General features: G+C 68.0%; 53 protein-coding genes (1 of these 53 cut by a window edge). 22 read left to right on the forward strand and 31 right to left on the reverse strand.

Annotated elements, in window-relative coordinates; genetic code table 11:
- The first annotated feature begins 231 nt into the window (after positions 1-231).
- The 3 genes from DWF00_RS20240 to DWF00_RS20250 all read left to right on the forward strand — a co-directional run bounded on the left by DWF00_RS20240 (position 232) and on the right by DWF00_RS20250 (position 3,701).
- Positions 232-1,272, forward strand: coding sequence for a DmpA family aminopeptidase (locus tag DWF00_RS20240; protein ID WP_114832376.1), 1,041 nt, complete (start codon positions 232-234; stop codon positions 1,270-1,272).
- A 78-nt stretch (positions 1,273-1,350) separates the two neighbouring features.
- Positions 1,351-1,560, forward strand: coding sequence for a hypothetical protein (locus DWF00_RS20245; RefSeq protein ID WP_114832377.1), 210 nt, complete (start codon positions 1,351-1,353; stop codon positions 1,558-1,560).
- 200 nt (positions 1,561-1,760) lie between these two features.
- On the forward strand, positions 1,761-3,701 hold the full coding sequence (locus DWF00_RS20250; protein ID WP_114832378.1) for a hybrid sensor histidine kinase/response regulator: 1,941 nt from the start codon (positions 1,761-1,763) through the stop codon (positions 3,699-3,701).
- A gap of 18 nt (positions 3,702-3,719) precedes the next feature.
- On the opposite strand, the gene DWF00_RS20255 is transcribed toward DWF00_RS20250, so the two are convergent.
- The gene (locus tag DWF00_RS20255) at positions 3,720-3,965 is read right to left on the reverse strand and encodes a hypothetical protein (RefSeq protein WP_114832379.1); all 246 of its coding nucleotides are present in this window, start codon (positions 3,963-3,965) and stop codon (positions 3,720-3,722) included.
- 336 nt (positions 3,966-4,301) lie between these two features.
- Between DWF00_RS20255 and DWF00_RS20260 the strand changes: the two genes are divergently transcribed.
- A complete protein-coding gene (locus tag DWF00_RS20260; protein ID WP_147283834.1) occupies positions 4,302-4,601 on the forward strand; it encodes a hypothetical protein in 300 nt (99 codons plus the stop codon).
- A gap of 15 nt (positions 4,602-4,616) precedes the next feature.
- Here DWF00_RS20260 and DWF00_RS20265 read toward each other — a convergent pair whose 3' ends face one another.
- From DWF00_RS20265 to DWF00_RS29150, 7 genes are all read right to left on the reverse strand, one after another.
- On the reverse strand, positions 4,617-5,912 hold the full coding sequence (locus tag DWF00_RS20265) for a four-carbon acid sugar kinase family protein (protein ID WP_114832381.1): 1,296 nt from the start codon (positions 5,910-5,912) through the stop codon (positions 4,617-4,619).
- Positions 5,913-5,917: 5 nt separating this feature from the next.
- Positions 5,918-7,192 (reverse strand): ribulose-bisphosphate carboxylase large subunit family protein, encoded by a 1,275-nt coding sequence (locus tag DWF00_RS20270; protein WP_181832887.1) that lies wholly within the window; start codon positions 7,190-7,192, stop codon positions 5,918-5,920.
- Positions 7,193-7,199: 7 nt separating this feature from the next.
- Complete coding sequence (locus tag DWF00_RS20275) at positions 7,200-7,739, reverse strand: VOC family protein (protein WP_114832383.1); 540 nt, start codon at positions 7,737-7,739, stop codon at positions 7,200-7,202.
- A gap of 132 nt (positions 7,740-7,871) precedes the next feature.
- Positions 7,872-9,752, reverse strand: coding sequence for a TRAP transporter large permease (locus DWF00_RS20280; protein WP_114832384.1), 1,881 nt, complete (start codon positions 9,750-9,752; stop codon positions 7,872-7,874).
- On the reverse strand, positions 9,752-10,774 hold the full coding sequence (locus DWF00_RS20285; protein ID WP_114832385.1) for a TRAP transporter substrate-binding protein: 1,023 nt from the start codon (positions 10,772-10,774) through the stop codon (positions 9,752-9,754). The genes DWF00_RS20280 and DWF00_RS20285 overlap by 1 nt, the downstream gene beginning before the upstream one ends.
- 94 nt (positions 10,775-10,868) lie before the next feature.
- Positions 10,869-11,675 carry an SDR family NAD(P)-dependent oxidoreductase gene (locus DWF00_RS20290; protein ID WP_114832386.1) on the reverse strand — a complete coding sequence of 269 codons (807 nt, stop codon included), beginning with the start codon at positions 11,673-11,675 and terminating at the stop codon, positions 10,869-10,871.
- Between the two features lie 79 nt (positions 11,676-11,754).
- On the reverse strand, positions 11,755-11,991 hold the full coding sequence (locus tag DWF00_RS29150; RefSeq protein ID WP_147283835.1) for a hypothetical protein: 237 nt from the start codon (positions 11,989-11,991) through the stop codon (positions 11,755-11,757).
- On the opposite strand from DWF00_RS29150, the gene DWF00_RS20295 reads away from it, so the two are divergent.
- Positions 11,963-13,018: a LacI family DNA-binding transcriptional regulator gene (locus DWF00_RS20295; protein WP_114832387.1), complete on the forward strand. Its 1,056-nt coding sequence runs from the start codon at positions 11,963-11,965 to the stop codon at positions 13,016-13,018. The genes DWF00_RS29150 and DWF00_RS20295 overlap by 29 nt on opposite strands.
- A gap of 199 nt (positions 13,019-13,217) precedes the next feature.
- On the opposite strand, the gene DWF00_RS20300 is transcribed toward DWF00_RS20295, so the two are convergent.
- The 16 genes from DWF00_RS20300 to leuC form a co-directional block, all read right to left on the reverse strand.
- On the reverse strand, positions 13,218-14,936 hold the full coding sequence (locus tag DWF00_RS20300) for a hypothetical protein (RefSeq protein ID WP_114832388.1): 1,719 nt from the start codon (positions 14,934-14,936) through the stop codon (positions 13,218-13,220).
- 11 nt (positions 14,937-14,947) lie between these two features.
- Positions 14,948-16,057: a protein-glutamate methylesterase/protein-glutamine glutaminase gene (locus DWF00_RS20305; protein WP_114832389.1), complete on the reverse strand. Its 1,110-nt coding sequence runs from the start codon at positions 16,055-16,057 to the stop codon at positions 14,948-14,950.
- Positions 16,054-16,926: a CheR family methyltransferase gene (locus DWF00_RS20310; protein WP_114832390.1), complete on the reverse strand. Its 873-nt coding sequence runs from the start codon at positions 16,924-16,926 to the stop codon at positions 16,054-16,056. Before DWF00_RS20310 ends, DWF00_RS20305 begins: the two co-directional genes overlap by 4 nt.
- Before the next feature lie 17 nt (positions 16,927-16,943).
- Positions 16,944-17,414 carry a chemotaxis protein CheW gene (locus DWF00_RS20315; RefSeq protein WP_114832391.1) on the reverse strand — a complete coding sequence of 157 codons (471 nt, stop codon included), beginning with the start codon at positions 17,412-17,414 and terminating at the stop codon, positions 16,944-16,946.
- A gap of 84 nt (positions 17,415-17,498) precedes the next feature.
- Positions 17,499-19,655, reverse strand: a complete 2,157-nt coding sequence (locus DWF00_RS20320) for a HAMP domain-containing methyl-accepting chemotaxis protein (RefSeq protein ID WP_114832392.1) — start codon at positions 19,653-19,655, stop codon at positions 17,499-17,501.
- Positions 19,656-19,711: 56 nt separating this feature from the next.
- Positions 19,712-20,179: a chemotaxis protein CheW gene (locus tag DWF00_RS20325; RefSeq protein ID WP_114832393.1), complete on the reverse strand. Its 468-nt coding sequence runs from the start codon at positions 20,177-20,179 to the stop codon at positions 19,712-19,714.
- Positions 20,179-22,203 carry a chemotaxis protein CheA gene (locus DWF00_RS20330; protein WP_114832394.1) on the reverse strand — a complete coding sequence of 675 codons (2,025 nt, stop codon included), beginning with the start codon at positions 22,201-22,203 and terminating at the stop codon, positions 20,179-20,181. Before DWF00_RS20330 ends, DWF00_RS20325 begins: the two co-directional genes overlap by 1 nt.
- Positions 22,200-22,565, reverse strand: a complete 366-nt coding sequence (locus tag DWF00_RS20335; protein WP_114832395.1) for a response regulator — start codon at positions 22,563-22,565, stop codon at positions 22,200-22,202. Before DWF00_RS20335 ends, DWF00_RS20330 begins: the two co-directional genes overlap by 4 nt.
- Positions 22,566-22,590: 25 nt before the next feature.
- The gene (locus DWF00_RS20340) at positions 22,591-22,869 is read right to left on the reverse strand and encodes an STAS domain-containing protein (protein WP_114832396.1); all 279 of its coding nucleotides are present in this window, start codon (positions 22,867-22,869) and stop codon (positions 22,591-22,593) included.
- A 320-nt stretch (positions 22,870-23,189) separates the two neighbouring features.
- Complete coding sequence (locus DWF00_RS20345) at positions 23,190-23,939, reverse strand: ABC transporter permease (protein ID WP_114832397.1); 750 nt, start codon at positions 23,937-23,939, stop codon at positions 23,190-23,192.
- Positions 23,936-24,688, reverse strand: coding sequence for an ABC transporter permease (locus tag DWF00_RS20350; RefSeq protein WP_210207951.1), 753 nt, complete (start codon positions 24,686-24,688; stop codon positions 23,936-23,938). Before DWF00_RS20350 ends, DWF00_RS20345 begins: the two co-directional genes overlap by 4 nt.
- Positions 24,685-25,515 (reverse strand): ABC transporter ATP-binding protein, encoded by an 831-nt coding sequence (locus DWF00_RS20355; protein WP_114832435.1) that lies wholly within the window; start codon positions 25,513-25,515, stop codon positions 24,685-24,687. Before DWF00_RS20355 ends, DWF00_RS20350 begins: the two co-directional genes overlap by 4 nt.
- Positions 25,516-25,517: 2 nt before the next feature.
- A complete protein-coding gene (locus DWF00_RS20360) occupies positions 25,518-26,513 on the reverse strand; it encodes an ABC transporter substrate-binding protein (RefSeq protein WP_181832888.1) in 996 nt (331 codons plus the stop codon).
- Between the two features lie 80 nt (positions 26,514-26,593).
- A complete protein-coding gene (locus DWF00_RS29550) occupies positions 26,594-26,737 on the reverse strand; it encodes a hypothetical protein (protein WP_181832889.1) in 144 nt (47 codons plus the stop codon).
- Complete coding sequence (gene leuD / locus DWF00_RS20365) at positions 26,734-27,375, reverse strand: 3-isopropylmalate dehydratase small subunit (RefSeq protein ID WP_114832399.1); 642 nt, start codon at positions 27,373-27,375, stop codon at positions 26,734-26,736. The genes DWF00_RS29550 and leuD overlap by 4 nt, the downstream gene beginning before the upstream one ends.
- Positions 27,372-28,787, reverse strand: coding sequence for a 3-isopropylmalate dehydratase large subunit (gene leuC / locus DWF00_RS20370; RefSeq protein WP_114832400.1), 1,416 nt, complete (start codon positions 28,785-28,787; stop codon positions 27,372-27,374). The genes leuD and leuC overlap by 4 nt, the downstream gene beginning before the upstream one ends.
- 246 nt (positions 28,788-29,033) lie before the next feature.
- Here leuC and gcvA point away from each other — a divergent pair, with 246 nt between their 5' ends.
- Complete coding sequence (gcvA, locus tag DWF00_RS20375) at positions 29,034-29,957, forward strand: transcriptional regulator GcvA (RefSeq protein ID WP_114832401.1); 924 nt, start codon at positions 29,034-29,036, stop codon at positions 29,955-29,957.
- A 3-nt stretch (positions 29,958-29,960) separates the two neighbouring features.
- Here gcvA and DWF00_RS20380 read toward each other — a convergent pair whose 3' ends face one another.
- Positions 29,961-31,172: an ROK family transcriptional regulator gene (locus DWF00_RS20380; protein ID WP_114832402.1), complete on the reverse strand. Its 1,212-nt coding sequence runs from the start codon at positions 31,170-31,172 to the stop codon at positions 29,961-29,963.
- A 227-nt stretch (positions 31,173-31,399) separates the two neighbouring features.
- Here DWF00_RS20380 and DWF00_RS20385 point away from each other — a divergent pair, with 227 nt between their 5' ends.
- The 5 genes from DWF00_RS20385 (at position 31,400) to DWF00_RS20405 (ending at position 36,467) form a co-directional block, all read left to right on the forward strand.
- A complete protein-coding gene (locus DWF00_RS20385; RefSeq protein ID WP_114832403.1) occupies positions 31,400-32,662 on the forward strand; it encodes an extracellular solute-binding protein in 1,263 nt (420 codons plus the stop codon).
- A gap of 75 nt (positions 32,663-32,737) precedes the next feature.
- Positions 32,738-33,637, forward strand: coding sequence for a carbohydrate ABC transporter permease (locus DWF00_RS20390; RefSeq protein ID WP_114832404.1), 900 nt, complete (start codon positions 32,738-32,740; stop codon positions 33,635-33,637).
- Entirely contained in the window at positions 33,637-34,455 is an 819-nt protein-coding gene (locus tag DWF00_RS20395; RefSeq protein WP_114832405.1) for a carbohydrate ABC transporter permease, read from the forward strand. Before DWF00_RS20390 ends, DWF00_RS20395 begins: the two co-directional genes overlap by 1 nt.
- Positions 34,456-34,458: 3 nt before the next feature.
- The gene (locus DWF00_RS20400; RefSeq protein WP_114832406.1) at positions 34,459-35,529 is read left to right on the forward strand and encodes an SIS domain-containing protein; all 1,071 of its coding nucleotides are present in this window, start codon (positions 34,459-34,461) and stop codon (positions 35,527-35,529) included.
- A complete protein-coding gene (locus DWF00_RS20405) occupies positions 35,526-36,467 on the forward strand; it encodes an ROK family protein (RefSeq protein ID WP_114832407.1) in 942 nt (313 codons plus the stop codon). Before DWF00_RS20400 ends, DWF00_RS20405 begins: the two co-directional genes overlap by 4 nt.
- Before the next feature lie 116 nt (positions 36,468-36,583).
- Here the strand turns inward: DWF00_RS20405 and DWF00_RS20410 are convergent, their stop codons facing one another.
- The 3 genes from DWF00_RS20410 to DWF00_RS20420 are packed head-to-tail and all read right to left on the reverse strand — an operon-like array spanning position 36,584 to position 39,651.
- Positions 36,584-37,318: an RraA family protein gene (locus DWF00_RS20410; RefSeq protein WP_245974144.1), complete on the reverse strand. Its 735-nt coding sequence runs from the start codon at positions 37,316-37,318 to the stop codon at positions 36,584-36,586.
- Positions 37,315-38,466, reverse strand: a complete 1,152-nt coding sequence (locus tag DWF00_RS20415) for an acyl-CoA dehydrogenase family protein (RefSeq protein WP_114832408.1) — start codon at positions 38,464-38,466, stop codon at positions 37,315-37,317. Before DWF00_RS20415 ends, DWF00_RS20410 begins: the two co-directional genes overlap by 4 nt.
- Before the next feature lie 21 nt (positions 38,467-38,487).
- Positions 38,488-39,651: a dihydrodipicolinate synthase family protein gene (locus DWF00_RS20420; RefSeq protein WP_114832409.1), complete on the reverse strand. Its 1,164-nt coding sequence runs from the start codon at positions 39,649-39,651 to the stop codon at positions 38,488-38,490.
- Positions 39,652-39,814: 163 nt separating this feature from the next.
- Between DWF00_RS20420 and DWF00_RS20425 the strand changes: the two genes are divergently transcribed.
- From DWF00_RS20425 to DWF00_RS20475, 11 genes are all read left to right on the forward strand, one after another.
- On the forward strand, positions 39,815-40,867 hold the full coding sequence (locus DWF00_RS20425; protein WP_114832410.1) for a LacI family DNA-binding transcriptional regulator: 1,053 nt from the start codon (positions 39,815-39,817) through the stop codon (positions 40,865-40,867).
- 28 nt (positions 40,868-40,895) lie between these two features.
- Positions 40,896-42,488, forward strand: coding sequence for an acyl CoA:acetate/3-ketoacid CoA transferase (locus tag DWF00_RS20430; protein ID WP_114832411.1), 1,593 nt, complete (start codon positions 40,896-40,898; stop codon positions 42,486-42,488).
- Positions 42,485-43,258 (forward strand): enoyl-CoA hydratase/isomerase family protein, encoded by a 774-nt coding sequence (locus tag DWF00_RS20435; RefSeq protein WP_114832412.1) that lies wholly within the window; start codon positions 42,485-42,487, stop codon positions 43,256-43,258. Before DWF00_RS20430 ends, DWF00_RS20435 begins: the two co-directional genes overlap by 4 nt.
- Positions 43,251-44,024, forward strand: a complete 774-nt coding sequence (locus DWF00_RS20440; protein ID WP_181832890.1) for a 3-ketoacyl-ACP reductase — start codon at positions 43,251-43,253, stop codon at positions 44,022-44,024. Before DWF00_RS20435 ends, DWF00_RS20440 begins: the two co-directional genes overlap by 8 nt.
- A 110-nt stretch (positions 44,025-44,134) precedes the next feature.
- Positions 44,135-44,803 (forward strand): amino acid ABC transporter permease, encoded by a 669-nt coding sequence (locus DWF00_RS20445; RefSeq protein WP_114832414.1) that lies wholly within the window; start codon positions 44,135-44,137, stop codon positions 44,801-44,803.
- Positions 44,804-44,812: 9 nt separating this feature from the next.
- Positions 44,813-45,463: an amino acid ABC transporter permease gene (locus DWF00_RS20450; protein WP_114832415.1), complete on the forward strand. Its 651-nt coding sequence runs from the start codon at positions 44,813-44,815 to the stop codon at positions 45,461-45,463.
- A 104-nt stretch (positions 45,464-45,567) separates the two neighbouring features.
- Positions 45,568-46,389, forward strand: a complete 822-nt coding sequence (locus DWF00_RS20455; RefSeq protein ID WP_114832416.1) for a transporter substrate-binding domain-containing protein — start codon at positions 45,568-45,570, stop codon at positions 46,387-46,389.
- An 80-nt stretch (positions 46,390-46,469) separates the two neighbouring features.
- A complete protein-coding gene (locus DWF00_RS20460; protein WP_281270175.1) occupies positions 46,470-47,243 on the forward strand; it encodes an amino acid ABC transporter ATP-binding protein in 774 nt (257 codons plus the stop codon).
- A 259-nt stretch (positions 47,244-47,502) separates the two neighbouring features.
- Complete coding sequence (locus DWF00_RS20465) at positions 47,503-49,002, forward strand: efflux transporter outer membrane subunit (RefSeq protein ID WP_114832417.1); 1,500 nt, start codon at positions 47,503-47,505, stop codon at positions 49,000-49,002.
- On the forward strand, positions 48,999-50,207 hold the full coding sequence (locus tag DWF00_RS20470; RefSeq protein WP_114832418.1) for an efflux RND transporter periplasmic adaptor subunit: 1,209 nt from the start codon (positions 48,999-49,001) through the stop codon (positions 50,205-50,207). Before DWF00_RS20465 ends, DWF00_RS20470 begins: the two co-directional genes overlap by 4 nt.
- A gap of 1 nt (position 50,208) precedes the next feature.
- Entirely contained in the window at positions 50,209-52,164 is a 1,956-nt protein-coding gene (locus DWF00_RS20475) for a MacB family efflux pump subunit (RefSeq protein ID WP_114832419.1), read from the forward strand.
- A 24-nt stretch (positions 52,165-52,188) separates the two neighbouring features.
- On the opposite strand, the gene DWF00_RS30010 is transcribed toward DWF00_RS20475, so the two are convergent.
- The 3 genes from DWF00_RS30010 to DWF00_RS20490 form a co-directional block, all read right to left on the reverse strand.
- Positions 52,189-53,919: an ABC transporter ATP-binding protein/permease gene (locus DWF00_RS30010; protein WP_114832420.1), complete on the reverse strand. Its 1,731-nt coding sequence runs from the start codon at positions 53,917-53,919 to the stop codon at positions 52,189-52,191.
- A gap of 27 nt (positions 53,920-53,946) precedes the next feature.
- Positions 53,947-54,693 (reverse strand): ChuX/HutX family heme-like substrate-binding protein, encoded by a 747-nt coding sequence (locus DWF00_RS20485; RefSeq protein ID WP_114832421.1) that lies wholly within the window; start codon positions 54,691-54,693, stop codon positions 53,947-53,949.
- 112 nt (positions 54,694-54,805) lie between these two features.
- A protein-coding gene (locus DWF00_RS20490) for a TonB-dependent hemoglobin/transferrin/lactoferrin family receptor (protein WP_181832891.1) crosses the window boundary here: on the reverse strand, positions 54,806-56,080 show its 3' portion. The gene runs 927 nt beyond the window's last position; 1,275 of the gene's 2,202 nt are visible here — the last part of the coding sequence; its start codon lies off the right edge, out of view — the gene reads right to left on this strand; its stop codon occupies positions 54,806-54,808.

The raw sequence follows: 56,080 nt of genomic DNA on the forward strand, positions 1-56,080 counted from the left end.
ACGCTCGACGACCACAACGCCCTCACCCTCAGCAACACCGCGCTCGCATCCCTCACGGCAGACGACTTCCGCTTCGCCGCTTGAGGCGAGACGGACACATACCCAACGACAAAGGAAGGGCGCCCAAGGGGCGCCCTTCTGCATTAACGGGAACGCGCCGCTTTGGCGTTTCGGCGGCGGGGCGATACAGAGCGGCGGAGCCGTTGCCCGCCAGCCACCGAGACCACAGCCATGCCCGCCCGCGCCCGCGATTTCGGCCTCGTCTGCGGCACGCTGCCGCCGGGGCCGCTCAATGCGATCACCGATGTCGCCGGCGTTCGCGTCGGGCACTGGACGCTCCGTGAGGGCGATCTCATGACCGGCTTCACCGCGATCCTGCCGCATGGCGACGACCTGTTCCGCTGGAAGTTGCGCGGCGGCGTCGAGGTGGTCAACGGCTTCGGCAAAAGCGCCGGGCTGATGCAGCTCGCCGAACTCGGCCAGATCGAGACGCCGATCCTGCTCGGCAACACGCTCTCGGTCGGCACCGGCTTCAACGCGCTGGTGACGCGGGCGCTCCAGGCCAATCCGGATATCGGCCGCGAGACCGGGACGGTCAACCCGCTCGTGCTCGAATGCAACGATGGCTTCCTCTCCGATATCCGCGCCCGCGCCCTGACGGAGGCCGACGCCTTCGCGGCGCTCGATGTGGCCGCGGCGGGGCCGGTGGCGGAGGGCGCGGTCGGCGCCGGCGCGGGCATGAGCGCCTTCGGCTTCAAGGGCGGGATCGGCAGCGCCTCGCGCCTGATCGTGCTCGATGGCAAGACCTATGCGCTGGGCGTGCTGGTGCTCGCAAATTTCGGCCGTGCCGGGGATCTCGTGCTGCCGGATGGCCGGCGGACTGTTCCGCCCGAGGCGCCCGCGGCGGGCCAGCCGGAGCGCGGCTCGGTGATCATCGTGCTGGCGACCGATATCCCGATGGAGACGCGGCAGTTGACGCGGGTGGCGCGGCGCTGCGGCGCGGGCCTCGCACGGCTCGGCGCGTTCTGGGGCAATGGCAGCGGCGATATCGCGCTCGCCTTCAGCACGGCTGGGCGCATCGCCCATCACGAGCCGGCCGATTTCGTCGCCATGCAGGCATTGAACGAGAACAGCATCGACGGGCCGTTCAGGGCGGCGGCCGAAGCAACCCAGGAGGCCGTGCTCAACGCCATGCTCGCCGCCCCGGCGACGAGCGGCCGGGACGGGCATTGGCGGCCGTCTCTCGCCGATGCGCTCTCCCGCGCCGATTGAGCGTGCCGGCGCCGGGAACAGAGGCGGCCGTCGCGCATTCCCTCAACTCCAGGGCTGGGGCGAAGGGGGCGCGGAGCCATGAAGACCAGGATCGAGCAGAAGACGGGGGAGACGGAGTCCGGCACGCCGCACTTCACCATCGAGACGGTCGAGGATTATGAGCTGGCGAAGCGCCGCATCGCGGCCCTCGACGACGCCACGCGTGGCGAGGACGAAGAGCAGGAGCACGCCGCGCTGGTGAAGGCGGTGCGGAGCTGGGATGAGAAGCACGACCGCCGGCCGCTGTGACCGGCGCGGGGACGGGAACGAATGTCGCGGTCGGCCGTTGACGTTCAGCCGGCATCGGGCTGGGCGTGGGGGACGAAATGCGCGAAGACGAGGCGGGGAGCGCCTGGCGTTTCGGCAACGCGCTCGCCTGGGCCGGAGGTTTCGGCAGCAGGGCGAGTGACGGGGGTGGCGGCGCCGGTCTTGAGTTGGAAGCGGACAACATGAACAAGGCAGGCCCCGGCATCGCATTCGGAGACGACCGCTACCGCCTTCTCGTCGAGGCGGTGACCGACTACGCCATCTACATGCTCGATGCCGATGGAGCCGTGTCGAGCTGGAACAACGGCGCGCGCCGGTTCAAAGGCTATGAGGCTCACGAGATACTCGGCCAGCACTTCTCCCGCTTCTACACCGAGGAGGACCGCCGCAACGGCCTGCCGGCACGCGCGCTCGCCACGGCGGCGCGCGAGGGCCGGTTCGAGAGCGAGGGCTGGCGCGTCCGCAAGGACGGCACCACCTTTTGGGCCCATGTGGTGATCGACCCGATCTACGGCCCGGGCGAGGAGATCATCGGCTACGCCAAGATCACCCGCGACATGAGCGAGCGCCGGGCGGCCGAGCAGGCCCTGCGCCGCAGCGAAGAGCTGTTCAAGCTGCTGGTCCAGGGCGTCGCCGACTACGCGATCTACATGCTCGACCCGGACGGCACCGTGGCGAGCTGGAACCTCGGGGCGCAGCGCATCAAGGGCTATCGCCCCGACGAGATCATCGGCTGTCATTTCTCCGCCTTCTACAGCGAGGAGGACCGCGCCAAAGGCGAGCCGCAACGCGCGCTCGAAACCGCGCGGCGCGAGGGCAAGTTCGAGAAGGAGGGCTGGCGCATCCGCAAGGATGGCAGCCGCTTCTGGGCGAATATCGTCCTGGACGTGATCCCCGACGATGCCGGCCAGATCATCGGCTTCGCCAAGATCACCCGCGACATGAGCGAGCGCAGGGAGGCCGAGCGCGCCCTGGAAGCCGCGCGCGAGGCGCTGTTCCAGACGCAGAAGATCGAATCGATCGGCCAGCTCACCGGCGGCGTCGCGCATGACTTCAACAACCTGCTGACCGCTGTGCTCGGCAGCCTGGAATTGCTGCGCAAGCATGTCTCCGACGAGCCGAAGCTGACGGGGCTCGTCGATAACGCCGTCAAGGGGGCCGAGCGCGGCATCTCGCTGACGCAGCGCATGCTCGCCTTCGCGCGCCGGCAGGAGCTGGTGCCGAAGCCGGTCGACGTCCCCGTCCTGGTCAAGGGCATGGCCGATTTGCTGCAGCGCTCGCTCGGGCCGCTGGTTGCGATCGAGACGCAGTTCCCGCTGGCGCTCGCCGCCGTTCAGGCCGACCCCAACCAGCTCGAACTGGCGTTGCTCAACCTCGCCACCAATGCCCGCGACGCGATGCCGGGCGGCGGCACGATCACCATTGCGGCCAGGGAGCAGCCCGCCATCGCCGTGGGCTCGCCCGGCCTGCCGCCGGGCCGCTATCTCTGCCTGTCGGTGACCGATGCCGGCGAGGGCATGGACGAGGACACGCTGACGCGGGCGCGCGAGCCGTTCTTCACCACCAAGGGCGTCGGCAAGGGCACCGGGCTCGGCCTGTCGATGGTCCACGGCATGGCCGAGCAACTGGGCGGCCGGCTCGTGCTGAGGAGCGAGAAGGGGCGCGGCACGACCGCCGCGATCTGGCTGCCGGTGGCCGAGCCCGTCGCCGAAGCCTTGCCCGAACGCGTTCCCGCGATGGAGCAGGCCGAGGGCCAGGCGTCATGCCTGCGCGTGCTCGCCGTCGACGACGATGCGCTCGTGCTGATGAACACCGCGGCATTGCTGGAGGATCTCGGCCACGAGGTGGTCGAGGCCGCCTCCGGCAAGCAGGCGCTGGAAGCCCTGCGGCAGGGCAGGCCCTTCGACCTCGTCATCACCGACCATGCGATGCCGCAGATGACGGGCGCGCAGCTCTTCGAGGTCATCAAGCAGGAATGGCCGAGCCTGCCGGTCGTGCTGGCGACCGGCTATGCCGAGCTGCCCGGAGGTGCCGATCCGGGGATGCTGCGCCTGCCGAAGCCGTTCTGGCAAAGCGACCTGTCGCGGATCATCGCGGAGGCGACCAAGCGCGCCCGGCCCTGAGGCCGCCCGCGGCATGCGTCATTCGTCCAGCTGGGCGCCATCCTTGCCGATCACGCCATAATCGCCGGATCTGGCGCCGGGCGTAATCGCGTAGCCTTCCGCGACCAGGCCGCGCCGCAGCAACTCCCGCACGGAGGCGGCGCGGCTCGGCATCCGGTTCGAGAACCGGAAATCGTCGAGCGCCAGGAGTTCGTTCTCGCTGAGCATGATCTGGAGGCGCTCACCGCGTGCGAGGTCGCGGCCTTTCGACGTCTGCTCCGTCATCCCTTCACCCTTGCTTTGCCGAAGTTAACTTACTCATTCAGCGTATATAGCTCATTGCGCCACAATGTAGCAATCACTCATTTGTTCCTTTTGCTCATTTTGCTCCATGGGCGGCGCCAGCGTCAATTGCGTCATGGGGGCTGGCGATGCCGCTGACCCACTCCGATAAGCCTCGTTAAGCGCCGTGGAGTGGGCTAACCTGCAGGCATGAAGTGATGCGTTGCCTGCGACAGGCGCGCAGTTTGGATCGGCCGCCGGGGCCTGGGCGAGAATTCCGAACGACAAGAATCAGCCTCGCTAGGCTGCCGGTTCCGATCAGCCAGAAGGATCGAGACGATGACCCATCATGGGACAATCGTGCTGCGCAGTGGGACGCATATTCCGTTGACCTATGAGCTCACGCCGCCTGCCGCGGACGGGCTCTGCCACGGCAAGCTCCTGGGCGAGCTCGAGCAGATCGACCCCGCCTTTTCGCCCGACCGGCTCAAGCTGGTCTGCGCCGACGGGCTGACGGTCGACCTCTTGATCACGCATTACACGACGCGCGGCGCGACCTTCGTCGGCACGATCGTCCAAAACGGGGCGCATGCCGAGTTGCTCATCGGGGGCGGCAGCAGCGCGGAGTGCACGGCCTGACGGGGTCGCTTCGGCTCAGTCGCGCGCTTCGGCCCGCGCAAAGAAATCGGGCGGGCCCATCTGGCCGCCCTTGAGCACGATGTCGATGCCGTCGAGTCTGATATCGTCGCTATGGGCGCGGCAGAGCGGGGCGCCCGGAACCATCGGCGCACGATAGGACAGGCCCCAGAGGTCGAGCGCCTTGATCGCGAGGCTCGAGGTGTCGCCGCCGCAAACGATTAGCCGCGAGAGCCGCACCCCGGTGACGATCGCGCGCAGCAGCGCGCCCGTCCCGGCCGCGACGCTCTCGGTCGCGCCTGCCGACTGGGCGGGACGCTCGGTCACCAGCATGACGTGGCGCTCCTTGAGGTGCTGCTGCGTCTCCCGCTTCAGCGCTTCGGCATAGGCGGGCTCGCCGCGCAATCTCCCGACATCGATATCGATGCGCAGGAAGCCGCTGGCGGCTTCGACCTGCGCGCGCGTCACCGGAGAGAGGCTGCCAACGAGGGCGAGGATCGGGCCGTCGGGCCGAGGCGCCTGTCCAGCGGAAGCGCCGATATCCGCATCGGCGTTGCGCGGCCAGGAGGTCGCGAGGGCCTGGGCGACGCTGCTCGGGCCGATGGCCAGCATCGGGCCTCCCGCTGCGTGTTGCCAGAGCAGCCTGCCGATCACTGGGAGATCGGCGCAGCGGGAGACGTCCATCAGCACGGCGTCGGGCCGAGCGGCGAGGCTCTCCGCCAGAGTGGCGGCGACATCGCCCTCCTCATAGGCGCGGTAGTCGATGAGCGCGACGCGCTCCAGCCCCTGCGCCTTGAGATGCAGGCGCAGATCCGCCTCGGCCATCGGCGTGACCGGATGGAGGCTCATCGTCGGGTGGCGGTCGATGCGGTGGACCTCGCCGCCGGCTCCCGCCGAGGCGAAGAGGTTGCCGAACAGGCAGTAGCGGCCGAGATTGGGCTGGCCGCCGACGATCGGCAGCAGCGGGTTCGGGAAATGCGGACGCAGCGCCCTTGCCGCGGCGCCGAGGCTGCCGACATGCGGCGCGCTGTCGAAGGTCGAGCAGCATTTGTAGTGCAGGATGTCGAGGCCGAGCCCGGCGAAGAAGCGTCCGGCCTCCCTGAGCTCCATGGCCATGGCGCCGGGCGCCATGGCGCGGGTCGCGCCGGCAATGCCGATGGCGTCGAGTGGCCCGGCGGCGGCAAGCTGCGCCTGCGTCGGGATGCGGAGGAAGAGCAGGGCGCGGAAATCGCGCTCGGCGAGCGTCGCCAGCGTGTCGGTGGCGCCGGTGAAGTCGTCGCCATACCAGCCATAGCGCGGCGAGGTGCGTTCCATCGCGGTCAGCCCGCCACCTTGCCGAAGAAGTCGAGCGCCTGGCGCAGCTCGGGATGGGCCGTTGCGGCCTGCTCCAGCTTGGTGCCCGAGGCGACCGCCGCCCAGGCCTGGCGGATGCTGGCGACGCCGGCTGCCGGCCCGCCGGGATGAGCCAGGATGCCGCCGCCAGCCATGAAGAGCAGGTCGGCATGGCCGATCGCGTCCCAGGTGGCTTGAGCCGTTCCCGCCCATTGGCCGGAGGAGAAGGCAGGCAGGACGCGGTCATCGGCCCCGTCGGTCAGCGGCGTCACGCAATCCTGGGCGGAGGACACGACCTCCTCGTCCTCCTGCGCGAATTTCCCCTGCAGGCCATGGACATGCATGTGGTCGACGCCGGCAAGGCGCCAGAGCACCTGATAGGCGGGGAATGAGATGCCGAGCATCGGGTGGCGCGAGAACGCGCCAAAGCCGTTGCGGTGGCCGTGCAGGGCGAGGTCGGTCGAGCGGCGCAGGGTCTCGACGGCCGAGAAGCCGCACCAGTTCAGGCTCGCCATCACGCAGGTCCCGCCCTCGCGTGCGACGAGGTCGGCATGGCGGCGCATCGCGTCGGTCTCGTCGGTGATGTTGAAGGCGATCATCACCGCCTTGCCGGTCTTGTCCTGATGGCGGCGCACCACGTTCATCACGGCCGGAATACGCTGGGCCAGCGGGGCATGGACCGGATCGGCCGAGATCTCGTCATCCTTGATGAAGTCGAGCCCGGCTTCGCAGAGGCGCGCGACGAGCGCGGCGGTCTCCTCGCTGCTCAGGCCGACATTCGGCTTGATGATCGAGCCGACCATCGGCCCGTTAGTAACGCCGGTCAGCCTGCGCGTGCCGGCAATGCCCTGGCTCGGCATGGCGAAGCGTCGGCGGAAGGACCAGGGCAGGCTGATCGTGTCGAGCCTGAGACCCGTGACCTCGCCGAGATCGTAGAGGTTGCCGGCGACGATCGAGGCCAGCGTCGCGAGGTTGGCGCCGACATTGTCGACCGGGAAGGAGATCGCCACGCGCGCCCGGCGCCATGGCCCGGCGACACCCTTGCGGGCGAGCCAGGCGTTGGGGAGGCTTGGCTGGTCGACGGTCTCCAGCATGGCGACGCTGGTGACGGTGGCCCTCGTGCGCTGGCGCAGCTCGTCGGTCTCGCCGGCGACGCGGGTGAAGGTGCCGCTGGACTGCTCGCCCGCCATCACCTCGGCGACCTTCGCCGGGTCGAGCGGGGTCTCGATCAGGTAGGTGGCTTCGAAACGCTCGCCGGCCATGATCGCCTCAGAGCTTGCTGAGGTCGGGGAAGGGGCGAACCGGGTCCTTGCCGTCCCAGGTCTCGGACGCCTCGCGGATCAGGCGGAACATCTCGCCCTTGGGGCCGGTGACCTCGGAGAGCTCGATCACGGTGCCCGGGTGATAGTAGGTATCGAAATAGACGAAGCGGCCGCGCTCGCCGACCTCGCCGCTCATCACCGACTTGAAGCCCTGCCTGGTCAGGCGTTCGAGATCGGCGTCGTAATCATCGGTCCAGTAGGCGACGTGCTGGAGGCCGCTATGGCCGGCATCGGTGAAGTCCTTGTACATGGACGGCACGGCATTGCGGCACTGGATCAGCTCGACCTGGAGCGGGCCGGAATTGGCCAGCGCCACCGAGTTATGCGGCTCGTAGGCCTCGCCCTTGTAGCGGTAGTTCCTGATCGGGACCTTCGGATTGTAGAAGAACGGCCCGACGCCGAGCACGCGGCTCCAGTAGTCCATCGCCGCCTCGATATCGGGGACGACATAGCCGGCCTGACGGATCTGGCCAAAGAATCGGCTCATGGCGAATGCCTCGCGCTTGAAGGGGGCAGAACTAGATCGACGTGCGTCCTATCGGACGCAAAGTGGCGATCTAGGCTTTTGTTATTGCATCGGATTTTCCGAAAACCGGATTCCACTTTTCGGTCCGATGCTCTAGAGGAAGCCGATGGAGATCCACGGCACGACGGCGACCACGATGAGCCCGATGATGAGGGCGAGCATGTAGCCCCAGATCGGCCCGATGCCTTCGGTCGGATCGACCTTGCCGATCGCGCAGGCGGTGTAGTAGCCGACGCCGAAGGGCGGCGCGAACAGGCCGACGCCCATGGCGAGCACCACGACCATCGCATAATGCACCTCGTGCACGCCGACCGCCTTGGCGATCGGGAACATCAGCGGGCCGAAGAGCACGATGGCGGGAATGCCCTCCAGCACGCTGCCGAGGATGACGAAGGCGACGAGCGAGACCGCGATGAAGGTGTATTTCCCGCCGGGCAGGGCGGCCATCGCCCGCGCCAGGTCCTGCGCGAAGCCCGATTGCGTCAGGCCCCAGGCCATTCCGGTCGCGGTGCCGATGATGAAGATGATCGCGCCCGACAGGGCCGCCGTCTCGACCAGCATCGGCCAGAGCCGCCTGATGTCGCCGACGCGGTAGATCAGGGCGCCGACGATCGCCGAATAGGCGATGCCGATGGTGGAGACCTCGGTCGCCGTCGCCACGCCTTCGACGACGGTCGCCCTGATCACGAAGGGCAGCGCCAACGCCGGCAGCGCGTAGACGAAGCTGCCCCAGATCTCGTGGCTCTTGGCGCGCCGCACGCTCGAGAGGTCCTCGTCGCGGTTGCGCCACCAGACGACGCCGCAAAGCGCGAGCCCGAGCACCACGCCGGGCAGGAGGCCACCGGTGAACAGCGCCGCGATCGAGACGCCGGTGACGGAGCCGACGGTGATGAGGACGATCGAGGGGGGAATGGTCTCGGTCTGCGCGCCGGTCGTCGCCAGCAGCGCGACCAGATCGCCCGGCTTGGCGCCGCGCGCCTTCATCTCCGGGAACAGCACCGGGGCGATCGCCGCCATGTCGGCCGCCTTCGAACCGGAAATGCCGGAGACGAGATACATCGCGCCGATCAGGACGTAGGAGAGCCCGCCGCGCACGTGCCCGAGCAGGCTCGCGAGGAATTGCACCATCGCGCGGGCCATGCCCGTCATCTCGATCAGCAGGCCGAGGAAGATGAAGAGCGGGACTGCGAGGAGGATGAGGTGCGACATGCCCTCGTCCATGCGCCCGGCCAGGACGACCATGGGCGTCCGGGTCGTCAGCGCGAGGAAGCCGAAGGTCGAGATCGCGAAGGAGAAGGCGATCGGAACCCCGGCGGCCACGCAGAAGCCGACCACGAAGACGAAGAAGACGACCAGGTTGAGCTTGCCGAGGGGCTTCAGCACGGGGCCGAGCAGCCAGAAGGCGACGCAAATGACGAGGACCGTCGCGAGTGCGGCCAGGATGGCCCGGGGAAAGGGGCTTTCCAGCACCCGGCGCAGGCTGATGAGCAACATCAGGCCGACGCCGACCGGCAGCGCCGAGGCGCGCCAGGCATTGCTGATCTCGAGCGCCGGCGTGACGACGATCGCCTCGTCGGCCGCGTACTCGATGGCCGGGTAGACGATCATGAGCAGGAAGGCGAGGGCGACCGCGAGCGCGAGCATCTCGAGGAAGGCCCGCGTCCGGGGCGAACTGCTTGCGACGAACGCCGTCATGCGCATGTGCTGGTTGCGGCTGAAGGCCACGGCCGTGCCGATCATCGACAGCCACAGGAAGAGGATGCCGGCCAGCTCGTCCGACCAGACGATCGGCGCATTGAAGACGTAGCGCGCGATGATGTTCGTCAGCAGGATGACGACTTCGGCCAGCACCAGAATGGCGGCGACAGCCTCGAGCAGCAGGTCCAGCCAGCGCGCCGGGCGCGCTATGCCCCCCCGCCAGCCGGCGGGGGGAGGCGTCGCGCTGTCGGCCGAGATGTGATGGCCCGCAGCCATCAGAGCACCTGACCGGCTGCGCTCTCGAGCTGGGCCCAGGATTCCGCCCCGAACTTGCCCTTCCATTCGCTGTAGTAGCCGGCCTTCTGCAACTGCGCGCGGAAGCTGTCGGGCGCGGCCGGGTTGAAGGCCAGCCCCTTCGAGGTCAGCTCGCCCTGCAGGCCTTCGTTCAGCTTGCGGACGTCGTCGCGCTGCTGGAGGCCCGCCTCGTTGAAGGCGGTGGACAGGATCGTCTTCAGGTCGTCAGGCAAGCCGTTCCAGCTGCGGGCGTTGAACAGGAAGTGATAGCCGTCCCAGCTATGGTTGGTCTGGGAGCAGTATTTCTGGACCTCGTAGAGCTTGGCGGTCTGGACGATGGCGAGCGGGTTCTCCTGCGCGTCGACCACCTTGGTCTGCAGGGCCGAATAGACCTCGCTGAACTGCAGGCTGGTCGGCGCAGCGCCGAGCCCCTTGAACATCGCGATCCCCATCGGGCTGACCGGCACACGGATCTTGAGCCCATTGAGATCGGCCGCCGCGGCGATGGGGCGGTTGCTCGTCGTGATCTGGCGGAAGCCGTTGTCCCACATCTTCTCGAAGGTGTGGAGGCCGATCTTGGCGAAGGCCGCGCGGATCTGGTTTCCGAGAGGCCCGTCGACCGCCTTCCAGACCTGCGCATAGTCGTTGAAGGCGAAGCCCACGCCCGTGATCGCGCTGATCGGCGCCACCGTGGCGATGACCAGCGTTCCGGCCGTGAACATGTCGATGCCGCCATTGCGGACCTGGCCCAGCATGTCGGTGTCGCCGCCGAGCTGGTTGTTCGGGAAGATCTTCACCTCCAGGCGCCCTTTGCTCTCGCGGGCGACGCGCTCGGCCGCCTCGGCGGCGCGCACGTTCATCGGGTGGCTGAGCGGCAGGTTGTTGCCGTATTTGAGCGAAATCTCGGGGGCTGCGTGCGCGATCCGCGGCATGCCGAGGACGAGCCCGGCGGCGGGCGCGGCGGAAAGCTGCTGCAGAAAGCGACGACGTGTGGTCCTGGTCATGTGCGTTCCCTCGCTGGATGCATTGCCTTGCTGGCAATTTCTTTCAATTGAAGAATGGTTCTCTCGAAGAGAGCCGTGGGCTACCGTTTTCCCGTCAGTTGCAGCGTGCGTGCATGCCGCCATCGACGAGCAGCTCGACGCCGTTGATGTATTTCGCTTCGTCGCTGGCCAAGAACACGGCCGCGTAGGCGACGTCCCAGCCGTCGCCCATCCGGCCGGTCGGCGACATCTTGTTGCGGGCTTCGACCATCGCGTCGCGATTGTCGTAGAAGCCGGAGATCTGCTTGTAGATATGCGGCGTGTCCATCACGCCGGGCAGGATGCAGTTGGCCCGGATCCCCCTGGGCGCGTATTGCAGCGCCACGCTCTGGGTCAGGCTGTTGACCGCGCCCTTGCTCGCCGCATAGGCGCAATAGGCGTAGCCCGTCCAGCGCACGCCGCCGAGCGCGCCGATATTGACGATCGCGCCGCGCCCCTGCGCGTCCATCACCGGCAAGACCGCCTTGCAGGTCAGGAACATGCTCTTGACGTTGACGGCCATGACGCGGTCCCAGACCTCTTCGCTGGTCTCGACAGGCCCGCCCTGCGAGGTGATGCCGACATTGTTGTGGAGGATATCGATCCGGCCATAGGCCTGCACGGCGGCGTCGACGCTGCGCTGGACGTCGGCGAGGCTGGTGGTGTTGGCCGTGACCGCGATGGCCTCGAAGCCTTCGGAGGCGATGATGTCCCGGGTCGTCGCGGCTGCGGCCTCGTTGAGGTCGACGGCGATGACTTTGGCGCCAGCCCGCGCATAGGCGACGGCGGCGGCCTTGCCGTTGCCCCAGCCTTCGCCGATCGAGCCCGCGCCGAAAACGATCGCGACCTTGCCGTTGAGGCGGCCTGCAAGACCATCGGACACCAGCTCCTCCCCTGTCTCTTTTCTTGACGCTTAGCTGTGCGTTTCGAGGACCATAATAACGGGGCGATGGTGTGGGCAATCAGAAATAGTGATGTAATTTGATGTCTTTTGGGATATTGGGGTGATATTGAGAATCGGTGATGGCGCGGCCCGTGTTGACGCAACGCTGGCTCGGCCGCAGATTGACCGCAAGAAGTGGCGTGAAGATCCACCTGGGTCGCAGGTCGGCTTTGCCGCGATGCGCGATATGATCTGCTCCGGCTAGAGGTTCGAATCGGTAATTTCTGATGTCTTCTGATGAGGTCGAGCGGTCCACCCGCACTCTCCCCCGGCTTGCCGATGTCGCTGCCCGTGCCGGCGTCTCGACGGCGACGGCCGACCGCGCCCTGAACAGGCGTCCCGGCGTGAGGCTCGCGACGATGCAGCGCGTCCTCAGGGCGGCGGCCGACCTCGATTATCTCGTCGATGCCAATGACCGCGCGGCGGCGGCGGTGAAGCCGGTGCGCATCGGCTTTCTGCTGCCGGCGAGCCCGAACAGCTACGTCTCGATGCTCGGCCGTATGATCGGCGCCGCGCAAGACAGGTTCGCTGAGGTCAACATGCGGGCCCGCGTCGACTATATCGAGAGCTTCAAGCCCGAACTGCTCGCCCAGCACCTCAGGAAGGTCGGGCGCGACGTCGACGGCGTCGCCTTCATGGCGCTGGAGCATCCGACGGTGCGCGAGGCGGTCGACTTGCTGGCCGAGCGCGGCATTCCCGCTGTGACGCTGATCTCCGACGTCGCCAACACCAGGCGCGTGGCCTATGTCGGCCTGGACAACCGCTCGGCCGGGCGCACGGCGGGCTACCTCATCGCCCGCTTCATCGGCTCGAAGCCGGCCAAGGTCGCGATGATCGCCGGCAGCCTGAGCTACCGCGCCCATGAGGAGCGGGAGATGGGCTTCCTGCACCTGTTCCAGGAGCTGTTCCCGGCGATCGAGGTCGTCGGCCTGCGCGAAGGCCATGACGAGGAGGCGCGCAACTACCGCCAGACCAAGATGCTGCTGGCGCAGCATCCCGACCTCGCCGGCATCTACAATATCGGCGGTGGGCCGGAGGGCATCGCCCGGGCGCTGAAGGAGGCGGGCCGGCAAAACGAGGTCGTCTTCGTCGGCCACGGCCTGACGGCCGAGACGCGGGCGCTGCTGGTCGAGGGCGCGATGGACGCGGTCATCACCCAGAACCCGCAGGCGACGCTGATGGACTGCATCTCGATTTTCGCCAACCTGCGGGCCGGGAGGCCGGCCTCGCAGGGCGTCGAGCGGCCGCGGACGGAGATTTTTTTGCGGGAGAACTTGCCTTAGGATGCGGCGTCGCGGTGTGTCCCTTCCCCCCTTGCGGGGGAAGGTGGCAGCGCGAAGCGCTGACGGATGAGGGGTCGCGCTGCCCTACCCGATGGCGGAACATGCCATCCGCCGGCATTGGACGTGTTGCGCGACCCCTCATCCGTCTCGGCTTCGCCGAGCCACCTTCTCCCGCAGGGGGAGAAGGGAGGGCGGCCCGCTAGAACAGCACGTCGTCGAGCGCGGCCTTGGCGGCCTTCGCCGGTTGCGCGACCTCGTTCGCGATGCCGCACTCGCGCAGGATGTTGCCGTGGATCGTGCGCTCCGCCGCCATCGTATAGCTCGGCCAGACCTGCTCGCGCAGCGCCGTTGCGACCACGCCGGCATCGGCCTGCGCCAGCAGCGCGCGCGGGACCCGCTCGTCGAGCAGGCCGGCGGCTCCAGTGATGACGTCGCTCGTCGCGGCGGCGTTGGAGAACATCAGCCGGGCCTCGTGGATGATGCTGCCGAACTCGGCGCCGTCGCGGGCGAGCTGGTCGAGCGTGGCGCCGAGGCGCGCGCCGCTCTGCTTCATCTGGTCGAGCGAGTGCCGCATCGTCGAGGCCAGCGCGTTGAGTTCGGAGGAGCCGCGCCCGTCGCGCTGCTTCAGGCCGGAGGAGGCGTGCTGCATGGCGCTGAAGGCCGGCGTCAACTTGCCGGCATCGACCGCGATCTGGTTGGCGGCGGTCTTGAGCTCCTGCGAGATCACGACGAGGCCGCGCCCTTCCGAGCCGAGCCGGGCGGCGCGCAGGCCGGCGTTCATGCCGATCAGGACGATGTCGCGCACCGTGTTCGAGAGTGCCGCCACGGTCTGCTCGAACTGCGCGAGCAGGCCGGTCAGCGCCACGGTGACCTGGTCGACGACGCTGCGCGCGGCATCGCACTTGCGGATCAGGTCGGCAGCCTGGGCGAGCTCCGCCTCCAGCTCCTGGAGGAAGGAGGCGGAGGAGGCGTCCTCGCCGCCATAGAGCGAGTGGCCGAGATCGAGCATCGTGCCGGTATCGTCGGCGAGCACCTGCAAGGTCGCGTCGATCGGCGCGATGTCTGTCTTCAGCGCCGCCGCCGTCTCGCCCAGCTGCGCCGCCTGCAGGGCGCGCAGCACGGCGGCGAGCGCGGTGCGGTCGGCCTCGGAATAGTCGCGGCCCGGGGCCGCGAGGCTGATGGCCAGCCGCAGAGCCGCCAGCGAATGCTCCAGCCTTTGCCGGATGCCGTCGCCCGATTGCAGCGCGATGATGGCGCCGCCGACGGCAGTGGAGATCTTGCGGGAATGGGCGGCCGCGTCCTTCGTCAGGGCCGCGCTCTTGTGGCCGCGCTCGGCAAGATGGTCGAGCGAGTGCTCCAGCTTGCCGGCGAGCGCCAGTAGCGCGCCGCAATAGTGCGTCTCGAAGGCGCGCTGGCGGACCAGCGCGGAGTCGAGCATGTCGGCAAGGTGGCCGTGGTCGCGGGCGCAGTTCTCGACGGTGCGCTTGGCCTTGTCGGTCAGCGCGACGATCTCGTTGGTGAAGTCGCCGAAATCGCGCTGGTTGGACTGGACCGAGACGGCCTCGATGCGGGCGCTGCGGGCGAGGATCGCGATCAGCCGCATATGCTCCAGCAGCCGCTCGAGCGCCTGCGAGGCCTCGCTGCTATGGGTCGCGATGTCGTGCAGGGTGCGGGTCTCGTGCGGCAGGCCCTCGCTGAGGGTGCGCAGGTCGCCGGCAAGGCCGAGCAGCGCGTCGCGCGCCGCCTCCATGTCGCTGCCGGCGAGTTCGCCGGAGAGCGCGGTCAGGCTCTGGTTCAGCGCGTCGAAGATCGAGAGGCCGCGGCCGAGCCGGTCGCCGACGCCGGCGAAGGTCTGGTCGATCTGGCGGGCGCCGTCCGACAGCGAGGTCGTGAGCCGGTTCAGCATGTCGTTGCTCATGGTCCGGTTCCCTATGCGCTTCTGGCTGGTTCTGGGGCATGATGCCCGGCAGGCGGATGTGCCCAGGCCATGATCTCCTGGGGCACGCGCCCCAGCGAGACGATCTTCTCGACGGCGCCGCGCTCGATCGCCTCCTTGGGCATGCCGAAGACGACGCTGCTCTCCTCGTCCTGCGCCAATGTCCTGGCGCCGGCCTTGCGCATTTCGAGCAGGCCGCGGGCGCCGTCATCGCCCATGCCGGTCATGATGATGCCGAGCGCGTTGGCGCCGGCATATTGCGCGGCCGAGCGGAAGAGCACGTCGACCGAGGGGCGATGGCGCGAGACCGGCGGGCCGTCCTTGATCGCGACATGGTAGCGCGTGCCGGTGCGCTGCAGCAGCATGTGGCGGTTGCCGGGCGCGATCAGGACGCGGCCGCTCTGGACGTCGTCGCCATCGGCCGCCTCCTTGATCTCCAAGGCGCAGATGCGGTCGAGCCGGCTGGCGAAGGCGGCGGTGAACTTCTCCGGCATGTGCTGGACGATGACGATGCCGGGGCTGTGCACCGGCAGGACTTCGAGCACCTCGCGCAAGGTCTCGGTGCCGCCGGTGGAGATGCCGATGCAGACGATGCGGGCGGTGGCCGGCCGGATGCGGGTGGTCACCGGCGGTGGCATGATCACGTCGGCGGTGAGCTTCTTCTCGACGGCGGCGCGCGGCTCGCGCTTGCGCAGGCGGGCGCTCGCCGCCGCCTTGACGCATTGGCGCAGCCGGTCGGCGGATTCGAGCAGCGCGTTGCGGGTGTCGACGCGCGGCTTGGGCACGATGTCGAAGGCGCCGGCCTCCAGCGCGTCGAAGAGGGCGCGCGAGCCGGCCTCGGTCAGGGTCGAGCAGATGATCACCGGGATCGGCCGCTGCGCCATGATCTTGCGCAGGAAGGTCAGCCCGTCCATGCCCGGCATTTCGATGTCGAGGATCATCACGTCGGGCAGCTCGACCTGGAGCTTGCGGGCGGCGGAATAGGCGTCGGAGGCGGCGCCCATCACCTCGATCTCGGGGTCGTCGCTGAGGATCGCGGTCAGGACCTGGCGGACGGAGGCCGAGTCGTCGACGATCAAGACGCGCAAGGGCTTCTTCGTCATGCGGCTGTCCTCCCCAGCTTGGCCGCGTCGGCCTGGAATATGGTCGGCAGGACCTGGCGCAACCCCGGGATGCCGCTGCCGGCCATCGACTCGGAATGGCCGAGCAGCAGGTAGCCGCCGGGCCGCAGATGCGAGATCAGGCGGCCGATCACCGCCTGCTGCGTCGGCTTGTCGAAATAGATCAGGACGTTGCGGCAGAAGATCACGTCGACGTCGCGGTCGAACGGATATTGCTCGTCCATCAGGTTCAGCCGGGCGAACTGCGTCATGCGGCGCAGCTCCGGGGCGATGCGGGCGATGTCGCGGCCTGGATCGCGGGCGCACATGACATAGCGCTGCTTCATGCCGGCCGGGACGGGCTCGATGACGGCGCGCGAGTAGATCGCGGTGCGCGCCTCCTGCAGGGCCTCGGTCGAGATGTCGGTGCCAAGGATCGAGAAGCGCATGGCGGCGCCGGCCGCGACCATGTCCTGCAGCACCATGGCGAGCGTGTAGACCTCCGGCCCGGTCGAGCAGGCGGCGCTCCAGATCTTCAGGTTCGCCGGCCGGCGGCGCTGGCTCGCGACCAGCGTCGGGACAGCCACGTTGCGCAGGAAGTCGAAATGGCTGGGCTCGCGGAAGAAGTCGGTCTTGTTGGTGGTGACGCAGTCGATCAGGTGGATCAGCTCGTCCTGGAGATGGCCGCGCTCGAAGAGATGCGCGCCGTAATCGTTGAGGTCGGCGAGGTTGAGGGCGCGGACGCGCTTGCGCAGGCGGCCCTCGACCATGGTGCGCTTGGTCAGCGGCAGCCTGATGCCGACGCGGGTTTCGATGACTTCGGCTACGGCCTTGAAATAGCGGTCACTCAAGTGACCAAGCGGATCCGACATCGGCTCTGTCCGGTTGGTCAAGCGGCTGCGGCCGCGAGCAGGGGGGCGTCGTCCGAGGCCATCAGGCGCTCCAGATCGAAGATCACGATGAAGGCCTCGCCCTTGCGGCCGATGCCGGCGATGTAGTTCGACTGCCAGCGGCCGCCGACGTCGGGGGCCGGCTCGGTCGCGTCGTCGTCGAGCCCGGTGACCTCGAAGACCCGGTCGGCGACGAAGCCGACGCCCTGCGTGCGGCCGTTCAGCGGCACGTCGAGGATGATGATGCGGGTCGCCTCCGTCGGGTCGACGCGGGGCAGGCCGAGCTTGGTGCGCAGGTCGACGATCGGATAGCCGGCGCCGCGGACGTCGATCATCCCAAGCAGGAAGGCCGGCGCGTGCGGCAGATGCGCGATCGGGCGCATGTCCAAAATCTCGCGGACGTAGCGGATGTCGATGCCGAAGAGCTCGCGGTCGATGCCGAGCGTCAGGTATTGGGCGGTGTCGGCCATGACGGGCTCCGATGGCGCGGGAGAGACAGGCGGGACGTGATGCTGCTCCGGCCTCGCCCGAGAGCGAGGCCGGAGCGATCCGGATCAGGCGCGGCGGAAGTCGGCGTCGTGCTGGTCGCCGCCCTCGTCGAGGTCGAAGGCGAAGCCGCCATTCGCCGCCTTGGCCGGGCGCGAGGGCTTCAGGATCGCGGCCCGCTTCGGCTGGCTGACGCTGGCCATGCTGCTCGCCTTGGCGCGGAGCTGCTTGACGGCGCCGTCGATCGGGGCCGTGCGCAGGTTCTGGTTCGAGGCGGTGTCGAGCTTGAAGAAGGCGATGGTGGCCTGGAGCTGCTCGGCCTGGGTCGCCAGCTCCTCGGAGGTCGCCGAGACCTGCTCTGAAGCCGCGGCGTTCTGCTGGGTCACCTTGTCGAGCTGCTGGATCGCCTGGTTGATCTGCGAGGAGCCGACATCCTGCTCGCGGCAGGCGGCGGTGATCTCCTCGACCAGCTCGGCGGTCTTCTTGATGTCGGGCACCAGCTTGCCGAGCATGGCGCCGGCCTCCTGCGCGACCTTGACCGTGTCGACCGAGAGCGTGCCGATCTCGGCCGCGGCAGCCTGGCTGCGCTCGGCGAGCTTGCGCACCTCGGAGGCGACCACCGCGAAGCCCTTGCCGTGCTCGCCGGCCCGGGCCGCCTCGACAGCGGCGTTGAGGGCGAGCAGGTCGGTCTGGCGGGCGATCTCCTGGACGATGTTGATCTTGGCGGCGATGGTCTGCATCGCTTCCACCGCGCGGCCGACGGCGACGCCGCTGGCCTCGGCGTCCTTGGCCGATTGCGAGGCGATCTTCTCGGTCTGGCTGGCGTTCTCGGCGTTCTGCTTCACGTTGGCGGCCATCTCCTCCATCGAGGAGGAGGCCTCCTCGGTGGACGCGGCCTGTTCGGTCGAGCCCTGCGAGAGCTGCTCGGCGCTGGCCGAGAGCTCCTGGCTGCCGGCCGAGACGTTCTGGGCCGCGCTCGTCGCCTGCGCCACGATGGTGCGCAGCTTCTCCAGCATGTTCTCCAGCGCGATGCCGAGCCGGTCCTTGTCGGAGAGGCGCTTGGCGTCGACCGTCAGGTCGCCGTTCGAGATCGAGTCGGCGACGGCTGCGGTGGCGTTGAGGTTGGCCGTCATCGCGGTCAGCGCGGCGACAAGGTCGCCGATCTCGTCCTTGCTCTTGACCTCGATGGTCTTGCTGAGGTCGCCGATCGCAACGGCGTTGGCTAGGCCGACGGCGCTGGCGAGACCGCGGCTGATGTTGAGGGCGATCCAGGTCGCGGCGGCAATGGCGAAGAGGATCGAGCCGATGACGATGCCGAGCAGCACCATCTTGGCGGTCTCGCTCTGCGAGCGGGCCGAGGCGACCGAGGCGGTGACGCGGTCCTTGGCGAGGCCGATATACTCGTCGAGCGCGGCGTTGGCGTCGACGACGGCCATGCGGCCCTCGCCCTCGGAAAGTGCCTCGGCGCGCAGGTTGCCGCCCTGGCCGTTGAGCTGGACGACGCGGTCGAGCGCCTTGGCATATTGCTCGACGGCGTCGGTCAGCGCGACCGGCAGGCCGGCTTGCGCCGTGACCGCCTTGCGCAGGTCGGCGAGCAGGTCGCCGGCGGTCTTGGTGCGGCGCTCCAGCTCCTCCAGCGCGTTGGAGGCGAGCGCGATGTTCACCTCGCCCCAGAGGTTGGCGAGCTTGAGCTGGATCGCCTGCGCCGCGACCGAGTTCTCGCGGCTGGTATCGGCGACGACGCGGCCGACGGCGGTCTCGGCCGCCTGGAAGGCGGTGCGGCCGTCGGCGAGCATCAGGATGCGGGCGCGGTTGCTCGAATTGGTGCGGGCGAACTTGATCAGCTCGTCGCGGACCTTGGTCTGGCGCTCGTCGGCCAGGTTGAACTTCTCCATGATCCGGCGCCCCTCGGGGGTCGTGATCACGGCCAGCAGCTCGTCGCGCTGCTTGCGGTAGGTGACGCGCTGGCCCTGGATGTCGGCGGCGAGCTTCTCGATCTCGGCATCGTCCTCGGCGAGGATGATGTTCTTCTCGGTGCGGACGATCTGCAGCAGCGAAGCCTTCAGGCTGTTGGCCATGTCCTGGCGCGAGGCCAGCGCCGCGACCTCCTGCGTATCCTCGGCGAGGTCCGACATCTTCACATAGGCGACCCCACCGGCAACCATCAGCAGGGAGATGATGACGCCGAAGGCGCCAGCAAGCTTGGCTTTGATCGTAAGTCTCATGTTAGCCCCCAAAAACACAACGCGAGGATATCCGGCTGGTACAGCGCCCTGCCGCATCAATTCAGGATCTGTTCCATGTTCGGAACAATGACGAACTCGTCGTTCCACTTGGTGATGAAGTGGACGAATTCAGGCTTCCAGTGCATGCCCAGGCGCGGCGTCTGCTGGGTCTGGGCCCTGGAGATCTCGGTGACTTCGTAGACCTTGTCGGCGATGATCCCGACGGTGACCGGGTCGCCGTCGATCTCGATGTCGATCACGACGATGCGGGTGTCGGCGGTCTCAGGCCGGTGCGGCATGCCGAAGCGCACGCGTATGTCGGCGAGCGGCACGACGTTGCCGCGCACGTTGATCAGCGAGGGCAGGAAGGCGCGCGCGCCGGCGACCTTGGTGGTCGGCACGGGGTCGATGATCTCGCGCACCAGCCCGGCTTCGAGCGCGAAGATCTCGCTGCCGAGTCCGACCATCACGACCTGCATGGCGTCGGCGACGGCTGCGCCGGCTTGCGTCTGAATCGCGTCCATCAGGCAGCCTCCGCCGGCTTTTCGCTTTCGGCCTTGGCCTGGCCGAGGGTGACGAGCTGGGCGACGTCGAGGATCAGTGCGGCCGAGCCATCGCCGAGGATGGTGGCGCCGGAGAACATCGTGACGTCCGCGTGCAGCTTGGAGAGCGACTTGATCACGGTCTGGTGGCTGCCGATGATCTGGTCGACGACGAGGCCGATGCGGGTGTCGCCCTTCGAGGTGATGATGATCTTCTGGTGCTGGTCGGCCTCGCCTTCGGCGTCGAACAGGTCGCGCAGGCGCAGGAAGGGCACGAGGTCGCCGCGCACGTTGAGGAAGTTGCGGCCGCGCGCCCGGGCATCGTCCGCCGCGGTGAGCTCGACGCATTCCTCGACGGCCGAGAGCGGGATGATGTAGCGGCCGTCGCCGACGCGGGTGAGCAGGCCCTCGATGATGGCGAGCGTCAGCGGCAGGCGCAGCGTCACCGTGGTGCCGTTACCGGGCCGGGTCGAGAGCTCGATCGAGCCGCGCAGGGATTCGATGGTGCGTTTGACCACGTCCATGCCGACGCCGCGGCCCGACAGGGTCGAGATCGTCTTGGCCGTCGAGAAGCCGGGATGGAACAGGAACTGGTAGATGTCCTGGTCGCTCATCGCGGCGCCCGGCGCGAGCAGGCCCTGCTCCTCGGCCTTGGCCCGGATGCGGGCGGCGTCGAGCCCGGCGCCGTCATCGGTCACGGTGACCAGCACCTGCGCGCCGACATAGCGGGCGGCGAGTTCGATGCGGCCGGTCGCATCCTTGGCGGTGCCGGCGCGCTGCTCGGGGCCTTCGATGCCATGGTCGATGGCGTTGCGGATGAGGTGGACCAACGGATCGGCCAGGCGCTCGATCATGGTCTTGTCGAGCTCGGTGTCCTCGCCGACCGTGACGAACTCGACCGGCTTGGCGAGGTCGCGCGAGAGGTCGTGGACGAGGCGGCGGAAGCGGCCGAAGAGCGAGCCCATCGGCACCATGCGCACGCCCATGGTCGAGTCACGCAGGCCGGAGGCGAGACGCTCGATCTCCTCGGCGATCGCCTTGATGGCGATGTCGCTGCCGGAATGGGCGAGCTGGCTCAGCCGGGCCTGGGCGATGACGAGCTCGCCGACGCGGTCCATCAGCTCGTCCAGGCGCTCGGCCTGGACGCGCACGGTTGAGGTCTTGTCCTCGGCGCGGCGGTTGAACTCGACTTTTTCGGTGACAGGCTCGGGAGCGGGCGCTGCTTTCGGCGCGACCGCGGCCGCGGCCGGGGGCGCCATGACGATCGCCTCCGGCGGGAGAGCTTCCTCCAGCAGCCCGCCATCGGCGAGAACCGGCTCGATCGTGAGCTTCATCTCGTCGCGGACGAACATGAAGACGTCCTCGATCGCGTCGACGCCGCAATCGCTGGTCAGCAGGACGTCCCAGGTGACGAGGCAGGTCTCCGGATCGAGCGCGTCGAGTTCAGGGACGTTGTCGAGGTTGGCGAGAACCGCGCAGGGGCCGAGCGCGCGCAGGTCGTCGAGCAAGGCGAGAGGGTTGGTGCCGTTGCGCAGGATGTCGGGCTCGTAGGCGATGCCGATGCGCCAGCCGGTCTGGTTGGTGGCGACGCCCGCGGCCGGAGCGGCCGAGCTCGCTGCACCGGGCGCGTCCGGCACGCTGACGAAGCGCTTGAGGTCGTCCAAAATGGCCTCGCCGATGATCGCGTCGGTGCTGCTCGGATCCTCGATCAGCGCGCGGATATAGTCCTTGGCGGCAAGCGCCACCGAGACGATGTCGCGGTTGGCCTCGATCTCGCCCTTGCGGATCAGGTCGAAGGCGGTCTCGAAGTCGTGGGTGAAGGCTGCGACCTGCTCGAAGCCGAACATGGCGCCCGAGCCCTTGATGGTGTGCAGGGCGCGGAAGGCGGTGTCGATCAGCTCGCGGTCCTGCGGCGTCTGGCTCAGGTCGAGCAGCGCGAGTTCGAGGCTGTCGAGCAGCTCGGCGGCTTCCTGGCGGAAGGTCTCGGTGGGATCGAGTTCCATCAGGCGCGCACCAGCTTGGCGACCACAGCGAGAAGCTGCTCGGGCTTGAACGGCTTGGTGATCCAGCCGGTGGCGCCGGCGGCCTTGGCCTCCTGCTTCACGGAATCGTCGGATTCGGTGGTGAGGAAGACGATGGGAACGCCGACGAAGGCGGGCAGCGCCCGCATCGCCCTGATCATCTCCATGCCGTTCATCACGGGCATGTTGAGGTCGGTGATGACGAGGTCGAATTTCTGCGTCTTGCCGACGGCAAGGCCGGCGGCGCCGTCTGCGGCCTCGGCGACGTTATGGCCCTCGGGCGCCAGCACCAGCTTGATCATCTGGCGAATACTGGGCGAATCGTCGACTGTCAGCACATTGGCCATGGCTGCCCCCTCAAGCTCGCATGGTCTAGGAATTGGCGGATGGAAGTTGCAGCCCGGCCCGCGCCAGCGCGTCTTGCAGGGGCGGCGAGATCGCGGAGATATCGAGGCGCCTTTGCTTGGCCCGGGCGGTCTTCAACGCTGAGGCCAGGAGCTGCAGGCAGGTGATGTCGGCCTGCTGTACTTGCGTGGCATCGATCGCGATGTCGCCAGCCCCGGCGAAGGCGATGCGCAAGGCGTCATATTGCGCGCGGCTGGCGCTGATCCTGCTGTCTACTGGCAGAATGATCGAATTTCTTTCATTCATCTGCGGTAGTCCTAGTCGTTAACAGGCGGTAAAAGTAGTTTTAATCAGTTCTTACCGCCATTTAATACGATATAAATCTTAATAGAACGCTACGTCATGATTCAGATTGGGACAATTTTCAGTTGCGTCATGTCGCCGCGTTTCGCGCGGAAACGCTGCGCGCGCAGGGGCTTGCGCCTGGGCGGAGGGACGGAACAGCTGATCGCGCGGCATACCATGCCGTGCAGCATCACCAGCGGAGGTTGAGCGGGGCTGATCTGGCGAGAAGGCCCTTAGGGCCTTCGACGAGGATTTCAGCCGGGCAGCCCCGGCCGATCCGGTCAGGAGCGGGCGTAGAGCCGCTGGTTCAGGGCGAGCAGCACGACGCTGGCCGTGCCGGCGAAGACGGTCAGGAGCAGGGTCAGCGTCATGATCAGGTCGACATTGTGCAGGCCGATCGCGCTCATCAGCAGGAAGCCGAGCCCGCGCTGCGAGGCGAACATCTCACCCAAGAGCGTGCCGATCAGCGTCAGCGAGAAGCCGATGCGCAGGCCGGCGAAGATTTCGGGCAGGGCGGCCGGGACGATGATGCGCGCGATCATGTCGAGGGGCGTGAGGCCCATGACGTGGCCGGTCTTAATGTAGACGCGCTTGACGTTGCGCACCGCCGTAATGGTGAAGAGCGCGATCGGGATGACGCCGTGGATCGTGCCGAAGGCGACCTTCGAGGACATGCCGAGGCCGAAGGCGAGCAGCAGGATCGGGTAGAGCGTGATCTTCGGGATCGAGTAGAGCGCGACCAGCATCGGCTCGAACACGTCGCTGAGGAAGCGGCTGGCGCCGAGCGTGAAGCCGATGCTCAGGCCGATCACGACCGCCAGCAGCAGGGCGAGGCCGAAAGCCTTGCTGGTCTCGGCGAGATGCGCCGCGAATTGCGGTGTCGAGGTGAACTTGGCGGCGAAGGCGAGCGTCTGGAGCGGGGAGCGCAGCGCAACGTCGCCGACGACCCAGTAGAGCGCCTGCCAGGCGACCAGGACGACCACGATCAGCGTCAGCGTGTTGCGCAGGAGTTGGCCGGTTTGCGGGTTCATCGCAGGCCCCTCCGCGCCATCAGCACCTTCTCCCAGCGCGCGATCATCATGTTGATGCTGATCGAGACCAGCAGGATCAGCAGGATCAGCGGGTACATCGTGGCGTTGTCGAAATTGTTGTAGGCGAAGCTGATCTCGTAGCCCATGCCGCCGCTCGACATGATGAACTCGGCGCCGATGATGCCGATCAGCGAATAGGCGACGGCAAGCTTGGCGCCGGTCAGGATATAGGGCGAGGCGCAGGGCAGGGTGACGCGCAAAGCCGTATCGACCGGGCTCATCTGGTTGATCCTGGCGGTCTTGAGCAGGACGCCCGGCACGCGGTCGAGCCCGTTCAGCGTGTTCACGATCACGGCGACGACGCCCAGCATCGCGCCGATGAAGATTTGCGGCGCATCGCCGAGGCCGAGCAGGACGATCAGCATCGGATAGAAGGCGAAGACCGGGATGGCGTAGTAGGTCGCGAAGAGCGGCTCCAGCGTGTCGCGCACCCGGCGCAGGCGGTGGATGACGATCGCGCTGGTCACGCCGACGACCATGGCGATGATGAAGGCGATGAGCGCGTTGCCGAGCGTCTTGGCGATGGCCTTGTTCAGCGCGCCGGTCGCAAGCATGGCGAAGAGGTCGGTCAGGATGCGATGCGGCGGCTGCATGGTCAGCTTGTCGATCACGCCGGCGACGCAGAGCACCTCGAGCAGGATGACCAGGCCGGCCAGGATCACGATGCGCCAGAGGACGGGGCTCTTCACGTCGCCGCCTCGATTTTGCCGATCGCCTTCATCGATTCCTGGCGCAGCGAGCGCCAGAGCCGGGCGGTGATCGCGCCGAACTGCTCCTCCTGGACGATGCGGCTGTCGCGGTCGCGCGACCAGCCGGTCTCGACGATGTCGATGAGGCGGCCGGGACGCGCGGACATCACGCCGATGCGGTCGGCCAGCATGGCGGCCTCGTCGAGCGCATGGGTGATCAGGAAGACGGTGGCGCCGGTCTTGCGCCAGAGGTTCAGCACCTCGTCGCCCATCAGCAGGCGGGTCTGCTGGTCGAGCGCGCCGAAGGGCTCGTCGAGCAGGATCAACCGCGGCTCGGTGACGAGGGTGCGGGCGATGCAGACGCGCTGGCGCATGCCGCCCGAAAGCTGCGCGGGATAGCTGTTGGCGAAGGGCACGAGCCCCATCATCGCCAGTGCCTTCTCGATACGCCGGGCCTTCTCCCCGGGCGGGAGCTTCATCCGCCTCAGGCCGAAGGCGATGTTGTCGCTCACGGTCAGCCAGGGGAAGGAGGCGTCCTCCTGGAAGACGACGCCGACGCCGTCGGGAATGCGGCCCTCGATCGGCTTGCCCTCGAAGGCGACCTCGCCGCTCGTCGCTGTCGAGAGCCCGGCGATCAACTCCAGCAAGGTCGACTTGCCGCAGCCGGACGGGCCGACCACGGCGAAGAACTCGCCGTGGTGCAGTTCGAGGTCGATCGGTCCGAGCGCGTGGACGGCGTCAGCCGGCTTTCCCGGCGGGCTGAACACCTTGTCGACTTTGCGCAGGGATACTTGATTGCTCAGCAAGGTTTGCGCTGTCTGGGTCACGTTCACTTCAGCGCCTTCAGGTCGTCTGGCAGGTAGCGGGTGTCGATCATCTTCGAGAGGTCGACATCGCCCGTGATGGCGCCGACCATCTTCTGCACGTCGACGGCCTTCTGGAGCCCGCCCATGTGGATCTGGCCGGCGCCCCAGTACTCGATGCCGTCGGTCTTGCTGCCGATCAGGTTCTTGACCGCGGCGCGGGCGATTTCGGGCTCGATGCTGTAGACCTTGGCGATGATGTCGCCGGATTCATCCGGGTTGGAGGCCATGAAGGCGACGGCCTTGCGGCGGGCGCGCAGCACGGCCTTGATGAACTCGTCCTTGCCGGCGGCACCGGCGCCTGCCGCGACGCCGAGCACGTTGGCGATGGGCGGCAGCATCTCCGAGGCCTTGGCGATGGCGCGGTACTTGTCCTTGTACTTCGACCAGAGCGGCTCGGGGATCGGGGTGATGTCGACCAGGCCGATATCGAGCGCCGCGACGCCCTCGCCGAAGCCGCCAGTCTTGACCAGCTCGACATCCTCGGTCTTGAGCCCGCCGGATTGCAGCACCAGCGTCGCCAGGGCCTGGCTGGTCGAGCGCGGGTTGGTGTAGCCGAACTTCTTGCCCTTCAGGTCCTTGACCGACTTGATCGGCGAATCCGGCTTCACCGCCCAGACGAACTCGGCGACGGTCGAGACCGTGTCGGCGATGATCTTGATGTCGGCGCCCTGCTGGACGGCGGCGATCACGGCGTTCGGATTGACCTCGGCATAGGGTGCGTTGCCGGCGAGCATGTTGCGCAGCGTCGTGCCGCCGCCGGCCGAGGTCAGGATGCCGGTGACGTTGGCGCCCTCCGCCTTGAAGAAGCCCTTCTCGAGGGCGATCGCGTAGGGCATGCCGTTGGCGGAGACGCCGTAATTGCTGACGACGATCTCCTCGGCTTTGGCGGGGCCGGCGAGCGCGAGGCCGAGCGCGGCGAGGCCGATGAGCGATTTCATGCGGTTCAGCGTGGCTGTCATTGTCTTCGTCTCCTCCCAGGGTCCGCTCTTTTCGCGGATCATCTTCGTTCTCGTCCGCCGGTCGGCGGCCGTCTTCGCCATCAAGCCGGGCGCTGCGCCGTCCCGATCGCGCGCCAGCGCGCGAGATCGACAGCCTGATCCAATGTAGCGCGAACCGCCGAGCCGTTCTGCATGGGTATAAGGGTCTTGCGCGCGAAGACGCCGCGGATGCGCTTGCGGGTCATGGGCTTTGCGTCCGCTGCAGCGTTGCGGGAAAGAGCCAGTCGCTCTCGGCCTTCGCGGCGGCGTAGTGGGCCTCGATCGCAGGCTGGTGTTGCAGGGTCATGGCGATCTCGTCATCGCCGCGCATCAACGCCTGGGCGCGGGAGGCGGGGATGCGGAAGGGGTGCAGCTCGCCGCCGGGGGTGATCACGCTCGCGCTCGGCAGGTCGATGCGGAACTCGGCACTGCCCTCATGCGCCTCGGCGGCGGCCTTCAACGCTTGATAGGTCGCGGGCTCGATCAGCCCGGCGACCAGCCCATTCCTGAAGGCGTTCTCGTAGAAGATGTCGGCGAAGCTCGGCGCCAGCACGCAGCCGATGCCGAATTGCACCAAGGCCCAGACGGCGGCCTCGCGCGAGCTGCCGCAGCCGAAATTCTCGTCGGCAAGCAGGATCTTCGCCTCGCGGAAGGGCGGGCGGTTCAGCACGAAATCCGGCTTCTCGTTGCCCTGCTCGTCGTAGCGCTGGCCGCCGAACAGGCCCTTGCCCATGTCGGCCGTCGCGGTGCGCAGCCAGACCGAGGGGATGATCGCATCGGTGTTGACGTTGGCGATGGGCATCACCGCCATGACGCCTGCGATATCGCGAACCGGCTTCGTCATCCCTGCCGCTCCTGCCTGACGTCGGTGATGTGGCCGGCGAGTGCGGCTGCCGCGACCATCACCGGGCTCGCCAGATGGGTGCGGCTGCGCGGGCCCTGGCGGTTCTCGAAATTGCGGTTGGAGGTCGCGATGCAGCGCGAGCCGGGCGCGACGACATCCTCGTTGATGCTGACGCACATCGAGCAGCCCGCCTCGCGCCATTCGAAGCCGGCGGCGCGGAAGATCTCGTGCAGGCCGCGCGCCTCGGCCTCGCGCTTCACCGACATCGAACCGGGCACGACGAGGCCGCGGACGTTCGGCGCGATCCTGCGGCCCTTGACCACCTGCGCGGCGGCTTCGAGATCGGAGATGCGCGAATTGGTGCAGGAGCCGATGAAGGCGACGTCGATCGGGATGCCGGCGAGCGGCATGCCGGGCTCCAGGCCCATGTAGTTGATCGCCTGGGCGATGCCGTCGCGGCGCCGGGCGTCGGAGAAACCAGCCGGATCGGGCACGCGATCCTCGATGCCGGCGACATGCTCGGGCGTCGTGCCCCAGGTCACCTGCGGAGCGATCCGGCTGCAATCGATCAGGATGTTGCGCTCGAAGACGGCGTTCTCGTCGCTGCGCAGCCTGCGCCAGGTCTCGACGGCGCGGTCATAGGCCTCGCCGGTGGGCGCGAATTCGCGGCCCTTCACATAGGCGAAGGTCTTCTCGTCCGGTGCGATCAGGCCTAGCCGCGCGCCGAGTTCGATCGACATGTTGCAGATCGTCAGCCGTGCCTCGACCGACAGCGCCTCGATCGCCGGGCCGGCATATTCGACGGCGCAGCCGCGGCCGCCGGCGACGCCGAGCTCGCCCATGGCCCGCAGGATCAGGTCCTTGGCGGCGATGCCGGTGCCGACCTTGCCCTCGAAGCGCACGCGCATGTTGCGCGGCCGCGTCAGAGCCAGCGTCTGCGTCGCCAGCACGTGCTCGACCTCGCTGGTGCCGACGCCCATGCCGAGGGCGCCGAGGCCGCCGACGGTCGAGGTGTGGCTGTCGCCGCAGGCGAGGATGCTGCCGGGCAGGGCGAAGCCGAGCTCGGGCGCGATGACGTGGACGATGCCCTGGCGCGGGTCGTCGACGCCGAAATGCTTGATCCGGCTGGCATAGGCGTTCGAGCGCATCAGCGTCAGCAACTCGCGGCCGCCGGGATAGCTGTCCTCGTCGCGGCCGGGGTCGGTGGAGACGATATGGTCCTGCGTCGCGATGGTCAGTTCGGGATGGCGGACATTGCGGCCCGAGCGCTTCAGCCCGGCGAAGGCGACGGCGCTGGTGGTTTCCTGGAGGACGTGCCGGTCGACGAAGACGAGGTCGCGGCCATCGTCGAGCCGGGCGACGAGATGGGCGTTCCAGATCTTGTCGAAGGCGGTCGAAGGCTCAACGGCCATGGCGAGGCCGCAGGGCAAAAAAGCACTGTGATGAGGCGCGCAGACGAGCGTCCGCGGTCCACGGCAGCCGTGGCATGACTTTTCCTCCCGATCAGGCGCTTTGGCGCGCCTTCTGTTCTTTTGAGCTCATGCCGCAACGCACAATGACGATATGCATTTGCGCCCTGATTTTGAGTTAGCCTAATCTCAGGCAAGGGTGCCGCAAAGGCACAATTTACGCAGCCATACCTCAGGAAAACTCAGAGCATGTCGCGCCGCCTTCCACCTTTGAACGCGCTCAGGGCTTTTGAGGCCACCGCCCGCAATGGCAGCCTGACGCGCGCCGCGCAGGAGCTCTCGGTGACGCAGGGCGCGGTCAGCCGGCATGTCACGCAACTCGAAAGCTGGCTCGGGGTGCGCTTGTGCTTGCGCCTGCGCCGCGGCATCGAGACGACGCCGCAAGGGGCGGCCTATGCGGCGACGCTGCGCTCGGCCTTCGACCAGATCGAGGCGCAGACGCAGCGGCTGCGCGCCCGTTCGATCGACAACACCTTGCGGATCAAGCTGCCGCCGACCTTCGCGATCCGCTGGTTCGTGCCGCGGCTGGCGCGGTTCCATGCGCTCAACCGGCATATCGACGTGCAGATCACCACCTCGCACCAGCAGGTCGAGTTCGACCGCGACGATGTCGACCTTTGCATCCATTCCGGCGCGGCGCCGATCCCGGGCGCGCTCTGCCGCAAGCTGTTCGGCGAGATCCTGATGCCGGTGTGCAGCCCCGGCCTGTTCAAATCGGCGCCGCCGCCGCAGGAGCCGGCCGACCTCGCCCGCTTCGTGCTGCTCTGCTCGATGCATCGCGGCGAGGACTGGCCTGATTGGCTCGGCACGGCGCAGGTCAAGACGATCGACGGCAATAGCGGGCTGAAATTCGAGAACTCGGCGCTGGCCTATCAGGCCGCGATCGACGAGCTCGGCATCGTCATGGCGCAGCGCGCCTTCGTCGAGGACGACCTGCGCACCGGCCGGCTGGTGGCGCCGCTTCCGCTCAGGGTGCAGACGAAGAACGCCTACTACCTCGCCTATCCGCGCTCGCGGCAGGATTCGCCGCTGATCAAGGCCTTCGAGCAGTGGATCGTGCAGGAGACCGCGCAAATGGAAGAGACCGCGCAGATGGAAGAGGTTGCGCCCTGAGGCTCAGATCCGCTCGACGACGTCCTGCTTGAACAGCAGCGACAGCTCGGGCGACATGCCGTCGAAGACCGGCAGGGTCGCGGCGCCGAGCGCCGGCGTGTCCGGGCCCATTTCGGCGGCGATGATGCGCGGCGTATCCTCGTTGTTTGAGCTGACGCTGCGCGGCAGCGGCAGGATGCGCGCGATCAGCGCCGTGAGCACGGGCTGGGGCAGCACGCCGCCAAGCACGACCGCCTGCGGGTCGAGCATGTTCTCGATCATGACGATGGCCTGGCGCAGGCTCGCAGCCGCTTCGTCGAGCCAAGTCAGGAGGCGCGGGTCGGCGCTCGCGAGGGCGGCGGCGATGCGGTCGAGATCGTCATGGCGGATGACGTCCTCATGGCTCTCGTCGAGCGCCTTCAGGGCCAGCGAGACCGAGGCATAGCGCTCGAGGCAGCCGCGATTGCCGCAGGTGCAGGGCCGGCCGCCGGTATCGGTGACGAGATGGCCGATCTCGCCCGACTTGCCGTAGCCGCCGCGATAGGGCTGGCCGCGCAGGAAGAGGCCGCCGCCGATGCCGGCGCCGACATAGATATAGGCGAAGTCGGTCAGCGACTTGCCGGCGCCGTAGAGCCGCTCGCCGATCGCCGCGGCGGTGGCGTCGTTCTCGATCAGGACCGGCAGTTCCAGCTTGTTCTGCAGCGACTGGCGCAGGGGCAGGTCCTTCCAGCCGGGCAGCGCGGTCTCGCCGAGCGCAACGAGATGGTCGTCCTGGAAGATGGCGGGGATGACGAGGCCGACGCCCCAGACGCGGCTGCGCGCCACGTTCTGGCGGGTCAGCATCTCCGCGACGGTGCGGGCGATCCGGTCGAGCACGGCGTCCGGCGCGAGCGACGGCAGGTCGATCTCGACGCGGTCGCGCACGCCGCCCGCGACGTCGGTCAGGATGACCAGCAGCACGCCATGGCTGAAGGAGACGCCGAAGGTGAAGCCGCCATCGGGGTTGATGTCGAGCTCGACGGCCGGCTGGCCGCGCGCGCCGCTGCGGCGGTTGACGCTGCGCACCAGCCCGGCCTCGCTCAGCTCGGCGATGATGTTGGAGATGGTCTGCGGGGCCAGGCCGGTGGCGCGGGTGATCTCGGCGCGGGAGAGCGGCGCCTGCAGGCGAATCGTCTCCAGCACGACCCGCCGGTTGAACCGCTTCGCGTGGTCCATGTTGGCGCCGAGCAGCTTCATCTCGCCCTTCTCCTAGCCTTCGCCTCTAGCCCGCTTTTGCCCTGCCGAAATCATACGAACGAAGGAATTCACACCAATTCAAAGCCTTAAGCATGGGCTCGCGGCAAAATCAGGTCCGGTTTTTCCCTAACGGAACTTGCCAAGCGCGAATCCATCCGATTAAATCACTTTAATGGAATAATTCGGGAAGGCAAAATTCAACCGGTATCTCAGGAGGGGATGAGATCATGGCGCAGCATCTGGAAGCGAAGACGGGCCCGTCGCGGCGGGCGATTCTGGCGGCAGGCGGAGCCGCCGCGGTTACGAGTTATGGCTTTGGCGCGCGGGCGCAGGAGGTGAATGTCCGCTTCGTCGGCGAGCGCTATCCGGCGCTGGAGTTCTACGTGAAGAAGCTGCAGGCGGCGCTGCCCAACGTGAAGGTCACGGCCGACCTGATGCCGAACGCGCCGCTCAAGGAGCTGCAGACGATCACGCTGTCATCGGGCGCCGACTCGATCGACATCATGCTCGGCAACGACCTGACCATCGCCAACTTCGCGCAGAACGGCTGGCTCGAGCCGCTCGACGAGTACATCGCCAAGTACCGGGACGAGTACAAGCTCGACGACTTCGCGAAGACGGCGATGAGCTCGGCCTCGTTCGGCGGCAAGGTCTATGGCCTGCCGGTGCTGACCAACACGCAGCTCTTCGCCTACCGGCAGGACCTGCTCGAGGGCAAGGGGCTGAAGCCGCCGACCTCGTTCGAGGAGTACATCGCCGCGGCCGGCGCGCTGAACTCGCCCTCCGTCGCCGGCACGGTGATGACGCTGAAGGGCGACGGCGTGCTCAACGAGGGGCATTGGTACCTCAATGCGCTCGGCGACGGCTGGTTCGACGCCAACAAGAAGCCGGTCTTCAACAGCGCCAAGGGCGTGACGGCGATCGAGACGATGAAGTCGCTGACGCGCTTCGCGCCGCGCGGCTACACCGCCAACGGCAATGACGAGTCGACCATCCTGTTCCAGCAGGGCGCGGCGGCGATGGGCATGCAATGGCTCACCCGCACGGCCGCGATGGACCGGCAGGACCAGTCGAAGGTGATCGGCAAGATCAGCTGGGCGCCGCCGCCGCGTGGCGGGCAGGTCGTCGTGGCCGACAGCTTCGCCATCTCCAAGTTCTCGTCGCGCAACAAGGACACGCTCTTCCGCCTGCTCGCCGCGACGCTGTCGCCGGCGAACCAGCGCGAGGGCGCCAGCCTGGCCTGCCCGACGCGCGTCTCGGTGCTGGAGGATCCGGAGCTGCGCCAGCGCTTCCGCTATTACAGCGTACTGGTGCCGGCGCTGGAGAAGGGCGCGACCTTCCCGAAATTCGCCGAGTTCAAGGAGGTCAGCGAGACCGTGACCCGGCGCATCCTGCAAGCCGTCACCGGCGAGATGCCGGTCAAGGAGGCGCTCGACGTCGCGGCGAAGGAGTCGGAGGAGTTCCTGACGCGGCGGGGGGTCTACAAGTAGAGGCCGAGCCTCCAGGCCTCACCCAAGCAAGTCGCTCTCTGATCATCCTCTTGGAAAGGCCGTCCCGGCAAAGCCATGGCAACGTCGTCGACATCCTCCCGGGCCTATCCACGGGAACGGTCCCTATGGCTGTTCGTGCTGCCGAGCGCGCTGGTCGTGCTCGGCGTGCAGCTCTACCCGGTCGCCTATGCGGTCTGGCTGAGCTTCTTCGACTACCATGTCGGCCAGCCGCAGGCGCAGTTCGTCGGACTGGAGAACTATATCGCGCTGCTCGGCCAGGGCCGCGTCTGGGCGTCCCTGCGCACCACGGTGATCCTCGTCGCCTGCTCGCTCGCGATCGAGTTCGTCCTGGGACTTTTGCTGGCGCTCGGGCTCTACAAGCTGACGCGCGGGGCGCGGATCTTCTCGACGCTGATCTTCGTGCCCTACCTGATCACGCCGGTGGTCGCGGCGCTGTTCCTGCGCTGGATCTTCGCGGCGCGCTGGGGGCTGGCCGATGCCGTCATCGCCTCCTTCGACGTCTTCCCGCCGGACTGGCTGGGCTCGCCGATCTGGGCCTTCGTCACGATCATCACCGCCGATGTCTGGCAGTTCACGCCCTTCGTCATGCTGATCCTCTATGCCGGCCTGCAGGGCATCGACGAGTCGCTGCTGGAGGCCGGGCGGATCGACGGCGCCTCGGGCGCCCGGCTGGTCTGGCACATCATCCTGCCGGCGCTCAGGCCGCAGATCCTGTTCGTGCTGGCGATCCGGCTGATGGATTCCTTCCGCACCTTCGACAGCATCTACGTGCTCACCGGCGGCGGCCCGGGCACCGCCACGGAGACGCTGACCATGTACACCTACGCCATGGCCTTCAAGCAGCTCGACCTCGGCCGGGCCTCGACGCTCGGCGTGCTGACCATGCTGATCGTCACCGGGCTGACGCTGATGATCATCTCGCTGATGTACCGGCGCGAGAAGGGGGCGTTCTGATGGCGCGCCTGTCGCAGCCGCTCACCGTCTTCCTGCTGTCGCTGTTTGCGCTGTTCAGCCTGACGCCGATCATCTGGGCGGTGATGATCTCGCTGAAGCAGCCGGCCGACGCCTTCTCGATCCCGCCGCAACTGCTGTTCGAGCCGACCTTCCGCTTCCACCGCGAGATCTGGGCCGAGCGCCGCTTCACCGAGTTCTTCCTCAACAGCGCCATCATCGCGCTCGGCACGGTGTTCATCTCGGTGCCGATCGGCACGCTAGCCGGCTACGCGCTGTCGCGGCTGGAGAGCCGGGCGAGCCGATCCTTCCTGATGGGGCTGCTGATCATAAGGATGTTCCCGCACATCCTGCTGCTGATCCCGTTCTTCATCGTCGCGCGCTCGCTGGCGTTGATCGACACCTACCCGGCGATGATCGCGGCGATGGTCGCGATCAACCAGCCCTTCACGGTCTGGCTGATGCGCAGCTTCTTCCTCGAAATCCCGCGCGAGCTCGACGAGGCCGCGACGATCGACGGCTGCAACGCCTGGACGACCTTCACCATGGTCATCCTGCCGCTGGCCAAGCCCGGCATCGTCGTGACTTCGCTGTTCAGCCTGCTGCTCGCCTATAACGAGTTCCTGTTCGCGCTGATCCTGACCGGCAGCAGCACCAAGACCTTGCCGGTGGCAATCGCCGAATATGGCGGCGAGGACCTGAACTACTGGTCGCTCTCGGCCGCCGGCGCCATCGGCATCATGTTGCCGATCCTGCTCTTCATGCTGTTCTTCCAGCGCCATCTCGTCCGCGGCCTGACCGTCGGCGCAGTGAAGGGGTGAGCGATGAGCGCGATTGAGCCGAATGCCTTGGCAAGGGCGCCCGTCGACGAGAGCATCATCGACGGTTTCATCCGCGCGCAGGCGCAGGCCGTGCCCGCGACGATCTCGTCGGTGCGCGAACAGTTGGGCGGGCTCGACCTGCGCCCGGCCAAGCATCTCGTCCTGGTCGGGTCCGGCACCTCGCTCAATGCGCTGCTCGTCGCCAAGCCCGGCTTCGAGGCCGGCGGAGCCTTCGTCGAGGTGCTCAACCCGGTCGCCTTCCTCTCACGCGAGCCGGCACTCGGCCGCGATGCGCTGGTGATCGCGCTGTCGCAGACCGGCACGAGCGAGACCACCGTCGCGGCCGTGCGACAGGCGCAGGAAAGTGGCTGGCGCTGCCTGACGATCACTGCGGAAGCGCACAGCCCGATTGGCCAGGTGGCCGCGAGCAAGCTCGTGCTGCCGGTTGGACCGGAGCCGGTCGGCCCGAAGACCAAGGGCTACACCGCCTCGCTCGCCGGCCTGTTCGAGCTTGCCGCCGCGTTCGGCGGCAAGGCCGGGGCGGCGGAGATCGACGAGGACCTGCTCGCGGCTGTGATCGCCAAGACGACGCCGCCCGCCTTCGCGCTCGCTGCCGAGCTCGACGAGGCCGACGGCCTGCTCTTCACCGGCGAGGGCCGGCATCACGGCACGGCGCTGGAAGCCTCGCTCAAGATCGCCGAGATGACCGGCGTGCCCGCCGCCGCCTTCCCGACGGAGGAGGCGATGCACGGTCGCTTCCACGGCCTGACGGCGAAGAGCCTGTGCGTCATGATCGCGGCCGACGAGGCCGAGCGGGCGCTCGCCGCTCATGCCGCCGGGGTGATGGCGGGGCTCGGCGTGCGCACCCTGATCCTCAACCTGACCTCCGTGCCGACGCCGCATGACTGGGTCAGGACGCCCGCGCTTTCGGCGCCGCACGACACTATTGCCGCCATCATTCCGGTGCAGCGGCTGGCCCAGGCCATGGCCGCGCGGCGCGGAATCCCGCCGCATCTGATGCGGTTCCCGGGCCTCTCCAAACTCCTCGGCATCAAGATCGACCGACTGACATGAGACACGTCTTCGCAATCGACATTGGCGGCACCGCCATCAAATACGGCCTCATCGGCGAGGGCGGCGTCATTCTGGCTCGCGGCGAGAAGCCCTTCGAACGGCACCTGCCCTTCGCAGGCGTGATCGACCAGCTCGCCGGACTCTACGAGAGCGTGACGGCCGCGGCCGGGCCGGCCGACGCGATCGGCGTGGCGATGCCGGGCTATGCGCTGCGCGAGAGCGGCCTCGTCGTCGATGGCGGCAACAACGTGCCGGCCCTGCGCGATGGCTCGGTCTCGAAAGCCCTGGAGCAGCGCCTGGGCCGGCCGGTCTGGTTCGAGAATGACGGCGTTGCCGCCGCCATGGGCGAGCAGCATTTCGGTGCGGGGCGCACCTTCCCGCGCTTCGTGCTGATGACGATGGGGACCGGCGTCGGTGGCGCCGTGGTGCTCGACGGCAAGCCGGTGACCGGCGCGCGCGGCGAGCCGCCGGAGCTCGGCGCCATCATCGTCGGCAGCGATGCGCAGGGTGCGCCCGTCAGCCTGGAGGCGGCCGCTTCGGCGACAGGCATCCTGCGCGCCTATGCCGGCCAGGCGGGCGGCGGCGTCGTATCGAGCCGCGCCTTGTTCGAACGGGCGGAGGCCGGCGACCTCGCGGCGATCCGGGCGATCGACGCCGCCAGCCGCTCGATCGCGCAGGCGGCTGGTACGCTGATCAACGCGCTCGGCCTCGATGCCGCCATCCTCGGCGGCGGCGTCTCCGGCGCGGGCGAGTTCCTGGCCGAGCGGGTGCGCACGCATCTGCCGGCCTATACCTGGCCCTTCCTGGCGGCGCGCGCGCAGGTCCGCATCGCCGAGCTCGGCAATTCCGCCGGCCTGCTCGGCGTGGCGGCTTCAGCCTTTGCGGGGCTTGCTGGAGAGAACGGCCGCAAGGTACGACCGGCGCCGGTTCTGCTCTGATACGTCCCAAGCTGAAGTGGGAACCTCACCGCGTCATCCCGGAGCTCCGCTGCGCTCCGTCCGGGATGACGGCGCTTGATTCTGACAGATCACAGCAGGCTCTTGGCGCCCGGGCTCTACATGATCCCGGTCTTGGCGAAGATCGCGGTCGTCGATTCCCCTGCCAGGATCATGTCCCTGACCTCGCTCTCGCCGCGGACCTTGGCGAAGGCCGCCGCCAGCACCTCCTGCTCGCGCGCGGCGGGAACGACCACGACGCCGTCGACATCGCCGACGATCAGGTCTCCGGTCTCGACGCGGCAGCCGTTGCGGAACTGGATCGGGCAGCGGAAGTCGATCACCCGGCCGCGCACCCGCTGGTCCTGCGCATAGCTGCCGGCGGAGAAGACGGGGAAGCCGAGCTGCAGGATTTCGCGCGTGTCGCGGTGATAGCCGTCGAGCACGGCGGCGGTGGCTCCGAGCGTGCGGGCGCGGGTGCTCATCAGCCCGCCCCAGAGCGCATAGGTCGGCGACGAGCCGGTGCAGATGTAGATCTCGCCGGGCTTCAGGCTGTCGAGCGCCTCGAACATCAGGCCGAAGGGCTTCGCCCCGCTGCTCACGCCGGCATCGACGGCGCAATCGGCCTCCTGGACGGTCATGGCCCGGCCGGCGACGACCATCTCCGGCACCAGCGCGCGGATCTCCGGCGGCAGGAACTGGCGGGTTAGGCCGATCGCGTCCATCACGTCGCCGAGCACGGCGCTGAAGAGTTCGGTGCGGATGCGCTGGAAGAGCGGTTCTTCGGCTGAAAGCGTGCCGTTGGCCATGGTGGTCTCCTGCATGTCCGAGAATGGCTGGAGGCGCCGCCTCATGCCCCGTTCTTGATCAGCTCGCGTGCGATGATCGTGCGCTGGATCTGGTTGGTGCCTTCGTAGATCTGGGTGATCTTGGCGTCGCGGTAGAGCCGCTCGACCTCAAAACCCTGGATGTAGCCGGAACCGCCGAAAATCTGCACGGCATTGGCCGTCTGCGCCACCGCCATGTCGCTGGCGAAGCATTTCGCGATCGAGGAGGCCGAGGTCGCGGGCAGATCATGGTCGAGGAGCAGGGCGGCTCGCTCGACCAGCGCGCGGGCGGCGGCGATGTCCTTGGCCATGTCGGCGAGCATCCATTGCAGGCCCTGGTTCTCCAGGATCGGCTTGCCGAATTGCCGGCGCTCGCGGGCATAGCCGAGAGCGGCTTCGAGCCCGGCCTGGGCGATGCCGACGGCGAGCGAGCCGATGCCGACGCGGCCCTTCTCGAGCACGCTCATCATGATGTGGAAGCCGCGTCCCTTCGGCCCGAGCAGGGCATCGCGCGGTACCGTGACGCCATCGAAGCTCAGCCCGCCGACCTGGCTGGCGCGCTGGCCCATCTTGTGCTCCTTCGCGCCGCGCGAGACGCCGGGCGCGTGGAGGTCGACGATGAAGATGCTCATGCCGCGATGGCCGGCGGCCGGGTCGGTCGAGGCCAAGACGAAGCCGAGATCGGCGACGGGAGCGTTGTGGATCCAGAGCTTGCCGCCATCGATGACGTAGCCGTCCGCCGTCTCACGCGCGGTGGTGCGGACGTTGGAGAGGTCGGAGCCGGCCTCGGCCTCGGTCAGGCAATAGGCGACGCGGGTCTTCCCGGTCAGGATATCCGGCAGATGCCGGGCGAGCTGCTCCTTCGTGCCGTAGCGCGTCAGCAGGGTGCCGATCAGCTCGACGAGGCCGCACTGGTCGGCGACCGAGGCGTAGCCGCGCGACAACTCCTCCATGACGATGGCGTAGGCGTAGGTGTCGAGCCCGGCGCCGCCATGCTCGGCGGGGACGGTGATTCCGAACAGGCCGAGCTGGCCCATTTGCCGGTAGATCTCGGCCGGGAAGCTTTCGCTGCGGTCGAGCTCGTTGGCGGCGGGCCGGATCACGTCATTGGCGAAGCGTCTGGAGGTGTCGCGGATCTGCTCGTAGATCGCGGTCTCGTTGAGCGGAGCGTGCATGGTGTTTGTCTTCCGTGCCGGTCAGGCGATGCCGTTTAAGGCGCAGAGATGGCCCATGCGCCGCGCCGCGCGCTCAGGGTCGGTGAACAGCCCGGCCCTGTCGGCGAGGCGGAAGAGGTCGGCATAGTGCAGGATGCCGCGCGCCGATTCCGCGCCGCCGATCATGCGAAAATGGTCCTGGAAGCCATTGAGCCAGGCCAGGAGGACGACGCCGCTCTTGTAGTACTGCGTCGGCGCCTCGAAGAGCCGGCGCGACAGGGCGACAGTCGGATCGAGGATGGCGTGGAAGCCCTGCTTGTCGCCGGCTTCGAGACGCGCGAAGGCCGCGGCTGCGGCGGGTGCGATCGGGTCGAAGATGCCGAGCAGCCCGTGCGAGAAGCCGTGCTCGTCGCCGGCGATCAGCTCGGCATAGTTGAAGTCGTCGCCCGAATACATCACGATCCCATCAGGCAGCTTCCGGCGCATCTCGATCTCCTTGCCGGCATCGAGCAGCGAGATCTTGATGCCGTCGATCTTGGCGGCGTTGTCCCGGATCAGCGTCAGCACGGCCGCCATGGCCGGCTGGAACTCGCGGCTGCCCCAGTAGCCGGCGAGCGCCGGATCGAACATCTCGCCGAGCCAGTGCAGGATGACCTTGCCGCGGCATTGCCGGATCAGGCGGCTATAGACCGCGAGATAGTCGTCCGGCCCCTTCGCTACGCGGCAGAGCGCGCGGCTGGCCATCAGGATGATCTTGCCGCCGTGCGTCTCGACATGGGCGATCTGCTCCTCATAGGCGCGGATCACGTCGTCGAGCGTTCCGATCGCATTCGGGTCGAGCTGGTCGGTGCCGGCGCCGCAGGCGAGGTCGGCGCCCTCGACCGTCTTCGCCTCGGCGAGCACGCGGGCGATCAGCTCGGCGGCGTTGCTCCAGTCGAGCCCCATGCCGCGCTGCGAGGTGTCCATCGCCTCGGCGACCTTGAAGCCGAGGCCCCAGAGATGGCGGCGGAAGGCGAGCGTCGCGTCCCAATCGACGGCCGGAACTCGCCACGGCTCGTTCAGGGCGCGGGGATCGGCGACGACATGCGCGGCAGCGTAGACGGTCCGGATCGGCGAGGGCGCATGGGTCGGGGCGAAGCGCGAGGGCGGCGCCAGGGTATAGCGCTCGGTCCCGCCGGCGGCCTGGGGCAGGGTGATCTGGGCCATCGCTTCCTCCAATTTAATGGAACGTTCCATTTTATTCTTGATGTTTTATGCCTATAATTCATCGAACTCTTGATTGAAAGGGGCATGTTGCCATCTCGATCTGGCTCTGATATGGAACGTTCCAAATCAAGAACGGTGCCGCATGGCGCCTTGGGATGGAACGATGCCGCAGCGGCGCGAGGTCAGGGACAAGGTGACGATCGTCGAGATCGCGGACGCTGCCGGCGTCTCGAAATCGACGGTGTCGCTCGTCCTGACCGGCCGCGGCAGCGTCAAGCCCGAGACCCGCGAGCGCATCCGGCAGGCGATGGACGCGCTCGGCTACGTCTATAATCGCGGCGCCGCCAACCTGCGCAATACGCAATCCAAGATCGTCGGGCTCGTCCTCAACGACCTCTCCAACCCGTTCTTCGCCGAATTCGCCATCGGCGTCGAAACCGTGCTGCAGATGGCCGGCTATGTCGCCTTCATGGCGAATACGTCCGAGAGCGTCGTGCGCCAGACGCAGGTGATGCGGATGATGCGCGAGCACGGGGCTGGCGGCATCATCCTGTGCCCGGCGCTGGACACCAAGCCGGAGGACATCGCCTGGGCTGGCGGTCTCGACACAGCGCTATTGGTGGCGATCCGCCGGCTGCCGGGCGTGGCGGCGAGCGTGGTGATCCCCGACAATGTCGCCGGCGCAGCGCGGGTGACGCGCCATCTGCTCAATCTCGGCCATAAGCGCATCGCCTATCTCGGCGGCATGCATTCCATGGTGGTCCGGCAGGATCGTTTCCAGGGATGCGCCGAGGCGATGGCCGGGGCGGGCCAAGCGATCGATCCGGGTCTCAACATCGAAAGCATGCCGACGCGCGATGGCGGCTTCACCGCGATGGGCTCGGCGCTGGCTCTGCCCGACCGCCCGACTGCGGTGGTCTGCTACAATGACGTCGTGGCGATCGGCGCCATGCTGGCCGCGGCCAAGCGCGGGCTGGTGGTCGGGCGCGACATCGCCATCGTCGGCTTCGACGACACCAGCGAGGCCCGGCACGTCTCGCCGGCGCTGACTACGATTGCCGTCGATGCCGGTGGCTTGGGCGAGCGTGCCGCGGCGATGCTGCTCGAACGCATCACCAACCCTGCTTCCCCGGCTACGACCCATATCGGCCCGGCCGATCTCGTCATTCGCGAATCCTGTGGCGCCTACCAGCACGCGCTGGCGGCCGCCGGCTGATCCCCTCCTTCAACCCGACACGAGCACGATGGCGTTTCCCCGCATCCTCACCGCCGACGAAGCCGCCGCCCTGATCCCGGACGAGGCGATCGTCACCGTATCCTCCTCGTCGGGGCTGGGTTGCCCTGATGCGGTGCTGGCCGCGATCGGCCGGCGCTTCGAGGCGGAAGGCCGTCCGAAGAACCTCACCACCATGCACCCGATCGCGGCCGGCGACATGTGGGGCGTCAAGGGCATCGACCATCTGGCAAGGCCCGGCCTGCTGGCGCGCATCCTCGGCGGCTCCTATCCGTCGGGACCGTCGAGCGCCGAGCCGCCGGCGATCTGGAGGATGGTCACCGGTAACGAGATACCCGCCTACAACATCCCGAGCGGCATCCTGTTCGACATGCATCGCGAGGCGGCGGCGAAGCGGCCGGGCGTGCTGACCAAGATCGGCATGGAGACCTTCGTCGACCCGAGGAACCAGGGCTGCGCCATGAACGCGCGCGCCGCGGCCGAGCCGATCGTCAGCCGGGTGGAGTTCGACGGCGAGGACTGGCTCTATTTCAAGAGCATCATCCCCAAGGTCGCGATCATCCGCGCCACCACCGCCGACGAGCGCGGCAACCTCTCCTATGAGCACGAGGGCGGCTATCTCGGCCCGCTCGATCAGGCGCTGGCCGTGCGCAACAATGGCGGCATCGTCATCGCGCAGGTGAAGCGGCTCGTCGCCGCCGGCAGCATCAAGACTCAAGCGGTCTTCGTGCCCGGCATCCTGGTCGATGTCATCGTGGTGGCGCCGGACCAGATGCAGACGACGCAGACGGTCTATGATCCGGCGATCTCAGGCGAGGTGTCCCGCCCGCTATCGAGCTTCGCGACGCCTGCCTTCGACGTCGCCAAGGTGATCGCGCGGCGGGTGGCGCAGGAGCTGCGCCATGGCGATGCCGTCAATATCGGTTTCGGCATCTCGGCCAATGTCCCGCGCATCCTGATCGAGGAAGGCCAGCACGGCGCGGTGACTTGGGTGATCGAGCAGGGCGCGGTCGGCGGCGTGCCGCTGCTCGAGTTCCAGTTCGGCTGCGCCTCCAACGCGGAGGCCTTTGTGCCCTCGCCCTACCAGTTCACCTACTTTCAGGGCGCGGGTTTCGACATGTCGCTGCTCTCCTTCCTGCAGATCGACCGGCAGGGCTCGGTCAACGTCTCCAAGCTCGGCGTCCGGCCGCATGTCACTGCGGGGGCCGGCGGCTTCATCGACATTACGGCGCGGGCCCGGCGCATCGTCTTCTCCGGCTATTTCAGCGCCGGCGCCAAGCTTCTGATCGCTGACGGCAAGCTCGTCATCGAGAAGGAGGGCAAGGTGAGGAAGCTCGTCGAGGCGGTCGAACACATCTCGTTCTCGGGTCCGCGCGCGGTCGCCCAGGGGCAGGACATCACCTACATCACCGAGCGCTGCGTGATGAAGCTGACCAAAGACGGCGTCGTCGTCAGTGAGATCGCGCCCGGCGTCGATCTCGAACGCGACATCCTGGCCCAATCAGAATTTCCGCTGCTGGTGCCTGAGAGGCCGAAGCTGATGGATGCCGCCCTGTTCGAGAACGCCCTGCTTGGCCTGACCGTGCCGAAGAGGGTGGCATGAGCGATCCCGTCCGCCTCGACATCACCGACGGCCTCGCGGTCATCACGCTGGCGCGGCCAGAGAAGCTCAACGCGCTCGACGACGTCATGGTCGGCCTGCTCGGCCGCTATGCCGACGCGATCGACGCCGACCGCTCGGTGCGCGCGGTCATCCTGACCGGCGAGGGCAAGGCCTTCTGCGCCGGCGGCGACATTGTCGCCTGGGGCGGGCTCTCGCCGCTGGAGATGGGGCAGGGCTGGGTCCGCTCCGGCCACCGCGTCTTCGACAAGCTCGCGCGGATGAAGCCGCCGGTGATCGCCGCGCTGAACGGCCACGCGCTTGGCGGCGGGCTGGAGCTCGCGGTCACAGCCGATATCCGCATCTGCGAGGCGCAGGCCAAGATCGGCCTGCCGGAGAGCGGGCTCGGCATGATCCCCGGCTGGTCCGGCACGCAACGCCTGGTCAGGCGGCTCGGCGGCCAAGTCGCGCGGCGCCTCGCGCTGACCGGCGAGATCGTCACGGCCGAGACGGCTGCTACGCTTGGCATCGTCGATCAGGTCGTCGAGAAGGGCGGTTCGCTGGCGGCGGCGAAGGCGATGGCCGAGCGCGTCGCCGCGCGCGGGCCGGTGGCGAACATCGTCGTGAAGCAGCTGATCAACGCCGCGGAGGACGAGGATCGCGCCGCGATCATGGAGACGCTGGCGAGTTCGCTGGTATCCTATACCGAGGACGTCAAGGAAGGCGTCGCCGCCTTCCAGGACAAGCGCACGCCGCGCTACCGGGGTGAGTGAGATGGCGCGTCCCGTCGCCCTGATCACCGGCGCAAGGCGTGGCATCGGCCGCACCATCGGGCTCGCGCTTGCCGAGGCCGGCCACGACATCGCCTTCACCGACCTCGTCGAGGACGAGGCCGCCGCCGAGGCGCAGGCCGCCTTCGCCGGGGCCGGCGCCCGCGCGCTCTTCATCAGGCATGACGTTGCGGCCATCGAGAGCCATGCCGATCTGGTCGCGACGATCCTGCGCGAATTTGGCCGGCTCGACCTCCTCGTCTCCAATGCCGGCATCGGCGCGCCCGTGCGCGGCGACATGCTGGAGATCACGCCTGAGTCCTATGACCTCGTCATGGGGGTCAATCTGCGCGGCGCCGCCTTCCTGAGCCAGGAGGTCTCGAAAGCGATGCTCGCGGGGCCGCGAGCGGGTAACCCCGCGATCGTCTTCATCACCTCGGCCAGCACCGAGCTCGTCTCGATCGACCGGGCGCAATACTGCGTCTCGAAGATCGGCCTCTCGATGTGGGCGAAGGCGCTTGCTGTGCGGCTCGCGCCGGAGGGCATCCCGGTCTTCGAGGTCAGGCCGGGCGTGATCCGCACCGACATGACCGCGAAGGTCGCCGCGAAATACGACGCCCGCATCGCGGACGGCCTGATCCCGGCCGGACGCTGGGGCGAGGGCGAGGACGTGGCGCGCTGCGTCGTCGGCCTGACCAGTGGCAATTTCAGCTACGCGACGGGAACGGTGATCAATGCCGATGGCGGCTTGATGATCCCGCGCCTGTAGATACGCTCAGAGACGTAAGACCAAGAGCCGATATCAAACCGGCCGGCGAGGGCATAGGAGGGACGGATGGCTGGAATAGACTTGGTCACCCGCCGGATCGGGTACGCCGCATGAGTTATGAATTCGATTTCGCCGACGTCTTCGCGGCGTGGCCGGAATTGCTGCAGGGCCTGCTCAACACGCTGGTGCTCTCGGCGCTGGCGATGGCGATCGGCATGGTCGTCTCGGTCGCGGGCGCGCTCGGCAAGACCTCTGGGCCGAAATGGCTGCGCTGGTTCATCGACGAGTACATCGAGCTGATCCGCAACACGCCGTTCCTGATCCAGATCTTCATGATCTATTTCGGCCTGCCCTCGCTCGGCATCAAACTGTCATCGAACGAGGCGGCGCTGATCGCGCTGGTCGTCAATGTCGGCGCCTACGGCATCGAGATCATCCGCGCCGGCATCGAGAGCATCCAGAAGGGCCAGGTCGAGGCCGGCAAATCGCTCGGCATGCGGCCGTTGCAGATCTTCCGCTACATCGTCCTGAAACCTGCGATCCAGGCGGTCTACCCATCGCTGACCAGCCAGTTCATCCTGCTGATGCTGAATTCGAGCGTCTGCTCGGCGATCGCGGCGAGCGAGCTGACTGCCGTTGCGGGCGATATCCAGTCGCGTACCTTCCGCAGTTTTGAAGTCTATTTCGTCGTGACCTGCATCTATCTCGGCCTGTCGCTGTTCTTCTGGAGCGCCTTCGCCGGGATCGAGCGCACCCTCCTGCGCAAGCCAACCCGGTAAGCCCTGACGATGCGCGAACTCGGACCCAACGAGATCCTCTTCATCCTGGCGGCCGTGCGCTGGACGCTGCTGCTCTCGGTCGTCGCCTTCATCGGCGGCGCGATCGGCGGCGCGCTGGTCGCGCTCGCCCGCACCAGCGAGTTCAAGTGGCTGAGGCTTCTGGCGAATGGCTACATCAAGCTGTTCCAGGGCACGCCGCTGCTGATGCAGCTCTTCCTCGCCTTCTTCGTGCCCGGGCTGTTCGGCTGGTCGGTCGACCCCTGGATGGCGGCTGCGATCGGCCTGTCGCTGCACGCCAGCGCCTTCCTCGGCGAGATCTGGCGCGGCGCCATCGAGGTCGTGCCGCGCGGGCAATGGGAGGCGGCGACCTCGCTCGGGCTGCGCTATGGCCCGAAAATGGCGCTGGTGATCGTGCCGCAAGCGGTCAGGATCGCGATCCCGCCGACGATCGGCTTCCTGGTGCAGCTGATCAAGGGCACCTCGCTCGCCTCGATCATTGGCTTCGTCGAGCTGACCCGGGCGGCGCAGGTGATCAACAACGCCACCTTCCGGCCGTTCACCATCTTCGCGCTCGTCGCCGTCGTCTACTACGTCATCTGCCGGCCGCTCTCGGCCTACAGCAAGCGAATGGAGCAAAAGCTCCTCGTCGCCGCGCGCTAAGCGGCGACGCCAGAGCAGGATGCGAAAAGTGGAAGCCGGTTTTCGCGTGAATCCTGCTCTAATCTAACGAGAAGCCTACCAAGTCCACCCGAGGAGAAACGTCCATGTCCCTGTTCAAGTCCATCCTGCGCCGCAGCCTCGGCGCGCTGGTTCTCGCCGGCGTCGCCGCCGCAACGCTTGGTTCTGCCCCTGCAAGCGCGGCCACGCCCGAGGAGATCAAGGCTCGCGGCAAGCTGCTGGTCGGCCTGCTGACCGATTACCCGCCCTTCGGCGGCACCGACGCCCAGCAGCAGCCGGCCGGTTACGACGCCGACGTCGCCAAGCTGATGGCGAAGGCGCTGGGCGTGCCGGTCGAGCTCGTCCCGGTCACCGGGCCAAACCGCATCCCCTACCTGTTGACCAACAAGATCGACGTGCTGATCGCCACCTTCGGCATCACCGCCGAGCGCCAGAAGCAGGTGCTGTTCTCGAACCCCTACAGCTCGCTGACGATCTACGTGCTGGCGCCCAAGAGCCTCAACATCAAGACGCCGGAAGACCTGAAGCCGGTGACGATCAGCGTCGCGCGCGCCTCGACGCAGGACACCGCGATCAGCGCGATCGCGCCGCAGGGCACCCAGCTCAAGCGCTTCGACGACGACGCGACCGCGCTGCAGGCGCTGATCTCCGGTCAGGTTCAGGCGATGGGCGCGAGCAACACCATCCTCGCCCAGCTCAACAAGGACTATCCGCAGCTCAACATGGAGCCGAAGCTGACGCTGCGCGAGCAGGCCAACGGCATGGCCTTCCGCAAGGCCGACACGGCGCTGGCCGAGTTCGCCAACAAGTTCATTGCCGATATCGAGAAGAACGGCGAGCTGAGCGCCGTCAACCAGCGCTGGTTCGGCATCCCGCTGACCAAGCTGCCGCCCATGCCGTCGTTCTGAGAGCGTCTCAGCGCACTACACGGCGCGTCCGGCCCCATGCCGGACGCGTCCAATTCTCAGGTCAAAGCGAGACGACGCGAATGACGATGCCCGCGACCGCCGCCCAAGGCGACGTGATGATCGAGATGCGCAAGGTCGACAAGTTCTACGGCGACTTCCAGGTGCTGCGGAACATCGACCTGACGGTCAGCCGCGGCGAGCGCATCGTCATTTGCGGCCCCTCGGGCTCCGGCAAGTCGACGCTGATCCGCTGCCTCAACCAGCTCGAGGAGCACCAGGCCGGCGAGATCGTGATCGACGGCACCATGGTGCATGCGAACCTGCGCGGCATCGAGGATATCCGCCGCGAGATCGGCATGGTGTTCCAGAGCTTCAACCTGTTCGGCCACCTCACCGTGCTGGAGAACTGCACGCTGGCGCCGATGAAGGTGCGCGGCATCGGCAGGGCCGAGGCCGAGGCGACCGCGCGCACCATCCTGGAGCGCGTCCACATTCCCGAGCAGGCGCTGAAATACCCGGTCCAGCTCTCCGGTGGCCAGCAGCAGCGCGTCGCGATCGCACGTTCTCTGTGCATGAACCCGAAGATCATGCTGTTCGACGAGCCGACCTCGGCGCTCGATCCGGAGATGGTCGGCGAGGTGCTCGACGTCATGGTCGAGCTCGCCGAGAGCGGCATGACCATGATCGTCGTGACCCACGAGATGGGCTTCGCCCGCAAGGTCGCCGACCGCGTGATCTTCATGGATGCCGGCGAGATCGTCGAGGTCGCGCCGCCCGAGCAGTTCTTCACCGCCCCGCGGAACGAGCGGACGAAGAAGTTCCTCGGCCAGATCCTGCACGCGCAGCAGAGCTGAGGCGCAGGGAGGGGACCGGGCTCTTTCGCTGCGGGCAAGCCGATCCAACGATGCTGGCCGGCGCATGACTGGCAGCGCCGAATGCCTTGCAATTTATGGGATCGCTTTGTAGGCCTGCTCGACCGTGAGAGGCTGATATTCCGAGTCGCCCGACGCCTCCTGATTCTCCGGGCGACTATCGTGCACGGCGCCTTGCGGCCGCCGACATGCGTTCCTTCCTCCGACGGGAGAGGGCGCCAACGCGGCGGAAGTGGACGGAATGCGCTCTGGCGACAGGCTGATATCGGACCGGGCGGGCCTGCTCGCACTGCCCGTGCTGCTTTGCCTCAGTGCCTGCGCGGTCGGCCCTGACTATGTCCCGCCGATGCAGGCCCTGCCGTCGCAATGGAACGCGGCCTCCCCGACGCGCCGGCCGCCGGCCCTGTCGGAATGGTGGCGGCAGTTCAAGGACCCCGCCCTCAACCGGCTGGTCGAGGAGGCCGTAGCGGGCAATCTCGATGTGGCGCAGGCCAAGGCGCGCATCCGCGAGGCGCGGGCGAGCCGGGTCCAGGCGATCGCGCCGCTGTTCCCGCAGGTCGATGGCTCCGCCTCAGTGACGCGCTCGCGCTCCGCGTCCAGCGGCGATTCCTCCTTCGGCAACGTCACGCGCAACAGCTTTCGCGCCGGTTTCGACACCTCCTGGGAGCTCGACCTGTTCGGCGCCCGCGACCGTGCCATCGAGGCCGCGACCTATGGCGCCGATGCGGCCGAGGACGATCTCGACGGTGTGCTGCTGACGCTCGTCGGCGATGTCGCCTCGACCGTGATCGAGGCGCGCGGCTACCAGGCCCGCATCGCGCTGGCGCGACGCACCGCCGCGACGCAGCGCGAGACCGAGGCGCTGACCAAGGTGCGCTTCCAGGCCGGCGCCGTCTCGGCGGCCGATACGGCGCGGGCGACGGCGCAGGTCGCGAGCACGGAGGCGCAGATCCCGGCACTCGAGATCGCGCTCTCGGAGAGCCTGAACCGCCTCGCCATCCTGATCGGCCGTCCGCCCTCCGCGATGGCTAACCGCCTGGTCGGGGCCGGGCAGGTGCCGGCCACGCCCACGCCGCCGCGCGCCGGGGTGCCGGCCGATGTGCTGCGCAGCCGGCCCGACGTCCGTCGCGCCGAGCGCCTGCTGGCCCAGGCGACGGCGCGGATCGGCCAGGCCGAGGCTGCGCGCTATCCAGCGGTCAGCCTGACCGGCAACATCTCGACCTCGGCGCTGAAGCTCGGCGACCTCGCCAAGAACAGCGCGATCGGCTGGTCGATCGGCCCCAGCTTGAGCGTGCCGATCTTCAATGGCGGCGAGCTGGCGGCGGCCGTCGACGTGGCGCGGGCGCAGCGCGACCAGTCCGACGCCGCGCTGCGGCTCGCCGTGCTGACCGCGCTGCAGGATGTCGAGGACGCGCTGGTGGGCCTGAGGCAGGAGCGGCTGCGACTCGCCAGCCTGGCCACGGCGGCGACGGCTTCGGGCGAGGCTGCGAGGCTGTCGCAGACGCTCTACCGTTCCGGCGGGATCAGCTTCCTCGACGTGCTCGATGCCGAGCGCTCGCAGTATAGTGCCGAGGATGCGCTGATCCAGAGCCGGATCGCGCTTGCGACCCGGTTCATCGCGCTCAACAAGGCGCTTGGCGGCGGCTGGCTCCGGCCGGTCGAGGTCTCGCGTCCGAGGGTCGACGACCCGCAGCAAGGGCCGCGCCCACGCGCCCTGACCCTGGAGCCCGTGCAGCCATGAAATTGCGCCGCGCCGCCCTGCTGGTCCTCGTCCTCGGGATGTTGGGGGCGGGCGCCTATGCCCTGCACTCGCAGCAGGCGACGCAGCCCGCCGCGGTCCAGCTGCCGACGGTCGCCGCCGCGATAGGCGATGTCGAGGAAGCCGTGCTCGCCAGCGGCGGGCTTGAGCCGATCCGCCAGGTCAATGTCGGCGCGCAGGCCACGGGCCGGCTGATCTCGCTCAAGGTGACGCTCGGCCAGAACGTCAACCAAGGCGATCTGATCGCCGAGATCGACGCCGTGCCCCAGCAGAACGCGCTGCGCACGGCCGAGGCCGAGCTCGCCGTGCTGCGCGCGCAGCGCGACGAGCGGCTGGCCAATCTCGCCTATGCGGATTCCGTGCTGGCGCGGCAGAAGCAGATGCTCGGCCAGAACGCGGTCTCGCGCGACGACTATGAATCGGCCGAGATGACCGTGCTGACCACGAAGGCCCAGATCGCGGCACTGGACGCGCAGATCATCTCCGGCGGGGTCAAGGTCGAGACCGCGCGCGCCAATCTCGGCTATACCCGCATCACCGCGCCGGCCTCGGGCACCGTGCTGGCGATCGTCACGCAGGAAGGCCAGACGGTGAACGCCGTCCAGTCGGCGCCGACCATCGTCGTGCTCGGCGACGTCTCGACCATGACGGTGAAGGCCAAGATCTCCGAAGCCGACGTGCTCAGGGTCAAGGCGGGGCAGGAGGTCTTCTTCAGCGTGCTCGGCGCGCCCGACCGGCGCTTCCCCGGCAAGATCGCCTTCGTCGAGCCGGCGCCCGATACGCTCAAGACGCAGAACGCCAGCAGCGCCTCGGTCTCCTCGAGCGCGACCTCGTCCTCGACCTCGACGGCAATCTACTACAACGCGCTGTTCGAGGTGCCGAACGCCGACGGAAAGCTGCTGACCTCGATGACCGTGCAGGTGACGGTGGTGGTCGGCCGGGCGCGCGGCGTCGTCACCGTGCCCTCGACGGCGATCCGCCGCCGTGGCGACGGGGCCTGGATCGAGGTCATCGGCGAGGACGGCAAACCGGCGCCGCGCAAGGTCACGGTCGGGCTCGACAACAAGATCGTGGCGGAGATCTCCTCCGGACTGAAGGCGGGCGAGCGCGTCGTCACCACGCGCATACCCGGCGCGGCTGGCGGCCCCAATGCGGCCCGCCGCATCCGCGGCCCGCTCGGATTCTGACATGGGCGTGCCGCTGATCAGGCTGAGCGGCGTCCGGCGCGATTTTGGCGCCGGCGAAGCGGCGGTCGCGGCGCTCGACGGCGCCGAGCTGACCATAGAGGCCGGCGAGATGGTCGCGATCGTCGGGCCCTCGGGCTCGGGCAAGTCGACCCTGATGAACATCATCGGCTGCCTCGACCGGCCGACCGGCGGGGTCTACGAGATCGACGGCCGGCCGACGCGCGATCTCGGGCCCGACGAGCTGGCGCGGCTGCGGCGGGAGTATTTCGGCTTCGTCTTCCAGCGCTACCACCTGCTCTCCGAGCTGACGGCGCTCGCCAATGTCGAGGTGCCCGCGATCTATGCCGGCATCCCGGTCGAGAAGCGCCGCAGCCGCGCTGCCGCTTTGCTCGACAGGCTCGGCCTCGGTGCCCGCAAGACGCATCGCCCGGCCGAGATGTCGGGCGGCCAGCAGCAGCGCGTCTCGATCGCGCGGGCCTTGATGAACGGCGCGCGCGTCATCCTCGCCGACGAGCCGACCGGCGCGCTCGATCGCAAGAGCGGCGAGGAGATGCTGACGCTGCTCGAGGAACTGGGACGCGAGGGCCACACCATCATCCTCGTCACCCACGACATGTCGGTCGCGGCGCGGGCGGAGCGCATCGTCGAGTTGAGCGACGGCCGGATCATCTCCGACAAGCGCACGCGGCCCACCGCTGCCTCAGCCGCGAACCCGGCTCTCGACGTGCCCGCAGGCAACTCCTGGCGCGGAGCGTTCGGCCGGTTGCGCGAGGCGTTCGGCATGGCGCTGCTCTCGATGCGGGCCCATAAGCTGCGCTCGGCCCTGACCATGCTCGGCATCGTCATCGGCATCGCCTCGGTGGTCAGCGTCGTCGCGCTGGGCGAGGGCTCGCGCCAGCAGGTGCTCGCCAACATCGCCGGGCTCGGCACCAACACGCTGGAGATTTTTCCGGGCACCGGCTTCGGCGACCGCCGCTCCAGCCTGATCAAGACGCTGACCGTGGCTGATGCGCAAATCCTGGCGAGCCAGCCCTATGCCGAGGGCGTGACGCCGACCGTCTCGACCAGCGCGACGCTGCGCTTCGGCGCGATCGAGGCGAGCGGGCTCGTCAATGGCGTCGGCGAGCAGTATTTCGCGGTCAGGGGCAGCACTGTCGTCCAAGGCCGGTTCTTCGACGAAGACGATGTCCGCCGGCTCTCGCAAGACGTGGTGATCGACGAGAACACGGCCGGCGTCCTGTTCGACCAGTCCGGCCAGAACCCGATCGGCCGCATCATCCTGATCGGCACGGTGCCGAGCCGGGTGATCGGCGTGATGCGCCGGCAGCAAGGCGGCTTCGGCGCGAGCCAGAACCCGCAGGTCTTCCTGCCCTACACCACCGTCCAGGGTCGCTTCCTCGGCGACCTCTCGCTGCGCAGCATCACGCTGCGGGTGAACGACGACACGCCGATGGAGGCGGCGCAGGCCGCCGTCACCGAGCTCCTGACGCATCGCCACCGCGCCCAGGATTTCTTCATCCAGAACCTCGACGACATCCGCCAGGCCATCACCAGCAACAACGCGACCTTCGCGCTGCTGATCGCCTCGATCGCGGTGATCTCGTTGCTGGTCGGCGGCATCGGGGTGATGAACATCATGCTGGTCTCGGTGATCGAGCGCACCGGCGAGATCGGCCTGCGCATGGCGGTCGGCGCCCGGCGCGGCGACATCCTGCAGCAATTCCTGATCGAGGCCTCGCTGGTCTGCTTCATCGGCGGCGTGCTCGGCATCGCGCTGGCGTTGTCCGTGGGCTGGGGCTTCGGCCTGGCCGGCTCGCCGGTGCGCTTCGTCTACTCGGTCGAGGCCTTCGCCGCCGCCATCGCCTGCTCGACGCTGATCGGGGTCGGCTTCGGCTTCCTGCCGGCGCGCAACGCCGCGCAGCTCGATCCCGTCGAGGCGCTGGCGCGCGGCGCCTGAGGCCGGCGTTATCGGAAGAGGAGCCTATACGGTCTGCACGACGCCTGTCGGCGGTTCGACGGGCTCGGTGCCGCTGCGGCTCGTCAGGCGGATCGCGCGGTACTTGCCTAAGCCGAGCGGTGGCCGGTGTGCGATCAGCACGAAGGTCGCGCCGGGCAAGGCCTGGCGCAGCGCGCCCAGCACGTGCTGCTCGGCCTCCGGGTCGAGCGCGCTGGTCGCCTCGTCCAATATGATCCAGTCCGGCCTGTGCAGGTGGATGCGCGCCAGCGCCAGCCGCTGGCGTTCGCCGCCGGAAAGGCCGCGGCGCGCGTCGTTCCAGGCCGGCTCCGCGATCTCCCAGAGATGGCTCATGCCGACGGCGGCGAGCGCCTGCTGATAGGCTCCTGTCTCGTGATCCTCCGGAGCAGCCGGATAGGCCAGCGCCGTCCGCAGGTCGCCGAGCGGCAGGTAGGGCTGCTGCGGCAGGAAGGCCATCCTGGAATCGGGCCGCTCGATCCGGCCTGTGCCATGGCGCCAAAGCCCGGCGATGGCCTTGACCAGGGCGCTCTTGCCGTGGCCCGAAGGCGCCGCGATCCAATATGCTTCGCCGGCTTCAAAACTGAGATCGGGCAGCGGTTCGAGGGTGCGGCCTCCTGGCGTCCAGAGCGCGACGCCCCGTAGCGAGAGCCGGCCGTCCGGCCCGGCGACGAGCGCGGGGCGCGATGCGCTGGTCGCGCCTTCCGCCGCCTTGAGGAAATGGCTGAGCCGGCTGGCCGAGGCGGCGAGTTCGGCGAGGTCGCGATAGGAGAAGATGAACCAGGACAGGGTCGTGACCACGTTCTGGAAGGCCGAGCCGATCTGCATCAGCCCGCCGAAGGTGACGCGCCCGGTGAGAAAGGCCGGCAGGGCCAGGAAGAGCGGGATGCGCAGCACCGTCTGGAAATAGGGCCGGGTGAAGCAGCCGAGGATCAGCTCGCGATTGGCCAGGCCGCGCCAGTTCTGCGCGATCGCGGTAAAGCGCTGCGACAGCAGGCGGCGCTCGGCTGCCTCGCCATCCGCCAGCGCCACGGCCTCGACATGCTCGCGCAGCCGCGTCAACGCGAAGCGGAAATCGGCCTCGCGGCGCTGCTGCTCGAAGGCGAGCGACTTCAGCGGCCTGCCGAGCCAATGGGTGACGCCGCTGGAGATCGCGACGTAGAGCGGCGCGGCCCAGACCATGTAGCGCGGGATCTCGATGGCGACGCCACCGAGCGTGAAGGCGAGCGGGAAGGTGGAGAGCGACCACAGGATCGCGACGAAGGAGATCAGCGCGACGATGTTGGTGATCAGCTCGATCGCCTCGCCGGTGAGCTTGTCGACGAAGATGCGGCAATCCTCGGCGATGCGCTGGTCGGGATTGTCGAGGCCGTTATCGGAGCGGTCGCGCAGGTGCCAATAGGCCTTGCCCGCGAACCAGCGGTCGAGCGCGGCTTCGGTCAGCGAGCGGCGCCAGCGGATCTGCAGCATCTTGCGCAGGTAGCTCCCGGTCAGGAACAGCGCGACGCTGATCGCGATCAGCCCGAAGAAGATCGCGATCTGGCGCAGGGTCGCATCGACGTCGAGCTTCTGCAGCGCGTTGTAGAAATCGGCCGTCCAGGCGATCAGTCGCACCGAGACCTGCACGCCGGCCAGGCCGAGGCCGAGCACGAGCGCGAAATAGACCAGCCCGGCGCGCCCGCCCGGGCCACCGACGCAGAGCCGCGTCAGCAGCGCGATATGCGAGAGGACTGCGGTCACCGGGACGGCCGGGCGGCGCGCGAGGGCTCAGCCACGGGCATTGCCGAGCGGAACCTGTGCGAAGGCCGCCGCGGCGCCGCGCAAGACAAGGCCGGTCGGCTGGCCGTCGGCGTCTTCGGCATGCAGCTCGACCTGATCGTCCTCGTTTCGGCGCCGCCAGCCGGCCAGCGCGCCGGCGCGCAAATGCAGGTGGAAATCGGGCTGCATCAGGTTGACGAAGCCCATGGCCGGCTTCGGTTCCGGCAGCGCTCCGCTCCAGAGCTGATGCAGGCCGGGACGGCGCAGCTCGATCGCGATCGGCAGGCCGTTGCGCAGGATGGCAGCGAAGGTGGCCGCGCCGAGATCGTCTTCGGGCACGTCCTGCGCGCCGCCCATGCCGGATTCGCGCGCGACGGGCTCCAGCGCCTCGCCGGGCCCGAAGGATGCAAGCGCCTGGTCGAAGGGCTCGATACCATCGAGGCCGATCAGGCTGAACAGCACCTCGCCCTCGGCATTCTGGCACTCGAGCCGCGGCAGCACGCGGTCGCGCATCGTGCTGGTACGGTCGGTGACGAGACGCGTGACGACCGTGAGGTCGAGCGCGCTGTCATGCATCTCGCCTGACAGAAGGGCGATATCACCGTCGACGACGACATTCTCGACCACGCCCATGCGCTCATGCGTGGCGCCGCCTGAGCGCGCGCTGAGCATGACGCGGCCCATGCTCGGGAGCTTGGCGAGGATCTCGGCCGGGCGCTGCTTCAGCAAAGCGCGGGGAAGGGCGGTCTCGGTCATCATATCCTCCAAAGGGAAATGCGACGCTCCGGGTCTCGGGTCGGAGCGTCGCCGAATGATCGCGCCCATGCGGGCGCAGTCATTCGATGCTTGTGGCACGTCCGGCGTCGCCTCAGAACTCGACGGAGGCGGCGAGCTTGAAGGTGCGGCCGGGCGCGGTCTGCAGTTCCAGCGGGTTCGTGGCTGCGACGGCGGGCGAGTCGGGCACCTTGTTGAAGGTCGGGTTGACCAGGTCGGCGAAGTAGCGCCGGTCGAAGATGTTCTCGACGCCGCCGCGCAGGGTGATGAACGAGGTCGGCTTCCAGTTCAGGAAGGCGTCGAACACCGAATAGCCGCCGGGCTTGAAGATCGCAGGCGAGCTCGCCCGGGTGGCGCCGGCGGCGAAGGAGCCGATGAGCTCGGCCTCGAGCCCATATTCCGGCATAAGGTACTTCAACCCGGCGACGGCCTTGAGCGGGCTGACATTGTAGGGCGTGGTCTGGGCGCCCGCTTCGGTCTTCTGCCTGCCGTACTGGTAGCTGAACGTGACGTTGGCGAGCCAGCGCTCGTGGAACTTCCACTCGGCGGATGCCTCGATGCCGGAGATCTCGATGCGCGAGAGGTTGCGGTAGGTGATGTCGGTCGTGCCGGGGATCGTCACGAAGTTCTGGATGAAGTCCTTGTAGTCGGCATGGAAGGCGCCGAGCGAGAACCAGCCGTCAGTGAACCTGCCGCGGATACCGGCCTCGTAGGACTTCACCTTCTCGGGCTTCAGGTCCGGGTTCGGGATCAGGTTCTGGGTGCCGAAGGGCAGCGAGGTGTAGAGCTGCTGCGCCGTCGGCATCTTGAAGCCCTCGGCATAGCGGGCATAGAGCGAATAGGTCTCGTCGAGCTTGAAGAGCGTGCCGATCTGCGGGATGAGCCGATGCGAAGCGATCTCGCGCGGCTCCTTGCCGGGTACGATGACGTAGCCGGGGCCGACGCTCGGATCGATCTTGTAGTTGGCGTAGCGGACGCCCGGCGTGATCGTCCAACGCCCGCTCAGCAGCTCGATTTCGTCCTGAAGGTAGAAATCATAGCGCGTCGTCGTCGCGTTGGCGAAGTTGAAGCCGCCGGCGATCGTCGTGGTGGTGACGCCCGTCGCGAGGTTCCTGACGTCGTCGCGGCGCTCGTAGTCGGTCTTGGCCGTGTCGCCCTGGAAGCCGTAGGTCAGGCGGTGGAAGCTCGGGCCGAGCGCGAAGCTCGACTTGGCCTGGATGTCGAGCTGCGAGAACTCCTCGGAATAGTCGAGCAGGCCGCGGGTGAAGCGCTGCTGGCCGTTGGCGAGCGTCTGCAACCTGTTGCTGACGAAGGTGCGCTTCTGCGGCGAGAACGCGGCCTGCCAGCGGATCGAATCGAGGAAGCTCGC

The organism is Allobosea caraganae (assembly GCF_003351345.1).
Classification (GTDB): Bacteria; Pseudomonadota; Alphaproteobacteria; order Rhizobiales; family Beijerinckiaceae; genus Allobosea; species Allobosea caraganae.

Bases quoted from the DNA above. Each gene is read 5' to 3' on its own strand.
- DWF00_RS20240 (WP_114832376.1), top strand. From the start codon at position 232: ATGCCCGCCCGCGCCCGCGATTTCGGCCTCGTCTGCGGCACGCTGCCG.
- DWF00_RS20245 (WP_114832377.1), top strand. From the start codon at position 1,351: ATGAAGACCAGGATCGAGCAGAAGACGGGGGAGACGGAGTCCGGCACG.
- DWF00_RS20250 (WP_114832378.1), top strand. From the start codon at position 1,761: ATGAACAAGGCAGGCCCCGGCATCGCATTCGGAGACGACCGCTACCGC.
- DWF00_RS20255 (WP_114832379.1), bottom strand. From the start codon at position 3,965: ATGACGGAGCAGACGTCGAAAGGCCGCGACCTCGCACGCGGTGAGCGC.
- DWF00_RS20260 (WP_147283834.1), top strand. From the start codon at position 4,302: ATGACCCATCATGGGACAATCGTGCTGCGCAGTGGGACGCATATTCCG.
- DWF00_RS20265 (WP_114832381.1), bottom strand. From the start codon at position 5,912: ATGGAACGCACCTCGCCGCGCTATGGCTGGTATGGCGACGACTTCACC.
- DWF00_RS20270 (WP_181832887.1), bottom strand. From the start codon at position 7,192: ATGGCCGGCGAGCGTTTCGAAGCCACCTACCTGATCGAGACCCCGCTC.
- DWF00_RS20275 (WP_114832383.1), bottom strand. From the start codon at position 7,739: ATGAGCCGATTCTTTGGCCAGATCCGTCAGGCCGGCTATGTCGTCCCC.
- DWF00_RS20280 (WP_114832384.1), bottom strand. From the start codon at position 9,752: ATGGCTGCGGGCCATCACATCTCGGCCGACAGCGCGACGCCTCCCCCC.
- DWF00_RS20285 (WP_114832385.1), bottom strand. From the start codon at position 10,774: ATGACCAGGACCACACGTCGTCGCTTTCTGCAGCAGCTTTCCGCCGCG.
- DWF00_RS20295 (WP_114832387.1), top strand. From the start codon at position 11,963: ATGTCTTCTGATGAGGTCGAGCGGTCCACCCGCACTCTCCCCCGGCTT.
- DWF00_RS20300 (WP_114832388.1), bottom strand. From the start codon at position 14,936: ATGAGCAACGACATGCTGAACCGGCTCACGACCTCGCTGTCGGACGGC.
- DWF00_RS20305 (WP_114832389.1), bottom strand. From the start codon at position 16,057: ATGACGAAGAAGCCCTTGCGCGTCTTGATCGTCGACGACTCGGCCTCC.
- DWF00_RS20310 (WP_114832390.1), bottom strand. From the start codon at position 16,926: ATGTCGGATCCGCTTGGTCACTTGAGTGACCGCTATTTCAAGGCCGTA.
- DWF00_RS20315 (WP_114832391.1), bottom strand. From the start codon at position 17,414: ATGGCCGACACCGCCCAATACCTGACGCTCGGCATCGACCGCGAGCTC.
- DWF00_RS20320 (WP_114832392.1), bottom strand. From the start codon at position 19,655: ATGAGACTTACGATCAAAGCCAAGCTTGCTGGCGCCTTCGGCGTCATC.
- DWF00_RS20325 (WP_114832393.1), bottom strand. From the start codon at position 20,179: ATGGACGCGATTCAGACGCAAGCCGGCGCAGCCGTCGCCGACGCCATG.
- DWF00_RS20335 (WP_114832395.1), bottom strand. From the start codon at position 22,565: ATGGCCAATGTGCTGACAGTCGACGATTCGCCCAGTATTCGCCAGATG.
- DWF00_RS20340 (WP_114832396.1), bottom strand. From the start codon at position 22,869: ATGAATGAAAGAAATTCGATCATTCTGCCAGTAGACAGCAGGATCAGC.
- DWF00_RS20345 (WP_114832397.1), bottom strand. From the start codon at position 23,939: ATGAACCCGCAAACCGGCCAACTCCTGCGCAACACGCTGACGCTGATC.
- DWF00_RS20360 (WP_181832888.1), bottom strand. From the start codon at position 26,513: ATGACAGCCACGCTGAACCGCATGAAATCGCTCATCGGCCTCGCCGCG.
- DWF00_RS29550 (WP_181832889.1), bottom strand. From the start codon at position 26,737: ATGACCCGCAAGCGCATCCGCGGCGTCTTCGCGCGCAAGACCCTTATA.
- leuD (WP_114832399.1), bottom strand. From the start codon at position 27,375: ATGACGAAGCCGGTTCGCGATATCGCAGGCGTCATGGCGGTGATGCCC.
- leuC (WP_114832400.1), bottom strand. From the start codon at position 28,787: ATGGCCGTTGAGCCTTCGACCGCCTTCGACAAGATCTGGAACGCCCAT.
- gcvA (WP_114832401.1), top strand. From the start codon at position 29,034: ATGTCGCGCCGCCTTCCACCTTTGAACGCGCTCAGGGCTTTTGAGGCC.
- DWF00_RS20380 (WP_114832402.1), bottom strand. From the start codon at position 31,172: ATGAAGCTGCTCGGCGCCAACATGGACCACGCGAAGCGGTTCAACCGG.
- DWF00_RS20385 (WP_114832403.1), top strand. From the start codon at position 31,400: ATGGCGCAGCATCTGGAAGCGAAGACGGGCCCGTCGCGGCGGGCGATT.
- DWF00_RS20390 (WP_114832404.1), top strand. From the start codon at position 32,738: ATGGCAACGTCGTCGACATCCTCCCGGGCCTATCCACGGGAACGGTCC.
- DWF00_RS20395 (WP_114832405.1), top strand. From the start codon at position 33,637: ATGGCGCGCCTGTCGCAGCCGCTCACCGTCTTCCTGCTGTCGCTGTTT.
- DWF00_RS20400 (WP_114832406.1), top strand. From the start codon at position 34,459: ATGAGCGCGATTGAGCCGAATGCCTTGGCAAGGGCGCCCGTCGACGAG.
- DWF00_RS20405 (WP_114832407.1), top strand. From the start codon at position 35,526: ATGAGACACGTCTTCGCAATCGACATTGGCGGCACCGCCATCAAATAC.
- DWF00_RS20410 (WP_245974144.1), bottom strand. From the start codon at position 37,318: ATGAGGCGGCGCCTCCAGCCATTCTCGGACATGCAGGAGACCACCATG.
- DWF00_RS20415 (WP_114832408.1), bottom strand. From the start codon at position 38,466: ATGCACGCTCCGCTCAACGAGACCGCGATCTACGAGCAGATCCGCGAC.
- DWF00_RS20420 (WP_114832409.1), bottom strand. From the start codon at position 39,651: ATGGCCCAGATCACCCTGCCCCAGGCCGCCGGCGGGACCGAGCGCTAT.
- DWF00_RS20425 (WP_114832410.1), top strand. From the start codon at position 39,815: ATGCCGCAGCGGCGCGAGGTCAGGGACAAGGTGACGATCGTCGAGATC.
- DWF00_RS20430 (WP_114832411.1), top strand. From the start codon at position 40,896: ATGGCGTTTCCCCGCATCCTCACCGCCGACGAAGCCGCCGCCCTGATC.
- DWF00_RS20435 (WP_114832412.1), top strand. From the start codon at position 42,485: ATGAGCGATCCCGTCCGCCTCGACATCACCGACGGCCTCGCGGTCATC.
- DWF00_RS20445 (WP_114832414.1), top strand. From the start codon at position 44,135: ATGAGTTATGAATTCGATTTCGCCGACGTCTTCGCGGCGTGGCCGGAA.
- DWF00_RS20450 (WP_114832415.1), top strand. From the start codon at position 44,813: ATGCGCGAACTCGGACCCAACGAGATCCTCTTCATCCTGGCGGCCGTG.
- DWF00_RS20455 (WP_114832416.1), top strand. From the start codon at position 45,568: ATGTCCCTGTTCAAGTCCATCCTGCGCCGCAGCCTCGGCGCGCTGGTT.
- DWF00_RS20460 (WP_281270175.1), top strand. From the start codon at position 46,470: ATGACGATGCCCGCGACCGCCGCCCAAGGCGACGTGATGATCGAGATG.
- DWF00_RS20465 (WP_114832417.1), top strand. From the start codon at position 47,503: ATGCGCTCTGGCGACAGGCTGATATCGGACCGGGCGGGCCTGCTCGCA.
- DWF00_RS20470 (WP_114832418.1), top strand. From the start codon at position 48,999: ATGAAATTGCGCCGCGCCGCCCTGCTGGTCCTCGTCCTCGGGATGTTG.
- DWF00_RS20475 (WP_114832419.1), top strand. From the start codon at position 50,209: ATGGGCGTGCCGCTGATCAGGCTGAGCGGCGTCCGGCGCGATTTTGGC.
- DWF00_RS20485 (WP_114832421.1), bottom strand. From the start codon at position 54,693: ATGACCGAGACCGCCCTTCCCCGCGCTTTGCTGAAGCAGCGCCCGGCC.